The sequence below is a fragment of the Chryseobacterium lathyri genome (assembly GCF_003290185.1).
GTDB lineage: Bacteria > Bacteroidota > Bacteroidia > Flavobacteriales > Weeksellaceae > Chryseobacterium > Chryseobacterium lathyri.
The window spans coordinates 288,358-346,028 of sequence record NZ_QNFY01000005.1 but is presented as its reverse complement, the minus strand read 5'-3'; the positions used below and the strand labels follow the sequence as shown (position 1 = coordinate 346,028).

Below are 57,671 nucleotides of genomic sequence, written 5' to 3'. Positions count from 1 at the left end.
GTGTTTTGGATGACTTTGAAAGGGCTTTAAAAGAAATTGCTAAAAACGGAAATCCATCTGACCTTCAAGGTGTTGAGCTGATCTATCAGAAGTTTAAAAACAAACTCACGGAAAAAGGTTTAAAAGCTATGGAAGTTAATGCAGGTGATACGTTCAACGTAGATTTCCATGAAGCCATTACTCAGATTCCTGCTCCATCTGAAGATCTGAAAGGCAAAATCGTAGATGTTATTGAAACAGGATATACTTTAGGTGATAAAGTGATCCGTTTTGCAAAAGTAGTAACAGGAAACTAATATTAAAATAAATGATAAATGGTGATAGATAATTGATTGGCAGCAGGCTTTAAACCATATGCAATAAACATCAGTTATCATTTATCAGTAATCAATTATAATCAACATGTCAAAAAGAGATTATTACGAAGTTCTTGAGATCAGTAAATCTGCATCAGCTGACGAGATAAAGAAAGCATACCGAAAAATGGCCATCAAATATCACCCGGATAAGAATCCAGGAGATAAAGAGGCTGAAGAAAAATTCAAGGAAGCTGCAGAAGCTTATGAAGTACTGAGCGACGACCAGAAACGTGCCAGATATGATCAGTTCGGCCATGCCGGAATGGGTGGTAATGGAGGTTTCGGAGGCGGAGGCTTCGGCGGAGGGATGAACATGGAGGATATTTTCAGCCAGTTTGGAGATATTTTTGGTGGTGGCTTTGGCGGCTTTGGTGGAAACGGCGGAGGACGTCAGCAGGTGAAGGGATCTAATTTAAGGATCAGAATCAAACTGAATCTTGAAGAAATGGTGAACGGAACACAAAAAACCATCAAAGTAAAAAAAATGAAGATGGCGGAAGGTGCCACCTCAAAAGTATGCCCTACCTGTAACGGTTCCGGTGTTCAGCTTAAAGTGATGAACACCATGTTCGGACAGATGCAGACACAGACTACCTGCAGTACCTGTCAGGGAATCGGTAAAGTGGCAGATAAAATTCCAGCAGGAGCCAATGCACAGGGATTAATAAAAGATGAGGAAGAAATTTCCATCAATATTCCGGCAGGGGCAAGAGATGGTATCCAGCTTAATGTAAGAGGAAAAGGAAATGATGCTCCTTTCGGCGGAATTCCAGGAGATCTTTTAGTGATCATTGAAGAGGAAGTTGATAAAACAATTAAGAGAGAGGGAGATAATCTTCACCAGGAATTATATGTTTCATTTGCAGAAGCAGCTTTGGGAACTAAGAAAGAAGTTCCTACAGTAGGCGGTAAAGTGAAAATTACTGTTGATCCGGGTACACAGTCCGGAAAGATCCTTAGACTGGCAGGAAAAGGCCTTCCAAGCATCGACAGCTATGGAAAAGGTGATATGTTCATTCACATTAATGTATGGACCCCACAAAAACTGACTAAAGAACAGAAAGATTTCTTTGAAAAGCAGATGTCAAGTGGAGAAATGGTTGCAGAACCTTCCGGAAAGGAGAAGACTTTTTTTGACAAAGTAAAAGATTTATTCAATTAATCCGGAGAGGCTTACAAGGCCTCTTTTCATTCAAATATAAAAAAACTCAGCAGTACTGTATTGCTGAGTTTTTTTGTTGTTATATCTGTAAACAATTATTTTTTAAATGCCAGTGAGTAGATTTTCTTCCCTGCCGTAAAAATAGCTACAGCACCTAATCCTCCTATAAGACCAAGAATAATTTCCTTTAAAATAGTCAGAAATTCATTAGAAGACCAGGAAGGTAAAACATGGTGAAGAAATTCAATTCTATGGGCAAAAATACCACCAGCTACCATAATTAAGGCAATTGTCCCGATAACTCCCAAAGCTTTAATAACGATAGGGAGAGCTTTTACCAACAGATGTCCAAGCTTTCCAAAGAACCCTTTATCATTACTTTTTTTGATTAGCTTAAATCCTGCATCATCCATTCTTACGATTAAAGCAACAATTCCGTAAACTCCCACAGTCGCAATAAATGCTACCAAACTGGTTACTAAAATCTGAGTAATGAAAGGATGATTTTCTTCCAAAACTGTTCCTAAAGCAATAATTACAATCTCAATTGATAAAATAAAATCTGTAGTAATTGCCGATTTTACCTTTGCTTTTTCTATCTCTTCATCACTTTTTTCGTCCTCAATAATTTCTTCCACAACTTCATGACCTTCTTTTTCGCGGTGAAAAAGAAATTCTATAATTTTTTCAACCCCTTCAAAAGCTAAATATAATCCTCCGAGAATCAATACGTAATTAATTGCAGGTGCATACAGCCAGTTGAGCAAAAATACAACGGGCAGAATGATCAATTTGTTGATAAATGAGCCTTTTGTAATTGCCCACAAAACCGGAATTTCCCGTGAAGAAAGGAAACCTGTGGCCTTCTCTGCATTCACAGCCAGATCATCGCCAAGGATACCCGCTGTTTTCTGTGTGGCTATTTTACTTGTCACCGCTACATCATCCATCAGTGCCGCGATATCATCTAAAATTGCAAAAAAACCAGATGCCATATTATTTTAATGTTTTTTTAATATATGTTAAGTCGAGCAAAAATAATTATTAAAATCTATTTTCAATTTGTTTCTGGATATTAATTTAAAATATTTTCTGATGATGAGCGGTTTAATTGAAAAAACTCTGCTTACTTTTACCCTGTTAAAAAAAACGGCAATACCATGAACTGTAAACATTATATTTTCTTTTTAGGGTGTATGACTTTTATATCCAGTACATTCTGTTCTCCATTCAAGGCCCAAAATACAACGGATGTTCCCGTGGATAACTTAGAAAAGAAAAAAAAGGAAATAGATGGGATTATCAGGGCTTATTCTGCAATTAATAAATTTAATGGAACAGCACTGATCCATTATCAAAATAAAACCATCTTTGAAAAATCTTATGGCTGGCAGAACGCAGAAAAGAAAATTCCTAATCAAAACAACAGCATTTACCAGATTGCTTCTTTAACGAAATCTTTTACTGCATTAACTATCGTAAAGCTAAGCGAGGAAGGAAAACTCTCTGTAAAAGATCCTATTTCTAAATTTATTGCAGGTTATCCCAGAGGAAATGAAATTACAGTCGAGCATCTCCTCACCCACACTTCAGGAATTTATGAACCATTGCGAAACAAGGAATATTTCCGTCTTCTTCATACGGGAGAAAGCATTAGCCCAAATAAGGAAATTTCCTTTTTCAAGGACGAGCCTTTAGATTTTGAACCGGGAAGCCAGTTTTCATATACCAATTCGGGATATATTCTGCTTGGAGTTATTATTGAAAAAATTACAGGCCTTTCTTATGAAGATGCTGTGAGAAAATTCATCTTAGATCCCCTGAAAATGAATCATACCGGCTTTGATTACCCAGCTTTGAAAAGTCCGGACAAAACCGTTCCTTACGCTTACCTTTCAAAAACAAGACAGGAAAAAACAGAAATATGGAATCCTGAATTAACAGCCTCTGCAGGGCAGATTTACAGCACAGCTGAAGATCTTTACAAATACTATAAAGGACTCAGAGATTATAAGATTGTTTCTAAAGAAACGTTCAGGAAAGCAACAACACCTTTTCTAAGCGGCTACGGCTACGGCTGGTTTATTGATGACCTTTACGGAAAAAAAGTGATTAATCACGGAGGAAATATTGAAGGTGCGACAAGTTATTTGGCGATGATTCCTGATGATGACATCTGCATTATACTGCTCAACAATATTACCAGTAAAAAGCTGGAGAAAGCGGGCAATACGATTCTGGGTGCGCTTTTAAATCAACCTTATGAGCTTCCAAAGCCAAAAAAAGAAATACTCCCGGACGATTCTATTCTTAAAAAATATGCGGGTAATTATAAATTGTCGGAAGATAATACAATCCATATTTTGTATGAAAATGGGCAGCTTTTTATTCAGAATAACAACGAACCAAAAGTAAGAATGCTGGCTGAAAATGACCATTCGTTTTTTCTGCAGGATGACGACAGTGAAATTACCTTTATTTTCAAAGAGGGCGAGAAAGGTGTAATTACCATCAAAAAAGGACTTTCATCAAAGACAGGAGAAAAGCTTTAAGCCTTAATTTTTCTCATCTCTGTGTATGAATATTGGATTCCTACCTATCAAAAATCATTATCTAAAAGCCTTACTTACTATAATTTTTCTGTAATTTTAATTAATGAAAAAGCTCATTCTGAGATACCATTTCTTTGTTGTAGGATGCCTTAGTTTCGTGCTGCAGTCATGCAATACAAAATTCAGGGTCTGGGTAGGCACCGGCGGACAGCAGAAGATATATAATTTAAAATACGGGGAGCATAAAAGGCAGAAAATGGACGTTTTTCTTCCGTTGGATTATGCACAAGATGTACCTATAGTACTTATTGTACATGGTGGTGCCTGGACTCTGGGAAAAAAGGAACACATGATCCAGGTGCAGAAAATGCTTTTTGAACATAAGATTCCGAGCATCAATATGAATTACAGGCTTGTTTCAAAGCGTAAAAATATCACTTATAAGCAGCAGCTGGAGGATATTGGCGCTGCTATTGAAAAGTTTAATTCCCTGGCTGAAAAAGCAGAGCTTCAACCCAATAATTATATTCTGCTTGGGGAAAGTGCCGGCGGTCATCTTGCCCTGCTCTACGGATACAAACATCCTGAACAGATCAAAAAAATTATTTCAATGAGTGGTCCGACGGATTTTTACAGCCCGGAATACCTGAAATCATTTTATTCAAAATATACTTCTCCAACCTTCCAGAAAGTGGTAGGAACAAAATTTGACCGTAAAAATATATCTGAAGCATTTAGAGAAGCGAGTCCGATTGCCAATATATCCAACGTTCCCACATTACTTTTTCAGGGTAATAATGACTTTCTGGTGAATCAGCATCAGGGACTATCTATGGATTCTGCGCTTACCGAACAGAATGTAATCCATAAACTTGTTTTTATGAAAAGAACAGGTCACGCCCCGAGGTTTTTCAGCAAAATAAAAAGAGACAGCATTATCTATCCGAATATTCTGGAATGGATAAAAAAATAACCTGCCGGAAAGACAGGTTATCTATATTGTTTTATATTTTTTATTCAGGATCTTTGTCTTCGTATTTAGAGAAGTCTTCTTTCTTCCCAAAAACAAATTTGATGATTACCGGAAGTGTTGTTACTAACACGATGATGATGATGATCAGTTCCAGCTTCTCTTTTAAATTGATTCCGAACTGCTCCTGGAAAAGCTTGTCCAGATAATGTCCGGCAAAGATGAGGATGAATGACCAAAGAACTGCGCCGATAATATTATCTCTTAAAAATTCTTTTTTGTCCATTTTCACAATACCCGCAACAATTGGAGTAAAGGTTCTTACCACCGGTAAAAATCTGGCCATAATGATCGCCAGTGCTCCGTGCTTTTCAAAAAAGTCATGGGCCTGATAAAGGTATTTCTTCTTAAACAGCATGGTATCCTGCTTTTTATATAAAGCGGGACCTGTTTTCACTCCAAAATAATATCCAACCTCATTCCCAATAATAGCGGCAAGTGCTACACAGGAAGCCAGAATAGTCGTATCTAAAAAGTCGCTCCCAGTGGAGCCAAAAGTCTCTTTGATAATTTCAACAGCGTAAATTCCTGACACAAACAGTAATGAATCTCCGGGCAGGAAAAATCCTACAAAAAGACCTGTTTCAGCAAAAACAATAAATAAAATAAGCCAGAACCCACCCATTTTGATATAAAACTCGGGGTTCAGTAAATCTCTCCAGCTATTGAAATCTTCCATATATAACGATTAACAACAAAAGTAAGCGTAAAAAGTCTTAAACAAAAATTAATTATAAGATTTTAACTAAAATAAGGACATGATATTTTACAAGTCCATATCATCGTCTGAAACAGCGGTACCATCGGCCATGAGGTAAGCTTTCAGGAATGGCGTAAGATTTCCGTTCATGACGGAATCCACGTCTGAAGTTTCGTGACCGGAACGAACATCTTTCACCAGTTTATACGGATGCATCACGTAGTTTCTGATCTGGCTTCCCCATTCTATTTTCATTTTATTGGCCTCTATCTCGTTTCTTGCTTTCATACGTGCCTCAAGCTCCATTTCATAAAGTCTTGAACGAAGGAGCTGCATGGCTTTTTCTTTGTTCTGAAGCTGGGAACGCGACTCTGAGTTTTCAATAATAATTCCGGTTGGTGCGTGGCGAAGACGTACGGCAGTTTCTACCTTGTTGACGTTCTGTCCCCCGGCTCCGGAAGACCTCATCGTTTCAAATGAAATATCGGCAGGATTAATGTTAATTTCAATGGTATCGTCCACTAAAGGGTAAACATATACTGAAACGAAACTGGTATGGCGTTTTGCATTGCTGTCGAAAGGGGAAATCCTTACGAGCCTGTGTACTCCGTTCTCACCCTTCAGATATCCGAAGGCATATTCACCATCAATTTCCAGTGTAACGGTTTTTACTCCGGCTACCTCACCTTCCTGATAGTTAAGCTCACGGATTTTATAGCCTTGTTTTTCTGCCCACATGGTATACATTCTCATCAGCATCGAAGCCCAGTCGCAACTTTCCGTACCTCCGGCTCCTGCAGTAATCTGAAGAACAGCAGAAAGCTCATCTCCTTCATTGGAAAGCATATTTTTGAATTCCAGGTCTTCTATTTTTTCTACAAGCTGTGGAAATGTTTCATCCAGCTCTTTTTCAGAGTCCGGATCTTCTTTGGCAAATTCTGCAAGAACCTGCAGGTCCTCAAACTGGGTACTGATCTCTTCATAATCCTCTACCCATCTTTTTTTGGAACGTAACTGCTTCAGAAATACTTCGGCTTCTTTTGGATTGTCCCAAAATTCGGGTGCAGCGGTTTTTTCATCATCATTCGCTATTTCTATCTTCTTTTTTTCGATCTGAAGGTATTTATATAAGTCGCCAATTCTGGACTGAACTTCTTTTATCTGGTCGTTGTTGATCACGAATTTGTTATTTTATGCAAAAATACGGAATTCTTTTAGAGTGACGAGATTTTGAATTTTGAGTTGATCGTTTTTTAAAACCCTATTGGTAATATTTATTCACTGATTATTTTAGCATCAAAATTCTTTTCGAAGTATTCTTTTGATTTTTTACTTTCACTTTTAAAACCATACATCGTTAAAGCATAAACAAATAATAACATGAACATAGGCGAAAAAAATTCCAAAGATTTCAAATCTTCCATGACTAGGATGCCTATTAAAAACAATACAACAAATCCACACCAGAAAATCAAGAAAACAAATACAATCCAATGCAATTGCATGGTAATCTTTATCTGTGTTTCACCATTGTTTTTCTGAATGGTTCCGCTTATTTGAGGAAGGAAAGAATTTCTGTTTTTGATAACTCTTTGGATTTCAAAACTGTTATTATTCACAGATCCTTCATATTCCTTTATTGGGTTCCTTCCAAAACCAAATTTTCTGGGTTCAACAAAACTTGAAAGCCTTGTTATTACTTCCTGTTCGGACAAATTTGTTCTATAAATGATCCGTTCAAAAGGTAAATATTTCATTCGTCATAATTTTATATTTAAATCATTTCAGCCATTATTTCTCCTATTTTCGGGGCCAGCGCCACTCCCATTCCTGAAAGCCTTACGGCACAGAACTGCCTTTCTGAAAGCTGTTTTACAATCGGTATTTTTTCTGAACCCATAGCCATAATTCCAGACCAGCGAAGCGCAATCTTAAAGTCTTGCCCTGGTAAAATAACTTCTTTTAAAAAGTTTTCCAAATGTTTCTGTAGAAATTCTGTGGTTTCAAAAACGGTTGTTTCTTCGGTTTTAAAATCCTGATTTCTTCCGCCGCCTAAGAGAACCCTGCTTCCAAGGTTTCTGAAATAATAAAATCCTTCGTCATAATGGAATGTCCCTCTGAGCTTTAATCCATCAATTGGCTCGGTTAAAAGAATCTGTCCCCGTGCCGGGATAATTTCTTCTTTTTCAAGAAACTTTGCACTGAAAGCATTCGTACAGTAAATAATCTGATCCGACTTTACAGAAAGATTTTCCGAAAGACATATCTCAATTTCTCCTGTATTCTCATCAATGTTTTTCACTTCTGTTCCAAACAGGAATTCGACTTTCAGTTCATTGCATTTTTCTAAAAGCTTCTGCAATAATTTTCCGGAATGCAAACTTCCTTCACAGGGATTTTCTACCAAAAACTTAGATTTCCCAAGACCGAATTCTTCGATCTTCTTCTGGTTAAGAAAATAGGTTTTTTCGAGACCGGTTATCTCTTTCAGCTTTTTATTGACCGTATCTAATTGTTGTAAAGATTCATCATTATTTAGAATTTCATAGCCTCCATTGAGCTCAAAATCTATTTCGCTGTCCTTAAAATATTTTCTGATCTTCTGGAGCCCTTCAAACCTCATCTTAACAAGAGCAAGTGTTTTTTCCCAGCCCATGTTGCCGGAATCGGCAATGACTTCCGTTAAGCTTCCAAAGCAGGCAAAACCGGCGTTTCTAGTTGAAGCTCCAAGCGGAACGGTATTTCTTTCAATAATTAAAACAGATTTTTCAGGATATTTTTCCTTAATGGATATAGCAGTCCAAAGCCCGGAAAATCCTGATCCGATGATGACCATATCTCTTTTTCTGTAAAAGGTTTCCAGTTCCCAGATGCTGTTCATTTTTTGTACAATGTAGAATGTATGTATGTTAAAAGAATTTGAACCAAGAGTCAAGAGCCAAGATATCAGATTTCAAATTTCAGATTAAAGATTTCCATCCTCAAACGTTATCGCATTCAAGCTCTCTTACTCTAAAACTTTCCCACACTAAAAACTCTCAAACCCGAATCCCGCATTACCCTTTTTCAGGATCATGTCCCTCTTCACCATTATGCTGAAAACCGATTGCTCTTCTTGGCTCTTCAACGGCTTTATAAGTATCCAGCTCTTTTTTCAGAGCCTGAATCCTGAATTTAAATTCGTCGAAATTATTGATTACAGCATCTGCCAGGAATCTTGCAACCTGATCCAGATACTCCCCGGTCAGCTTTCCGGCAGCATCTCTCAGCGCTGCTTCCAAAAGTTTCTGATCGATCTTAAGATTTTCATTTTTGGTCTGCTGATATCGGTTTTTAAGACGTTTCTTCAGACTCTGCGTAAAATCAATGAGCATTGTATTGCTGAATGCCTTCATTTTAGATGAAATCTCATGCCAGAACGGAACTTTATCGGCTTTGTTATTTTTAAGAATTTTATACAAAAGAGAATCTTCTTCAAGCTCTCTGGTCATCGCATACAGAATAATCTCTGAACGCTCTGAAGCATTGGGAGGGAATATAGGAATCATCACATCAAATCTTCCCGGAGCGAGAATTTCTTCGTCAATCTCCGAAACAGAATTGGCGGACCCCACCATCAACAGCTCTTCTTTTTCAAATTTCCCGATATAATGCAGGATTAATTCCTGGGTTTCCAGATTACAGGAAGCAAGGTTTGTTTCCGCTTTTCTCTCCATCATAATCTCATCAAAATCGTCAAGAAAAAGCAGAACTTTTTCTTCTTTCATCATGGTGAGCAGAAAATCATTGAAGTTGGTTTTATTTCCGTCTATGAAAGAGGTTCCCAAATAATGTTTTTTGACTTCTTTAAATTGATATCCGATAATCTCGGAGATTTTGGTCGCCCAGAATATTTTCCCACTGCCGGGAGGCCCGTACAGAATAATGCCTGCCGGTTTGTGAATGCCCCAATCTTTGATCTGCTGAGGATTTAAGAATGGTTCTAAAACAGCCGATATATAAAAGAATAAATCTCTGTATCCGATAAAATCTCTATGTTGAAGAGTCGTTTTTTGCCCGAAATAATCATAGACAAACTGATAATTGCCACCCAATTTATTATCTATACCATAACTTGAGATTGAGGAACGGAAAAAGCCGTTATCAAAAATATTGGGATTTCCTTCTTTAATCGCTTCTTCGATCTTTTCTTTGGGCTGATTGATCACCTCTGCGATCTGCTCCAGGGTTTTATTTTTGTCCAGATCTTTTTCATAAAGCTTTAAAAAGTCCAGGTTTTCACGGGCAAACTTTTCGAAATCTTTCTTTACTTCAAAGTTTGTACTTATGCATACCCCCAGCTCAAGATCAAAATCCTGGATAAACTGTTTGATGGCTTCTGCTGAAACATTAAGCTCCTTAGCTAACTCAATTAACTTCATAAACTACCGATTAATTCTATCAAATTTAATATTTTAATCTTAAAATCTACGGGAAAATATATTAAAGTTTAACATAAACCCACCCTGGTCTTATGAAGAAGAAAAACAGGAAAGCAAGAGCCTTTTACTTAACCGTAACTTTTTTAACCATATCGTTTACAGCTTCTTCTATGATCTTCGGCTGGTCCTGATTAATATAATGTCCACTTTTTGGTACAATGATCTGTTTACTGTCGGTAGATAAATTCAGCAAATCTTTCTGCATTTTATCCCACGCTTGAAGCATTTCGCTTTTTAATTTCTGATCTTTAATAAAGGTATTATATCTTGTCTTATCACCTGCTGTAATTATACACAAAGGAATTGAGCCAAAAGAATTGATGGCAGCAGCTTCAGCTTTAATAGATTTCATATGGTCCTGTTCTTCCAGGGTAGCATCAGCACTTTTGTAAAGCAGCGCAGGCATCACAGAGTTTTGGAATTTATACTCAGTCGTGGCCGGAAACATATTTTCAAACATAAGCCTTGCCATACCGAAAGTATTTGCAAACTGGAGAAATCCTCCCGGAAGCCCTTGATTTACCATTTTATGCATTTCAGGTGACAGGTATTTTTCATCTGCCGGATATTGGCTGTCTACCAATATCACTCCTGCTACATCCGCCGGATATTTTTGTACGAAGAACCGGATAAGCATTCCCCCGAAGGAATGTCCGACAAGGATATAGGGCTTCGGGGCTTTTGATTTTTCTAGAAGCGTATGAAGTTCTTCTGCCATTTTTTCGCCTGTTTTAGGGTTTGTTCCCCGCTCACTCCACAGAATCCCGGATCTGTCATAAGAAAATGTAGTATAGGTTTTCGGAAGATTTTTCTGGATATGATACCACTGCAGATGACCCGCTGGATCGAAAGCTGTTTCGAAAACGACTGTAGGTCCGCCCTTTCCTTCCTGTAAATAGTGTATTTTATGGTTTTCAACTTCTACAAACTGGCCATCCGGCTGGATTTTTTCAGCTATTGAACGGGATATTTTTTCAAAAATAAATCCGGTAATTAGTAATAGGATGACGATTAAAAGCAAGGCCATTAACAGTCTTTTTATCCATTTCATAATATTCATAGTTTGTTTTTTTTGTTGTGATAGTTTCCTCAATAGGTCTGTACTCCATAAAAATAGTTACATCTATAAAACAATAAGACCGTGAATCTTGTTACAGTGAGTTTTGGTATTTGGCTAAATATTATCTAAAAAAAACAATAACGCTGTAACAATCCCTTAATTACATAGACTACTACTATGTAAAACAAATTACATGGAAAAAATTTTATCAGTAAAGAATTTAACCAAGAAATTCAAGAGAACTGTTGTCAACAATATCTCTTTTGATGTAGAAAGAGGAAATGTCTATGGTTTATTAGGACCAAACGGGAGCGGAAAATCCACGACATTCGGAATGCTGTTATCTACGATCAATCCAACCAGCGGAGATTGGTATTGGTTTGGGCAGAAAGGAACGGATCCGGATACCTTGAAAAAGATTGGAGCTATTATAGAACAGCCTAATTTTTATCCGTATCTGGATGCTGAAACGAATCTGAAGATCGTCGCTGAAATTAAAGGAACTCCTCACACAAGAATTGATGAAGTCCTGAAAACTGTTGGTCTTTTGGAAAGGAAAAAAGATGCTTTCAAAACATATTCTTTGGGGATGAAGCAACGTTTGTCCATAGCATCAGCCATGCTGAATAATCCGGAGGTGATGATTCTTGACGAACCTACCAACGGACTGGATCCTGAAGGAATTATCCAGATCAGAGATATCATCAGCAAAATTGCCAAGCAGGGTATCACTATTATCATTGCCAGTCATCTTCTGGACGAAATTGAAAAGATCTGCAGCCACGTTATTGTTTTGAAGGAAGGAAATTCCATCTATTGCGGACGGGTGGATGAAATAACGGCTAACAACGGATATTTTGAGTTAAAGGCGGACAACAATACACTTCTTTTAAATGCCCTGGAGGAGCTTCAGTGGTTCAGTGCTGTAAAAGCAGACGGTGATATTATCAAGGCTCAGATTCGAGATGACGCCTCTATATCTGCCTCAACTTTAAATCAGAAGCTTGCCGAAAAAGGGATTTATCTTTCTCATTTAACGAAGAAAAAACTGTCTCTGGAGTCTCAATTCCTTGAACTTGTAAAAAACACGAATACCCATGCTTAAACTATTAAAATTAGAATATTATAAAAACCTGAACTACAAACCGTTCAAGGTTTTCACAATCTTATATTTCGCCATTCTCATCGCTCTTCTTTTCATCGGGCTGGTGGATCTGAATGTTTTCGGAGGAACTGTTAATTTAAAAGAACAGGGCATTTATAATTTCCCGGAGATCTGGAATTTCACCACATGGATTGTCGCTTTGCTAAAGATCTTTCTTGGATTAATTATTGTTTTTTCAATCTCCCAGGAATTCACCAACAGAATGTTTAAGCAAAATACGATCGACGGACTGAGCAGAAAGGAATTTATAAGTTCAAAGCTTTTAACAATTACCATCTTTACAACAGTTTCCACATTGATTGTGTTTATCATTACTATGTTTTTGGGACACCAGTATTCCAAGGTTACTGATGCTTCAAAAATTTATGCAGAGGTTTACTATATCGGAAATTATTTTGTAAAGCTGTTTACATTCTTCTCTTTCCTGATGTTCCTTTCTGTATTACTGAGAAAATCTATGTTTGTATTCCTGGGTTTCTTCGCATACTGGGTTGCTGAAAAGATTTTGGCAGGGCTCGAAGCTTACCAGAAATTAACAGGAATGCAAGGGGCACAAAGAAAAGCAGTTCTTGAGAATGATTTCTTCATCACCAATCTTTTGCCTTTAGAAAGCATGTCAAATTTAATCCCGAATCCCCTGATGAGATTAAATATAATCAAAGTTATGGGGGTAAAATATGAAGCTCATTATCCTACAGAAAGTATGATAGCGTGTATCATTTGGTCTGTAATCTTTATTTTTGGGTCTTACTGGATCCTGAGAAAAAGGGATTGGTAGGTGTATGAGATTTAAAAATTGGAAGATTGAATAATTTAAAATGAAGTGGTCCTTTGGATCACTTTTTTGTTTTGATCAGGGAAAGGAGGTTTCAAATTCATTATTAAAAGGGTGCCCAAATATCCGCGCTATCCGCAAAAATTTGCATCTTGATCAAAAAAAAGACCGCCTTTCAGCGGTCTATCTTCATATTACTTTTTATCCAGCAGAGAGATATAATCTCCGTAGCCTTTTTTCTCCATGTCAGCTTTAGGAATAAACTTCAGCGAAGCACTGTTGATGCAGTATCTAAGACCTCCTTTATCTGCAGGACCGTCTGTGAAAACGTGTCCAAGGTGAGCGTCTCCTGTTTTACTTCTTACCTCCACCCTTACCATTCCGGCAGATTTGTCCATTTTCTCATCGATCAGTTTTTTGGTAATCGGTTTTGAAAAACTTGGCCATCCACAACCTGATTCAAACTTATCGGTTGAAATAAACAGGGGTTCTCCTGTGGTGATATCTACATAAATACCTTCACGGGTTTCGTCCCAGTATTCATTCTGGAAAGGTCTTTCCGTTGCGTTTTCCTGAGTTACTTTATACTGTTCTTCAGTCAGCTTTTCTTTCAAAACTTTTTTATCCTGCTTCTGGTATTTTGCTTTGGGAAGCGGGTTGGCATTTTTAGCCATTTCAAAAAGGCCCGGTTCAATGTGACAGTAACCTCCCGGATTTTTGCCGAGATAATCCTGATGATAATCTTCCGCTTTATAGAAGTTTTTCAACGGAATTGTTTCTACTACAACCGGCTTACTGAAATTCTTAGATAATTTCGTAACTTCTTCTTTTACAATAGCCTCTGTATCTTTATCTGTAGAATAAATCCCTGTTCTGTACTGATCTCCCCTATCATTTCCCTGTTGGTTTAAACTTGTCGGATCAATCGTTTTAAAATACAAATCAATCAGCAGCCTAAGATCAACCTGTTCAGGATCATATTTCACTTTTACCGTTTCAGCAAAACCTGTCGTATGACTTACCACCTGCTCATACGTCGGATTTTTAACATTTCCGTTTGCGTAGCCAACTTCAGTTCCTACAACGCCACGAATTTGTTGAAAAAAGTGTTCTGTTCCCCAGAAACATCCGCCTGCAAAATAAACTTCTTTTACATTTTTACTATCCATAATGGTCTCATTTTCTCTTTTAGTTTCAGTGGATTTCATTTTTTTTGAATCTCCACAACTCATTGCAAATACTCCTATTCCCAGAATCATTCCGAGTAATATTAATATATTTTTCATTTTTATCTTTTTATTTGTATTCATTTTTTTTGAAATATCAATAATCCAAATCCTAAAAGCATTAGATCTTTCAGAATAAAAAAATCTGTGACAGGAACTCCATCCACTATTTTCCAGATTCCGGGAGTGGTAAACAGATAGCTCAGTGTTACAAGAAATGTCATAATCATCCCGCCTCCGGCATACTTTCTTAGAGATGCAAATTTCACACTAAATATCAGTAATAAAGCAATGATAATTTCTATCACTCCGATAGCATTTGACACCATCTGGATGCCTGCTATTTTATATACGAAAAAAGTAAGGAAATGGTTTTCAACCAGAGGTTTAATGGCAGCAGCTTCTGTGGGTGTGAATTTAAATACGCCAATCCAGAGTAAAATAAACGCGGCACCAAAAAGCGAAATATAATATCCTGTTTTGTACGTCGGCGATTCTACGTTAAGTTGTAATGTTCCGTTCATGTCTTTAAGATTTTGAATGATCCTTTATTATTGTCAAAAGTATAGTCGGAAACATTTCAAAATCCTGACAGCATTTCTTCTAAAGATTTAATTTTTCTAAAACTTTATTTTTAACACCCTGAATATCAGAATCATTAATTTCAGCATTTTCTTTTTGAGACAGTTTACGTTTTAAAATATCATCCAAAATTTTAAGTTTCTCTTCATAAGCTCTACACCATTTACAGATCTTTATGTGCATGGAAAGCTGCCAGTCTTCCTTTTGGGAGATCGCTTTGGCATTCCTTTTTTCCATCAGCATTGTAGCTTTGCTGCATGGCAGGAACAGAATATGAATAAATTTTCTCAACATTTTATGATATGGTTATAAGTTGGCAAACCAGTTGACCTCAAGGCACTCCCTCAGCTGCATTCTGCTTCTCTGAAGAATCTTCCATAGATTGGTCGCAGAAATCTGCAATTCCTGACTCACTTCCGGTGCTTTTTTTTCCTGAAGATAATACATTTTCATCGGAATCTTCCATCTGGCGGGCAAATCCTCAATGCAATCTTCCAGCGTTTTATTGAAATCATTATTATCCAAAAGCTCCGGCTCTTTATCCGAAACATTCCAGTCATTCAAAACACTGTCATTCTTCCAGGAACCTGTTTCATCAAAAAAATGATCCAGCCTGATCTCCGGTTCTGATTTATATTTTTTACGGTAAAAATCGGCAGCTTTTCTGTTTAAAATAGCCATCAGCCAGGTTAGCGGCTGGCTTTTTTCTTCAAAAGAGTCATAAGACGAATAGGCCGCTAAAAACACATCCTGTACCAGATCTTCTGCTTCCACTTTATCTGAAAGCAGATAAGCTGCTCTTTTCAGAAGAGGCCCGGAATACTGTTCTACCCAGCTTTTCAGCACTTCATTTTTCGTCATTTTTTATTCTTTAATATCATAAAAACTCATTTTATCAATTGCGCAGAACATTATATATTGAACTTCGAAATCATAAAAATCTATCAAGGCTTTATTTAATATTAAAACGAATATAAAAAGTTAAATGATAATATACAAAGTTTTATTACGATCGTCATTGCAACTACAGGTAAAGCAATCTCAAAATATAAACACTTCCCGTCCTACACCATTCAAAACATAGCATAAAATTATTTACAAATCGCTTAAAAACATTAAATTTGCATCTTATCAAAAATTTGATAGTTTTAAAAGCAAAGCAATACTATGACATCACAAGAGATACGTCAAAAATTTTTAGATTATTTTAAAAGTAAAGACCACCTTATCGTTCCTTCAGCACCTATCGTTCTGAAAGACGACCCTACCCTTATGTTTTCCAACTCAGGAATGACACAGTTCAAAGATTTCTTCTTAGGCTACAAAACGCCTACAGCACCAAGAATTGCAGATACACAGAAATGCCTTAGAGTTTCCGGAAAGCATAATGACTTAGATGATGTGGGAAGAGATACATACCACCACACCATGTTTGAAATGTTGGGAAACTGGTCTTTTGGTGATTATTTCAAAAAAGATGCTATTGCTTTTGCCTGGGAATTACTGACTGAAGTATTCGGAATTCCAAAAGAAAATTTATACGTAACCATTTTCGAAGGAGATGCTTCTGAGAATTTGGAAAGAGATCAGGATGCTTACAATTTCTGGAAATCACACATTTCGGAAGACAGAATTATCAATGGAAACAAAAAAGATAATTTTTGGGAAATGGGAGAAAGCGGACCGTGCGGACCGTGTTCAGAAATCCACGTTGACCTTAGAACTGAAGAAGAAAAAGCTAAAGTTTCAGGACTTGATCTGGTAAATAACGACCATCCTCAGGTAGTGGAAGTATGGAACCTGGTATTCATGGAATTCAACAGAAAGGCAGATAAAAGTTTGGAAAAACTTCCTCAGCAGCATGTGGATACAGGAATGGGCTTCGAGCGTCTGTGTATGGCACTTCAGGGCAAATCTTCAAATTATGACACCGATGTTTTCACTCCGCTTATTGCTAAAGTGGAAGAACTTTCAGGTAAAAAATATACAGGAATTTTAGAAGACGAAAAAGATATTGCAATCCGTGTTGTGGTAGACCACATCAGAGCGGTTGCTTTTGCAATTGCTGACGGGCAGCTTCCTTCCAATGGAGGTGCAGGGTATGTAATCCGAAGAATTTTAAGAAGAGCAATCTCTTATTCTTACCGATTCCTAGGAATGAAAGAACCTTTCCTTTACAAACTTGTTGCTGTACTTCAAGAGCAAATGGGCCCTTTCTTCCCTGAGATCGAAAAGCAGGGGAAACTGGTTTCCGAGGTGATCAAAAGTGAGGAAGATTCATTCTTGAAAACTATTGAAAACGGACTGATCAGAGTTGAAAAGTTAATTCAGCAGACTATTGCAGATAATTCAAAAGTATTACCAAGCGAAGAAGTTTTTGAATTATATGATACGTACGGGTTCCCGGATGATTTAACGAGAATTATTGCAGAAGAAAAAGGACTTACCATTGATGAAGCGGGATTCAAAGTTGAAATGGAAAAGCAAAAACTCCGTTCCAAAGCTGATTCTGCTCAGAAAGTATATGACTGGGTAACTTTAGAAACAAAACCTGAAAACTTTGTAGGATATGATCAGATCGAGTCTGAAACCTATATTACACGATACAGAAAAGTAGAAAACAAAGACGGAGAATTTTACCAGGTAGTACTGAGCAGTTCTCCATTCTATCCAGAAGGCGGTGGCCAGGTGGGAGACAAAGGTATTCTGGAAAATGCCGTTGAAAGCTTTGAAGTTTTAGAAACCAAAAAAGAAAACGGACTGATCATTTCCCTGATCAATGGTCTTCCGAAAGATGCCGGGGCCGTTTTCTATGCTAAAGTTGATGCAACCGACAGAAAAAATTCTCAAGCGAATCACTCGGTAACTCACCTTTTACATGAGGCATTAAGAGAGGTTTTAGGAACTCATGTAGAGCAGAAAGGTTCTTACGTAGGTCCTGATTATCTTCGTTTCGACTTCTCTCATTTCAATAAAATGACGGAAGAAGAACTGGCATTGGTAGAAGAAAAAGTAAACCACAAGATCAAAGAAAGCATTGCTTTACAGGAGTTCAGAAGCATTCCTATTCAGGAGGCTTTGGATAAAGGAGCTATGGCTTTATTCGGTGAAAAATACGGTGACAATGTGAGAATGATCCAGTTTGGAAGCTCTAAGGAGCTTTGCGGGGGAACTCACGTAAAAAATACAATCGAAATCGGTCATTTCAAAATTACTTCTGAAGGTTCTGCTGCTGCAGGGATCAGAAGAATTGAAGCCATTTCAGGAGATAAATCTGAGGAGTATTTCAAAAATCTGGAAAATCAGATTCATGAGCTTTCTCAACTATTGAAGTCTAAAGATGTTGTAAGATCTATAGAAAAACTGATTGAAGAAAATACATCTTTAAAATCTGAAGTGGAAGCCCTTAAAAAGGAAAAAGCAAAAGGTGAGATCGGTGAATGGAAAAATGCTTACGAGCAGAAAGGCAACAAGCAGCTGTTGGTGAAGAAAACTTCCCTGGATGCAGGTTCTGTGAAAGACATTGTATTCCAGCTGAAGAGAGAAATCCCATCTTCAGTAACGATTATTCTTTCCGATGCAGACGGAAAACCAATGATCACCGTTGGAGTTTCTGATGATCTGGCAGCAGATTATCAGGCAGGAGCTATCGTAAAAGACCTGGCAAAAGAGATCCAGGGAGGCGGAGGCGGAAATCCGGGCTTTGCAACAGCGGGAGGTAAAAACCTTGACGGCCTGGAAAATGCTTACCAAAAAGCTTTGAATATTTAGGAATAATCCTTTTATCATAAAACATCAAAACTCCTGAAAATATCAGGAGTTTTTTTTCTGTATTTTTTCTATCTGAACCTTAGATGAAATCAATGTATTAACAAATCATAAAAACTTTCTCAACACAAGAAATATTACTACTTTTGACCTAATTCTTGCATGAAAAGGTTTTTAGTTTTATTGTTTTTGATGATCAGCTTCTTTGGTTTTACCCAATCAAGGATTAAGGTCATTGATGAAACCGACCAGAAACCAATATCCAACGCCAAAATATCCTGTGATGGAAAGGTTTTAGGCTTTACAGATATCCAGGGCATCCTGGAATTTAAGTCCTCCTGCAGTACCCTTGAAATCCAGGCAGAAAAATATCAAAATGAGACAGCATCTGTTGAAGCAGACATGGAAGTTTTGATGATGAAAAAAATATCAAAAACAACGGATATTGAAACTGTAATCATTGAAGACCGAAGCGATCCCCGGGCTTTGGAAATCCTTAAAAAGGTGAACAGGCTGTTCAGGGAGAATTCGCCAAAAAGTTTAGGCTCCTACTCTTTTAAATCTTACGAGAAAATATCCCTGGATATCGATCAGGACAGTATTTCGCAGTTTAATCAGTTTTTTAATGACACTCAGTTTTTCAAGAAAAAGAGGGAAAAAGATTCATTAAATAATATCTCCGCCAAACAGATCTTTTCAAAAAGCAAACTCTTTCTGTGGGAAAGAGCGCAGGAATTTTTATATTCCAAACAATATGGTGAAAAGATTAATGTCCTGGACAACCGGATTTCCGGTCTGAAGCAGCCGATCTATGAAATGATCGCCATTCAGCAAAGCAACAGAGATAAAATCCCCAACCAGATCAAGCAGGAAAACAGAGGGCTTTACCGGTTTTTTCTTTCGGATACCATTGAAGTGAACGGAAGAAAAACTTTCGTGATCCGTTTTCGTGAGGTGAACTATAAAAAACCAGATAAAAGGAGAAAATACAACGGTGCGATCTATATAGATACCGAAACCTACGGCATCGAGAAGATCGAAAATTTTAGCAAAAACAAGAACGACGGTATTATTACGAGTACCTGGATTTTTTATAATAACAAATGGTTCTTGGCTCAGGAAAAAGTAAAACTGAGAATGAGCAGGGTGGCCATGGAAGAGGAAGGCAAAGGAAAGACCGAAGAGCACCATGGGAAAAAGGATAGAACCAGTTTTGGGACGTATGCTTTTCTCACTTCTACTTATTTTGACTTCAAGTCGCCAATTGAGGAAAACCAGAATGATTTTAAAGGCTATACATTTTCAGTAAAAAATGCAGACGGACACCTTTTGGATCAATACAGAACCGATCCACTGACGGAAAGGGAAAGAAATACATATACTACGATAGACAGTCTGGGTAAAAAATACAATATCGATAGTAAAGCAAAAATCCTGACCGGGCTTATCAATGGGCAGATCCGAATGGGAATTGTAGATTTCGCAGTAGATGAAATTGTAAACTACAACCTGTATGAAGGCTTCAGATTAGGTTTGAAGGCAAAGATTAACGAAACTTTTAATCCTTATTTTTCACCGGATTATTATTTCGCGTACGGCTTCAAAGACGATAAATGGAAATATGGGATCGGTCTTGATATGAAGACCTCTTTGGATAAAAATTCATTTTTCAGAGCTGAATATTATAATGATGTGACGGCATCGGGAGAATTCTACAGACGACTGTGGAATTTCAAGATGAGAACAATGAATTACGGAAACAACATCAACAATGATAAATACTACCATTACAGAGGCGCTTCCCTATCCTATCTGAACGATGTTACAAACGGACTGACACTGGTTTTCGCAGCCAAAAGAAATGTTGAAGAAGCTAAATTTGATTATGAATTCCGGGGGAAAGGCGGTGAGTTTGATAATTTCAATACCTTGTTTACCTTAAAATATTCACCGAATTCTACGAATATCATGACTCCTCAGGGAAAATCTATCATCGATCAGAAATACCCCGAGCTGTATTTCAACTATGAGCAGAGTTACAAAGTTCTGGGAGGAGATTTCAATTACACGCGTTTTGATGCCCTGTTTGTGCACAATTTTAAAACGATGTTCGGAACTACAGGATTCAGGTTGTATGGCGGAATGGTATTGGGTGAAGCGCCTATCTGGAAACATTTTACAATGAATGGGCTGGCCTCTCCAAGAAAGGATTTTAATTTCAACTTTACGTCTTACCTGGGTTTTGCAACACTGGAGGGTGGAAAGTATTACAATGATAAATTCGTTGCCTATTATTTCACCCACAAACTTCCTTTGTATTTTAAAAGTTTCGGACAGAATATTTCGAGCTTTGATTTTGTACTGAGAGGAACAATCGGAGATATGAAGCATCCGGAATATCATGAGTTCAAATTCAGAAAACTGGATCATCTGTATCAGGAAGTGGGTCTGGAATGGAATAATTTCTTATCAAGTTATTTTAATTTAGGACTATTCTACAGAGTTGGATATTACACCACTCCCAATTTCAAGCAGAATTTTGCCATCCAGTTCAAACTGAAACTATTAGAATTTTAAATAATATTTATAAATACATAAAAACAAAGATGCAGCGAATAGAAATAAAAGCGGAACAGTTTTTTGAATTATTAAAACTAAAAGACACTTCAATGTGGGAGATTTTTTCGCAGATGATCGATGGTAATGAAAAGGAAATTATATTTCTTAACAATGAAGATAAAGTCCTTTTTAATTATATCCTCCCTGCAGAACAGGAAAAACTTGAGGAAGACAGAAAAGAATTTTCAAAACAGTTCTCAGATAAATTGGCTAACTTCAATTAAAAATTTTAAATGAATAAAAGCTACATATTCTCTCTATTGAGTATTTTCCTTTTCAGCTTTGGGACTGCTCAGAATTATAAAAAGCCTTTAGTTTCTGCCATCAAAGAAGCCGATTTAAGGAAAGACATGTATGAGCTGGCTGCAGATCAGTTCTGGGGACGTGAAGCAGGAACTTTAGATGAATTAAAAGTTTCGATGTGGCTTGCTGACAAAGCCAAAGAAGCCGGAATGAAACCCGCCGGTGACAATGGTACATTTTTCCAGTTTTTTGATATGTATAGGCATCAGGTGACCCCTCAAAGTAGTTTGAAAATTGGAAACAGCAGCCTTAAGCTCTGGAAAGATTTTCTTGTTGCAGAACCCGTCAATGCAGCGATTGAGACTGAAATTGTGTACGCAGGAAATACAGAGCCTGAAGAGCTTTCCAAATTAAACATCAAAGGAAAAGTTCTTGCAGTGAATGCCTCCGATAAAAACATCAACAAGGAAATGACTCTTTTTGTAAGAAGATATCCCGGTTTTGTAAGAACAAAATATTACAATAAAGCTCTTGAACTGAGCGCAAAAGCCGTGATTTTCATCACCGATGATATTTCTGAAAAAAGCTGGGTTGAAGTTCTTCCTCAAATGACAAGAGGAACCTACGGCGTGGAAGGTCTGAGAGAGAAAATAACGGATAATATTCCTGTTGTATGGATCAAGAGAGAAAATGCAGACTGGGTAAAAAACAATCCTAAAATTGCGCTGAACCTCATCACAGAAACCTACAAATATCCTTCTGTAAACATCATCGGAAAAATTGAAGGCACAGATCCTGCCCTTAAAGAAGAATACGTTTTGCTGAGCGGTCACCAGGATCATGACGGAATCAGACATCCTGTGAAAAATGACACCATCTACAACGGTGCCGACGATAATGCCAGTACATGCGTTGCCATGCTAGCCATGGCCAGAGCTTACAAGAAACAGCCCGGAAAAAGAAGTATTCTGTTTGTTTTCCATGGAGCGGAAGAAAGAGGATTGCTGGGTTCCAGATGGCATGCTGCTCATCCGGTCGTTCCGAAAGAAAAAATCGTAGCCGTTCTGAACGGTGATATGATCGGCAGAAATGATAATAATGAAGCCGCTCTTCTGGGAGGAAATGCCCCGCATAAAAACTCTGAGGAACTGGTAAAAATGGCAGAAGATGCCAATAATGAAAGTACAAAATTCAAATACCTGAAAGACTGGGATTCTCCAAATCACGCTGAATATTTCTACTTTAGAAGCGATCACTTACCATATGCAAAAATTGGAATTCCAGCCGTATTTTTCACCAGCGTACTGCATGACCAGTACCATACCCCTCAGGATGAATCTGAAAATATCAATTACAAAAAGTTGTATAAAATGACGGAATGGATGTACCGGACATCCTGGAAAGTAGCCAATGAGGCTGAACGTCCAAAAGTAATTTCTAACTTTACGCTTGAGAGATAAATAAAAGTTTCGGCGGCCCTCCGGGCCGCCGAAACTCATTTTTTATGTCATTGCGAGGAGAGCAGCGACGAAGCAATCTCTTTATTCTTTATTTTTCAGATTGCTTTACCATTGCTTACATTCTGCCAGATATTCTACATTATTCTTTTGTCTTGAAACAAAAGAATCAAAAATTCAAGACCTGGAAACTTCCGCTAAAAATAAATCCTGTTCTCTAAAAATTCTAAAACTTGCGCGGATGTATTATTTCTGCTTTGTTTTCAGTCACAGTCCCGCGCTTCGGACAGTAGAATTTTCTTAACGTTCACAGCATTTATTTTCTTAACGCTCCATTTTCCGAAGCCGGATTATAGTGGCTAAAAAAGCAATATTCAGCAAACATTATAACAAATCAACAATATTAAATTTTATCACAGATAAAATCCTTGCGCCTTAACAACGCATTCTATGAAAAAAATTAGCGTCTTTGTGATAAACCAACACCATACATACACCATTTTAAATAAGCAGATTCATCAAAGACGGATCATTATTCAGATAATTGACAAAAAAGTCATACTTCTTCATGTTATCGAGCAGCGGAGTAAAATCTTCACTATCTTTTAATCCAATTCCTAAAACAGCAATTCCTTTCTCCTTTGAGTTCTTTTGCGTGTATTCAAAAAAAGTAATGTCATCATTCGGCCCCAAAACATTCATCACAAAAGTTTTCAAAGCTCCCGGACGCTGTGCAAATCTAACGAGAAAATAATGCTTTAACCCTGCGTGGAGAAGAGCTTTTTCTTTGATCTCTTCCATCCGGGTAATATCATTATTGCTGCCACTGATGATACAGACCACATTTTTTCCTCTGATCTGATCCTTATATTTTCCCAGTGCAGCCACAGAAAGAGCCCCGGCAGGTTCCACGACCACAGCATCTTTATTGTAGAGGGAAAGAATAGTTTCGCACACCATTCCTTCATCCACTAAAGCCATATCGTGCAGCACATTTTTACAGAGCTCGAAATTAAGATCACCTACTTTCTGTACAGCCGCTCCATCTACAAAACGGCTTATTTTTTCAAGAAGCACCGGTTGACCTTTTTCCAGTGCCTTTTTCATGCTTGCCGCTGCAGAAGGCTCCACTCCTATAATCTTCGTATGTGGAGACAATTCTCTGAATACAGAACAAACGCCTGCAGCCAAACCACCGCCTCCAACTGGAAGAAAAAGATAATCAATGAGCTCATCCGACTGCTCAAGAATCTCCAGCGCTGCCGTAGCCTGGCCATTAATAATATCCTGATCATCAAACGGGTGAATAAATATCCCTTGGTTCTCTTTACAGAACTTCAATGCGGCATCCTTAGCTTCATCGAAAGTATCCCCGTAAAGCACAATATCTATATCATCTCCTCCAAACATTTTCACCTGTTCCAGCTTTTGTCCCGGCGTGGGCAAAGGCATGAAAATAGTTCCTTTCACCTTCATCGTACTGCATGCAAAAGCGACCCCCTGAGCATGGTTTCCCGCACTGGCACAAACCACCCCTTTTGCAAGATCTTCAGGAGACATCACCGCCATTTTATTGTAAGCTCCCCTGATTTTGTAGGATCTCACCTGCTGCAGATCTTCTCTTTTAAAGCTTACCTTCGCGTCATAAATGCCGGAAAGGTTATTATTAATAGCCAGAGGTGTTCTTACCACTACATTTTTGAGTCTTTTTGCTGCTTTATAGACATTGTCCAAAACAGAAGAATATGTTTCTTCCATTATTTTCGTGATTAATTGTTCTCTGGTCTGAGACTTCGGACCGTCTTCCCTGCTCTCCACATTTCGCTTTCTCTAAGCTCAGTCAGTTCTACTTCCAGTTTTTCCCTGTAATCGTGTTTGCTGTTGCTGTCGATGGAACGCTGGGCTTCATCTCCTTTGGCAACACTTTCATATAATTCTTCAAATAATGGGGAAGTAGCATCTCTGAAACGTTTCCACCAGTCCAATGCTCCTCTTTGTGCTGTGGTGCTGCAGTTCGCATACATCCAATCCATACCGTTTTCTGCAACCAGTGGCATTAATGATTGTGTAAGTTCTTCAACTGTTTCGTTAAATGCTTCGGAAGGGCTATGACCATTTTTCCTCAACACATCGTATTGGGCGGCAAATATTCCCTGTACGGCACCCATTAATGTTCCTCTTTCTCCTGCAAGGTCACTGAACACCTCCTTTTTAAAATCTGTTTCAAATAAATACCCGCTTCCGATAGCTATTCCCAATGCAGTCACTCTTTCTCTTGCTTTTCCTGTAGCATCCTGATATACGGCAAAACTGCTGTTCAGTCCGCGATCCTGAAGAAACATCCTTCTCAGTGAGGTTCCGGATCCTTTAGGGGCAACCAGAAACACATCAACCTCAGCCGGCGGAATAATTCCTGTTCTTTCATTAAAGGTAATTCCGAAACCGTGAGAAAAATACAGTGCTTTTCCGGGAGTAAGATGCTGTTTTACTTTCGGCCAGTATTCGATCTGGGCCGCATCACTCAAGAGATAGCAAATAATCGTTCCTTTTTGCAGAGCTTCTTCTATTTCGAATAAGGTTTCTCCGGGTACAAATCCATCTGCTACAGCCTTATCCCATGATTTTGAGTTTTTTCTCTGGCCCACAATCACATTGATCCCGTTGTCTTTCTGGTTCAGTGCCTGTCCCGGCCCCTGTACGCCATAGCCGATCACCGCTACGATCTCATCTTTTAATACTTCCTGAGCTTTATCTAATGGAAATTCCTCTCTTGTTACTACATTTTCTTCTACTCCGCCAAAATTCAATTTTGCCATTTTTTAAATTTTTATATGTTGTTAATGATATTTGATTGTTGCTTTATTCAGCTTGCGTGTGCAGCTGCGGTCAGGTATGGATTTTTATGGTAATGAACCTCAAGAACATCTACCTGTTTTTCCATCTGCCGGGTAATCTTCTGTACAGATTCTTCAGTTTCCCTGATAACGATGACAAACTTTTTTACTTTTTCAATATCGGAAGGCCCTGCATTAAAATTCACAATAGAGATTCTTCTCCTTGAAAAAATAGCATTGATCCTGCCGATCAGCCCCAGATAATCTTCTGTGTAGGCTGTTATGGTGTATTCCTTGTTTTCTGAATTCATCTTTTTCCTATTTAAATTGTTATGTCTTATTGTTGGTCAATACGATCTCTGATACGCTTTTTCCCTGAGGAATCATTGGAAAAACATTATGTTCTTTCCCGGTCATGACTTCAAGCAGAAAGGCTCCTTTATGATGAAGCATTTCACTGAGTCCTGCTTCCAGTTCTTCTCTCTCCGTCACTTTTCTTCCCGGGATCTTATATCCTTTGGCTACCTGTACAAAATCCGGACTCTGAATATCTACCGAGGAATATCTTTCCTCGTGAAAAAGCTCCTGCCACTGTCTTACCATTCCCAGATAGCAGTTATTAAGAATCAAGATCTTAATATCAGGCTGATACTGCATCAGTGTTCCCAATTCCTGGATATTCATTTGTGCACCACCATCTCCCATCACCGCAATAACATGACGGTTGGTGACTCCATAGGCAGCTCCTATTGCAGCAGGAAGGCAGAATCCCATGGTTCCTAGTCCTCCGCTGGTGATATTGCTTCTGGAATGTTTAAAGAATGAATATCTGCAGGTAGCCATCTGATGCTGCCCTACATCGGTTACGATCACAGCTTCACCCTGAGTCATATCATTCAGGTGCCGAATCACTTCTCCCATCGTAATTTCACCTTCAGAAGGATATAATTCGTGGCTGATCAGCTGATGATGTTCAATTTCATAGCAGTCTTTAAACTTTTGATGCCAGTCCGTATACGCTCCCGGTTCTATCAGCTGTGTTAAAAGTGGTAAGGTTTCTTTGCAGTTTCCGAGAACGGGAACCTCAACTTTTACATTTTTATTGATTTCTGCTTTGTCAATATCCAGATGGATGATTTTCGCCTGTTTCGCATATTGATCCAGTCTTCCGGTCACACGGTCATCAAAGCGCATTCCTACAGCAATCAATACATCACATTCATTGGTAAGGATATTGGGACCATAGTTTCCATGCATTCCTACCATTCCTACAGACTGTGGATGGTCCGTTGGGATCGCACTCATTCCTAAGACCGTCCATGCTACCGGAATTCCTGATTTCTCAGCAAACTGTAAAAACTCACTCTCTGCTTTTCCCAGCATAATCCCCTGTCCGGCAATGATGAATGGTTTTTCTGCATTATTAATGAGAAAAGAAGCTTTTTCAATAGCATCCATATGGGGAACCGGATCGGGTCTGTAACTTCTCAAAGAATCACAAGGTGTGTAACCTCTGTTGAACACCTTTTGCAGCTGGGCATTTTTCGTAACATCAATTAATACCGGGCCGGGTCTTCCTGATCTTGCAATGTAGAACGCTTTGGCCAATACTTCCGGAAGTTCATCGGCATCGGTTACCTGATAATTCCACTTGGTAACGGGACTGGTGACATTCATAACATCAATTTCCTGAAACGCATCGGTTCCCAGAAGATGATCAAAAACCTGTCCCGTAATGCATACAATAGGTGTATTATCCAACAGGGCATCAGCTAATCCTGTCACCAAATTGGTTGCTCCCGGACCACTTGTCGCTAATACCACTCCCACTTCTCCGGATACTCTGGCAAGCCCCTGTGCTGCATGGACTGCTCCCTGCTCATGGCGGACCAGAATATGCTCAAGCTGATCTTTATAGTCGTAAAGTGCGTCATAGATTGGGATAATAGCCCCGCCCGGATATCCGAATATTGTTTTTATCCCTTCCTGAAGAAATGCTTCAAGGATGATCCGGCTGCCGCTGATTTCTGTTTCTGTGGATACATTTAGATTCTTCATTGTCTTTTTATTGAGTGATTTCATCTGTTACACAGCCTTCTGCAGCTGATGATACGGTGAGTGCATATTTGTACAGCAATCCTTTTTTTACTTTAAGTTCAGGTTTTTGCCATCCTTTCTTTCGTTGCTCAATTTCTTCTTCGGAAACCTGGAGCTGTATGGTATTGTTGACGGCATCGATTTCAATAAGATCGTTATCTTTCACAAAAGCGATCAGACCGCCTTCATAGGCTTCAGGAGTAATATGTCCCACCACAAATCCATGAGTACCACCGCTGAATCTTCCGTCGGTAATCAGAGCAACACTTCCACCCAAGCCCGCTCCAATAAGAGCGCTGGTAGGTTTCAGCATTTCCGGCATTCCCGGTGCACCCTTAGGGCCTTCATGACGGATGACAATGACATCTCCGTGCTGAACTCTTCCGTTTTCAATTCCTTTGATCAAATCTTTTTCGCCATCGAATACTCTTGCCTTTCCTGAAAATTTTTCTCCTTCTTTTCCGGTGATCTTAGCTACACTTCCTTTTTCAGCAAGGTTCCCGTACAGTATTCTCAAGTGTCCTGTTTCTTTGATTGGATTGGATAAGGGTCTGATGATCTTCTGCTTTGTAAAATCAAGGCTTGGAACATTCTCAAGATTTTCAGCGATGGTTTTTCCGGTAACCGTTAAACAGTCACCATGCAGTAAACCTTCTTCCAATAAATACTTCATGACAGCGGGTGTTCCTCCATGGTTATGAAGATCCTGCATCAGGTATTTCCCGCTTGGCTTAAGATCTGCCAATACCGGTGTGATATCACTCATTTTCTGGAAATCGTCCTGAGTTACAGAAACGCCTACGCTTTTTGCCATTGCTATAAAATGCAGAACCGCATTAGTGCTGCCTCCAAGAATGATGATCAGACGAAGCGCATTTTCAAAGGCCTTACGGGTCATGATATCAGATGGTTTGATATCTTTTTCCAGTAATATTTTAATATATTTTCCTGCTTCAAGACACTCATTCTGTTTTTCTTCACTTAGTGCGGGATTGGAAGATGAGTACGGAAGGCTCATTCCTAAAGCTTCTATGGCTGATGACATGGTATTGGCTGTGTACATTCCTCCGCATGCGCCTGCTCCCGGACAGGAATTTTTAATCACTCCGTTGAAATCTTCTTCTGAAATTTCTCCGGCAATTTTTTTTCCTAAAGCTTCAAAAGCCGAAACGATATTAAGAGGTTCGTTCTTATAGCACCCAGGAGCTATTGTTCCTCCATAGACCATGATGGATGGTCTGTTCAGCCTTCCCATGGCGATAATGGTTCCCGGCATATTCTTGTCACAACCAGGTAATGCGATAATTCCGTCATAATACTGTGCTCCACAGATGGCTTCGATGCTGTCTGCGATCACGTCGCGGCTGACCAGTGAATACCGCATTCCGTCTGTGCCATTACTCATCCCGTCGCTTACGCCTATGGTATTGAATATTAATCCCGCAAGACCATGGTTCCAGGTTCCTTTTTTTACCACTTTAGCAAGATCATTGAGGTGCATATTGCAGGTATTCCCATCATATCCCATACTGGCAATACCGATCTGGGCCTTGTGCATATCTTCTTCTGTAAAGCCTATTCCGTAAAGCATTGCTTTTGCGGCGGGCTGTTCGCTGTTTTGTGTGAATGTTTTTGAATATTTATTTAACATATTATCCTGCATTTGCTGTTCTTATCCTCTCTGTGTGTATCAATAATTTCATTTTTTTGGAATTCATCACTGAAGCTTTTACTTAATTTTGGTCCAAAACTACAGCTTGTAATCTCTTTTTTATTTTCACTTTTAGGAAAACTACAATATTCAACTGTCTGAAAAATAGATACATTTATCTGATTATCAATAATTTAAATTCCTTAAATTTACAATGACAGAACTCTTACCAGTTTCTGATAGGCCTGCTGTACTTTTCCACTTGCTGTATCCTCCCAGTTTTTGGTAAAAGGAACATCATCCAAAGAATCCAGCGCTACAATTTCAGCTGCTGTACCACAAAAGAAAGCGGCATCAGCTCCTCTCATTTCTTCAGGCTTAAAGAAGGTTTCTTTAACGGGAATATTCAATTCACTGCATATTTCAAACACAGTCTGCCTTGTGATGCCCGGCAGTATGCTCCCTTTTGCGGGCGTAAATAATGTTCCGTCTTTTTCGTAGAATATATTGGCTCCTGAGCTTTCAGCAACATTTCCGTTTTCATCAAGTAACAGGGCTTCATCGTAGCCTTTGTCTTTGGCATCCTGGCAGGCAAGAATAGAATTGACGTAGTGGCCGCCTACTTTGGCTTCCACTTTAAAGGCCTTAGGATTTGGACGTTGAAAACCTGAGGTCATGATTTTCATTTTGTCTGCGAGATAGCCGTTGCTCCATTCCCAGGCAAGCAGAGAGAGGTAGGATTTTTTTCCTTTTGAAAGGGACATATTCGGCGAACAGGTTACCAGTGGGCGGATATAAGCATCGCTGAACCCGTTACGTTCCAAAAGCTCATAGGTGAGATCTGTAAGCTCACTGACTGAATAATCAAACGGGATGTACATCAGCTCTGCTGATTTTTTCAGCCTTTCATAATGTTCTTCTGCTTTAAAAATTCTGGTTCCGTGATCCGTATTGTAGGATTTTATACCTTCAAAAACGGAATAGCCATAATGAAGTGATTGTCCATAAAGATCCATTCCGGCCTCTCCGGCCTTGAGGAAGTTTCCATCAAAATACACGATAGTTTTGTCGTTGTAATACATTGTATAGGGTTTAAAAATTAACAAATGGGTATAAAAAAAGCCCTCTCACGATGTGAGAGGGCTCAAATATGTACAGTCATACTCTATCCTTCTCACCAACGCAAGGGAATAATAATGACGATAATAATTACTGTTAATAACTGATACATAAATTCTGAAATAAAAAAAGCCGCTTCAATATGAAACGGCTTATATAATTTTAATTAAAATATTTACACTGCCGCTTCTATACTGTTGTTAATCACAACAATAATGCTAGAAATGACAATAATATTTTTCTGATTCGTAAAATTCATACTGCAAATGTATTCATTTTTTAATATTGAGCAAGCTTTTTTAATACTTTTTATTTTTTTCGCAAAATTGTCTGATGGTTACTGCGGTTTCAGCTATATCATGTACTCTCAGGATTTTAGCTCCCTGTTCCAAAACTGTCCTATGAAGTTTTTGCGTTTCCTCATTAATGTCCAAAGGAGTTTTCCCAAGCGGCTTATAGATAAATGATTTTCTGGAAATTCCGATAAGTAAAGGGAATCGCCCAAAACCCAAATACTCTGTTTCATTGATCATTTTCATCTGATCTTCCACCGTTTTTCCGAAACCAAAACCGGGATCAAGGATGATATCTTTTACTCCTTTTTCGAGAAGTTCAGTACTCTTTTTAGAAAAATAACGATTAACTTCCAGTGTAATATCTTCAAATTTCACTTTGTCATGCATCGTCTCATAAGATGGGTTCACATGCATCAGGATGTAGGGAAGTTTTGTTTCACCCGCAACTTCAAACATGGTATTATCAAACTGCCCGCCTGAAATATCATTGATCATATCAATTCCTTCATTAAACCCAAATTTCACGGTTTCAGCATAGAACGTATCCAGCGATATCAATGCTTCCGGAAATTCTTTTTTGATTTGGGAAATTATGTTTCCGATCCTGGCTATTTCTTCTTTACTGCTCAGAAATTCAGCATTCGGACGTGTGGATTGCGGTCCGATGTCGATGAATTCTGCCCCGTCTTTCAAAAGTGTCTCTGCATGCTCCAACGCTGATTTTTCACTGTTAAATTTCCCCCCGTCTGAAAAGGAATCCGGGGTAAGATTGAGGATACCCATAATCTTTGGGATGTCAAGTTCTACCAGTCTTCCATTGCAGTTAATAGAGTGGAAAGGTTTGAGAGTCGGAGCGTTTGAGGGTCGGAGAGTTTCGGAGTTTGAAAGCATGTCTTATTGATGATTGATACGTGATGATATCCTGCAAAATTAAGACTTATTGTGGAATGTTGCTATTTGTCAGTTGCTAGTTACTGGTTGTCAGTTGCTGGTTTGTTATTGGTTGATAAGGGCTTGTTCGGAAACGAATACTCTTTTAGATAGAAATTAAATTTAGAATCTCTTCCTTTCAAAATTTCCTGACAAGAACCAGCAACTCACAACCAGTAACCAACTCTCTTACTCTCAAACCCTCTCACCCCGAATCCCACAACTATAAAACCCACTCACCCTCCGACTCTCCCCACTCTAAAACTCTCCAACCCAAAAAACCCAAACTCTGACAAAAATCAATCCCCGATTCCTGCTACCTAAAACCGAATTCGTATATTTGGGAGATTAAGAGAATTTATGTCAAAAACATCAGTACAGTTCGGGAAAGTGATCAGTCAGTGTCGTGATCTTTTCAGTAAAAAATTGCAGGATTACGGGGCAGCATGGAGGGTTTTGAGACCCAGTTCTATTACGGATCAGATTTACATCAAAGTGAACAGGGTGCGTACGCTGCAGATGACGGATAAAAAGATGGTGGATGAAAGTGAAGAGGATGAATTCATCGCGATCGTTAACTATTCTATTATCGGGCTTATTCAACTTGAAAAAGGACTTTCGAATGATTTTAATGAAAATAAGGAAGAGGTTTTAAGTCTTTACGACAAATATGCGAATGATGCTCAGGCTTTAATGGAAAAAAAGAATCATGATTATGGTGAAGCTTGGAGAGATATGAGAATTTCTTCCATCACTGATCTTATTTACCAAAAAGTACTGAGAACAAAGCAGATAGAAGACAATCAAGGAAAAACTATTGTTTCTGAAGGGCTGGATGCGAACTATTTCGACATGCTGAATTACGCTGTTTTCTGCCTGATCAAGTTCTCTGAAAAAGAAAATAGTTCCGAAACTCAAAAATAAAATACTATGATCAAAGGTTTATTACGCTTTATTATTGCTGTTATCTTCATTCTTTCAGGCTTTGTAAAGGCTGTGGATCTGGTAGGATTTTCTTTCAAAATGGAAGAATATTTTGCACCACCGGTTTTCAATATGCCGTTCCTGGAAAAATTCGCGCTTCTCTTCTCGATCATTGTGGTCGTACTGGAGCTTTTCCTAGGATTTATGCTGTTGCTGAAACTGAAGCTTAAGTTCACTCTTTCAGCGTTAATTGCCCTTTGTATCTTCTTTGGATTCCTTACTTTTTATTCTGCTTACTTCAATGTGGTAACAGATTGCGGGTGTTTTGGAGATGCAATAAAGTTTACGCCATGGCAGAGCTTTATTAAAGACATTGTGCTTCTTGCCGGTCTCATTATCCTGTTTATACTTTACAGAAAGGAATTCCGTAAAAAAGACGAATACAGCAGTACTGGTACGAAAGAATCTTCCAACAAGTTCAGATATGTTCTGTTAGGCCTTTTTTCTGTGATCATGGTTTACATTATGGCTCAGGGAATCATGCATGAACCGCTAATCGATTTCCGGGATTATAAGATCGGGACGAATATAAAAGCTGAAAAGGAAAAGATCAATAAAAATCCTTCAGAATACAAGACTTTTTACTCTCTTAAAAACCAGAAGACGGGGGAAGTTTTAAAGGTTAATCAGGACGATTATATTAAAGAAACAAAATACTGGGCAGAGGGTTCTCCATGGAAAATTGAGGAAGGAAAAAATGAATCTGTTTTGACGAAAGAAGGGTATAAATCCGAGATCGTAAAATTCAAAATTGAAGATCCAACGGGCATGGATTTGACGGATGAAATCATCAATGCACCGAAAGCTGTTCTGGTATTCTCTTATCACCCAAAAGAAGTTTCTGCTGATCTTATTAAAAAAGTTGAAGCTAAAGTGAATGCTCAAAAAGGAGCTGTGATCTATGGTGTTTCTACGGATCATAACACTTTTAAAACCATTAAAAATGCTATGATGGACGCAACAGCCATCAAAACAATCGCGAGAAGCAATCCGTTTATACTGATATTGGAGAAAGGGAAAATTGTGGACAAGCAACCTGCAAAAGATTATATAAAATAAGGCCATGGAAAAGAATTTGAGATATATTAACGAAAATTACATTACTGAAGATAAGGTCTGTACTGTAACAGGTATTACCAAAGATGAACTTAATATACTTATTCAAAACCATTTAGTTCCGGATGCCTCTTATGTGATTTCTCAAAATATAAAAATCACTTCATCTCTGAATGATGAATTCCAAAGCGAAATCACTGAAAAATATTTCAGTAAAAATTGTATTCAACTGATTCAGGAGCATAAAAACCTGGAGAACTCTCTACAATATAAAGCTGAATTTAAAGAGAAATTCATTCGTGACTTAATGAAGCATCCCGATAAGAATTTTGCTTACCATCATATTTCGGAAAATGATCTTGAAGATCAACAAAAGATAAATGAAATTTTTGAGGATGAATGGGATGCTTATTGTAAAGGTATTTATGGAATCTGTACTCTCCATTCAACTGAAGAAGAAATCGTAAGAAAGGAAATTATTGTAAAGAAACTCATCCAATTCAACTCCCTGTTTTCTCAAAAGACACTTAGCAATGATGAAAAAGAGGAGCTAATGAAATTAAATGAAGAGTTTAACGAAGTAGCTTCAAAATTTGCACCTTATCAAAGGGAAGCCAGCAGCAGAGGAAAATATCTCGATAAAATTTTAGAACAAAATAATTTAGATCATTTAATAAAGAATTACTAATATGCAAAAATCAAATAAATCAATCGCCGGCTATCATCTTTTAATGATTCTTTCTTCTGTAGACGGAGAATTTGCTCCTGAAGAAGGGATGCTGATTCAACAGTATATGGCGGACGAATTTCCTTTCAGAATGAATCTTGACAATGAACTGGAAACCCTGGCTCTTTTACAACCTGAAGAATGGAAAGACCATTTTGAATTCCACGCAAGATGTTTCTTTGATGATTCTAAAGCCGAGGAACGCGTAAAATTCGCAGAATTTGCTAAAACACTGATCAAAGCCGACAATAAAGTCACAGATGAAGAGCATACTTTCTACAAGCTTCTGAAAAATCTGTGGAATTTGGCATAAAGCCCATACCCAAAAAGCAAAATATACTATGAAAAAATTTTATCTGGGAATATTAATTATGAGCGCATCTACGATACAATCTCAAAAATTTCCTGCCCTTAAAGCTCCGATCGCTGAAAAGCAGGAACATATCCGGGAAATTCATGGTGATAAAGTAAACGATCCCTATTACTGGATGATCGATTATTTTAAAAAGGGAAAAGATTCCACGAAAGTCGTTGATTACCTGAAAGCCGAAAACAATTACTGGGAAGGCATGATGAAAGACACGGAACCTTTCAGGGAAAAGCTTTTCCAGGAAATGAAAGCCCGCATCAAGGAAAAAGATGAATCTGTACCTGTTTTTGAAAACGGATACTATTATTATACCCGTACAGAAGCCGGAAAACAATATTTTAAATACTGCAGAAAAAAGGGAAGCCTTACCGCTCCTGAAGAGATCCTTCTGGATGTGGATAAGCTTGCGGAAGGACATGCTTATTATTCTGCAACAGGCTTCAGCATCAGCCCTGACAACAGTAAACTGGTATATGGAGTTGATGATGTTTCCAGAAGGCAGTATACTTTATTCTTAAAGGATTTAAAGACCGGGAAAACGACCGATCTTGGCATTAAAAATACAGAAGGTTCCGCAGAATGGGCCAATGATAATAAAACCATTTTTTACACAGAGAATAATCCGGTAACCCTTTTGTCTGAGAAAATCAAGAAACATACGCTGGGAACCGATCCAGGCAAAGATGTGACAGTTTACGAAGAAAAAGATAAGACCAATTATATTTCAGTATATAAATCCAAAAATCACAAATACCTTCTGATCTATTCCGGTGCTACCACTTCTTCTGAAACGAGATATCTTGATGCTGACCAACCCAACGGAACATTCAAGGTTTTTCAGCCGAGAATGAAGAATGTATTGTATACGATCACACCTTTGGAAGACAAATTCCTGATCAGAACGAATAAGGATGCGCTTAATTTTAAAATAGCAGAAACTCCTTTGGATAAGACAGGTGTAGAGAACTGGAAAGATTTCATTCCGCACAGAAGCGATGTTTTAATGCAATCTGTAAGTGCCTTTAAAAATTATCTGGTTTTCAGTGAAAGACAGAACGGGCTTACCCAATTGGTTATTTATGACAGAAAGACCGGTAAAAAGGAAGCACTGACATTTGAGGAGCCGGCTTACACCATTTCTTCACTGGAAAATCCTGAATATGATACAGACAATTTCCGTTTCGGGTATACTTCAATGATTACGCCTGTTTCTCAGTTTGAGCAGGATTTAAAGACTGGTAAAAGAATACTACTGAAACAGCAGGAAGTTCTTGGTGGTTATGCTAAAGATGATTATACTACTGAAAGACTTTTTGCAACGGCAAAAGACGGTACGAAAATCCCAATCTCCATTGTTTATAAAAAGGGATTCAAGAAGGATGGAAAGAGTCCGTTGCTTCTTTATGCATATGGATCTTACGGAAGCTCGATGGATGCTTCTTTCAGCAGTACTAGACTGAGCCTTCTGAACAGAGGTTTTACTTTTGCCATCGCTCACATCCGTGGCGGACAGGAAATGGGAAGACAATGGTATGAGGACGGAAAAATGATGAAAAAGAAGAATACTTTTACCGATTTCATCGATGCCGGAGAATATCTTGTTAAGGAAAAATATACCTCACCAAAACATCTTTATGCACAGGGCGGAAGCGCCGGAGGCCTTTTGATGGGTGCTGTAGTGAATATGAGCCCGAATTTATGGAATGGCGTTATTTCGCAGGTTCCATTCGTTGATGTTGTCAATACCATGCTTGATGAAAGTATTCCGCTGACTACCAATGAATATGATGAATGGGGAAATCCGAATAATAAAGAGGCATATTTCTACATGAAATCATATTCCCCCTATGAAAATATTGAAAAGAAAAACTATCCTAACATTTTGGTAACTACAGGGCTGCATGATTCTCAGGTACAGTATTTTGAGCCTGCAAAATGGGTATCCAAGCTTAGGGATATGAAAACTGACAAAAACGTATTATTATTAAAAACTGATATGGATTACGGCCATGGTGGTGCATCGGGAAGATTTGATTATCTGAAGGATATTTCTCTGGTGTATGCTTTCATGTTTAAACTAGAGGGAATTACTAAATAATATCGTGCAGATTATTACTTAATAAATTTGCAATATAATATCAACAAATAACATTTTAATAAGACTATGAGAAGAAAAATAGTTGCAGGAAACTGGAAAATGAATAAAAATGTCATTGACGCACAACAGTTGATGATTCAATTACTGAGCTATAAAAACAATAACACCACCAACTGCGAAGTATGGATTGCGCCGCCTTCCTTATATCTGATGATGGCTAAAGATATCTTCGAAAAGGATGAGATCGGTGTATTTTCTCAGGATATGAGCGAGCATGAAAGCGGTGCTTATACCGGTGAACTTTCTGCAGATATGCTGGAATCTATTGATGTAACAGGTTCATTGATCGGGCACTCTGAAAGAAGACAGTACCACGGTGAAACAGATTCTCACTGCAACAGAAAGATAAAATTAGCACTTGACAAAGGCCTGATTCCTGTATACTGTAATGGTGAAACGCTTGAACAGAGAAAAGCGGGACAGCATTTCGAGGTGGTGAAAAACCAGACTGAAGTTGCTCTTTTCACGCTTTCTGCGGAAGAGATCAAAAAAGTGGTGATCGCTTACGAACCGGTTTGGGCGATCGGAACAGGGGAAACAGCTTCTCCGGAGCAGGCTCAGGAAATCCACGCACATATCAGGAGTATCATCGCTGCAAAATACGGACAGGAAGTTGCTGACGAGGTTTCTATTCTTTACGGAGGTTCTGTGAAGCCTGACAATGCTAAGGAGATTTTCTCTCAACCGGATATTGATGGTGGATTAATCGGAGGTGCGGCTTTAAAACTGGAGGACTTTTCTAAGATTATTGAGGGATTCAACTCATAGGTTTTGGCTAAAATCCATTCCTATTTAATTTAAAAATATACAATCAAAAGCGGCGGCATCTTCGATGCCGCCGCTTTCTTAAAAAAATCTAATTATTGAATATCGACTACATACATTGTTCCTTTGTCTACTTTTCCGGTTTTAGGAAGAATCTTGGCTTTTGGATTTCCGTTTCCGTCATCTAAGATTCCAAAATCATCATCATTGAAGACGGCCAGTTTATTATTTCCCAAATAAACGATTCCTTCAAATTTATCATGCTCATATCCTAATTTTGCCACCAAATCCACGGCTAAAATTTTGGACACCGGCTTGATTCCAGCATTTGTAATTTCATCCCAGGTAGACTGTTCTAAAGTTTTATTGTTAATCTTCATTCCGTCAACGGCTGTAATATCGGTTCCGTTTACATCTGAAGCGCCGGTTATATTAATCCTGTATACTTTTTTAGTGCCACCCTGCGAACCGTAATTCCCGTCTCTTTCGATCACGAGGAATTCTGTACTGCTGATGGCTGTAATATCACAAACCGAGTCTGAACCACCGCCATTTTGTTTATACAGATACTGTTTCGTTTGTCCCGTTGCAATATCGAAGGTTACAATTCTTGTTAAAGTTGTATTGGTTGCCAGAGCCTTTGTTGGAACATACATGGTAGACTGTATCGTTCCTACCAGTGTTTTGCCGTCCGGAGTGATGCACAAGCCTTCCATTCCTCTGTTAGCTCTTCTTTTGGCTAAAACGGCAGGAAGTTTACGTGGTCCTGTATTAACACCTATCGGACTTATTCTTTCCAGTTCTACCCCATCTGCATTGTAGTGAACAATATGTGGTCCATATTCATCCGAAACCCAGAACGTTCCGTCTGCTGCTGCCACAATACTTTCGCTGTCCAGTCCGTAATTATCTGTTCCTAAAACATTTCCTGATGAATCATAGGCCGTTTCACCAGTACTTCCCATTCCTGCAGGATTGGGTAAGCCTGTAATCGGTTGGCCGGAAGGATTCTTAAGTTTAATATATTTAATGACCTCGATATTTCCTTCTGCATTGATCTTAAAATGCATGATGGTAGGCGTAAAATTCGGGGCCGAAAATTTCTTCCCATTCAGGTAGTCTGTATTCGGGCCACGATCGGTGATCACATAAAACTCTCCTTTTCTGGTCGGATGTGCCGCTGCACCTGAACCAAAGCCGCCGTTAATTACATCTACACCATTGACCGTTACTAATTTGGAGAAGGGAAATTCCTGGGGAAGTTTAGCATAATTGATATCCTGGTTATTCATATGGTTGTCATCATCTTTACATGATGCAAGCGCTGTGAATACGATCGCCGATAACAGCAGTTTTTTCATAATTACTTTTATGCCGCGAAAATATACATTGATTGTAAACTGATCTTGAATTTAATAATAATTGTATTTTAACAATACATTCTAAAGAGTATTCATTGTTAATCGTTTTTAACCACCCCGTCAAAAATTCTCTGAATTTTTGCCACCCCCCACTAGAGGGGAATATGAACCGACGAAGTTTTCGTCAATATCAAAATCTTTGATTTTCATAAGACTTAAGTGATCTTTTTCTTCAAAGCTTTTAAACTCAAAACAACTAAAGTGTTTAAAAACTTTTGTCTCTTTTGTGGTAAAACAAAAAAACGCACCGAATCAGTGCGTTTTTCAATTATTCCTAAAAAGGAAATTATTTTTTCTCTGTAGATCTCTGTAAAACTTCGTCTACCATTCCGTAGCCTTTTGCTTCTTCAGAAGTCATCCAGTAATCTCTGTCAGAAGACTTCTCTACCCATTCGTAAGTCTGCCCTGAGTGGTGACCAATGATTTCGTAAAGTTCCTGCTTCAATTTCAACATTTCTCTTAAGTTGATCTCCATATCTGAAGCTACTCCCTGAGCACCTCCTGAAGGCTGGTGAATCATTACTCTTGAATGCTTAAGCGCAGAACGTTTTCCCTTTTCTCCTGCTACAAGTAAAACCGCTCCCATTGAAGCTGCCATTCCTGTACAGATTGTAGCCACATCTGGCTTAATGATCTGCATCGTGTCATAGATTCCTAAACCTGCATAAACGCTTCCGCCCGGAGAGTTAATGTAGATCTGGATATCTTTCGATGGATCTGCACTTTCTAAGAATAAAAGCTGTGCGGTTACGATGTTCGCAACCTGATCGTCAATTCCGGTTCCTAAGAAGATAATTCTGTCCATCATCAGACGCGAAAATACGTCCATCTGGGCAACGTTTAATCTTCTTTCTTCCATGATATATGGCGTAAGATTCGTTGGACCATACATTCCCATATACTGATCGGTAACCAGACCGCTGTTTCCTAAATGTTTTACAGAGAAATCTCTGAAGTCTTTTTTAATGTCCATATTTCTATTATGTATTATTAAATATTTTTTTCGAAGTTTAAATTACAACTTTTATTCCTAAAATTTTATAGGACTTTTTGTCACAGAATAGCCGTCTGATCATCAGTATTATGTCTGTAAATTTATCGTTTCCTATCAATGTAGATTCCTTTGATCGGTGAATATTCAATAATATTGCTCAATCTGATAGATGCTTGTTTCAACAGGGTGATCTTTTTAATCAGTTCATAATACTTTGTCTCATCAGAGCCTCTGTATTCATCCAACTGTCGCGCTGTTTCTTTAATCAGATAATCTATATACCTGTATTTGTGCAACAGAACATCACCTTGCACCTGTTCTGCTATTTTGTCGCCGTAATTGGGAGGATAAATGTTTCTGGAACCCCAGTTCTCCAATTCATCAGGAGGCATCAGAGCATCCACTACTTTAGTGGTGATCTCTTCATCCATGAATGTCACAAAAAAGTTCCCGCTTCTCAGCTCGTCTTTCTGAATACCTTCCTTTACCTGATCAATGATAATTTCATTGCCTTTTACTAAAAAACTGTACTGCTCTTCTTCAAAATGCATCAGGATTTCTTCAATAACCGTGATCTGGTATTCCTCATTTTTTTCATTGGTTCTTTTCAGAACGATATCTCCGAACATCAGCATATGGTCTACAAGTTTGCTTTCCATAAACAGAACATCGTACAGATAAGGATCTTCCTTTTCCTCATTCAAAGGTACAATCTCCAGTTTTGGCTGAACCTTTTCTTTCTGTTGCTGAACATGCTGATGCTGGTTCTGTGTGATCTGTTTCTGAACATCCAGCTCATTGAAAAGACTCTGCTCCGAAAGTCCGAATTTATTGGAAACCTCCTTCAGATAAACTTCTCTTTTTAAAGCATTCTGCACAAAACCTACGGATTTTACAATATCTCTGATCGCTTCAGCTTTTTTAATCGGATCATTTCCGACTTCCCTTAAAAGAATTTCAGCTTTAAAATCAATAAAATCCTTCGCTTCATTTTCAATGAATTTCTCAACATATTCCTGCGGATGTTTTCTGGAAAAAGAATCCGGGTCATCACCATCCGGAAACAGCAGGACACGGATATTCATACCTTCGGTCAGAAGCATGTCGATACTTCTGAAACTGGCTTTGATCCCCGCATTGTCGCCGTCAAAAAGAATCGTTACATTCTCAGTAAGTCTTTTGATGAGTTTGATCTGCTCTGTTGTCAGAGACGTTCCGGAGCTCGCCACTACATTCTCAATCCCTGCCATATGAAGGGCAATCACGTCCATATAACCTTCTACAAGAAGGCAGATATTTTTTCGTGAAATAGCCTGTTTACTCTGATTTAAGCCATAAAGTACATTAGACTTATGGTAAATTTCCGTTTCCGGAGAATTCAGATACTTGGCCGTTTTGACGTTATTTTTAAGAATTCTGGCTCCGAACCCTAAAACCCTTCCCGAAAAACTGTGAATCGGGAAAATAACCCTTTCCCGGAAACGGTCGATCCCGGAAGGTGTATTCTCAGGAAATATGGAAAGTCCTGATTTCTCAAGGATTTCCTTCGAATACCCTTTTTCTTCAGCATACACTGTAAAGGCATTTTTCTTTTCCGGTGAATATCCGAGCTGGAATTTCTTTATGATATCATCCTTAAGCTCACGTTCTCTGAAGTAAGCCAGACCAATACTTTTTCCTTCTTCCGAATCCCAAAGAATATCCTGATAATAGGAGTTGGCAACCTCATGAATCTTATACAGCTGATCTTTTTCCGTCTGTGCATGTTTTGCCTCTTCAGAAAATTCCCGCTGATCTTCTTCAATTTCAATTCCATACTTTTTAGCGGCGTGACGAAGGGCTTCAGGATAGGTGAAATTCTCGATTTCCATAAGGAAAGAAATGGCCGTTCCCCCTTTTCCTGTTGAGAAATCTTTCCAGATCTGCTTACTGGGCGAAACGACAAAACTCGGAGATTTTTCCTCATGAAAAGGACTGAGTCCTTTAAAATTAGACCCTGCTCTTTTCAGCTGAACGTACTCTCCCACTATTTCTTCTACCCGTATCGTTGAGAAAATTTTATCTATGGTCTGTTTGGAAATCATAGTGTAAAAATAAGTAAATTTATAGAGATGGAGAAAGTGTTTTGCATTCGAGTCGGAGTGTTTTAGAGTTGGAGTGTAGGAGAGTTTTAGGGTTTGAGAGTTTTTCAGAGTTTAACAATGACTATATTAAATATGAAAAACAAATATTTCTACAATTAACAAACAAAAAACCATATTTCCCACAACAACCCGCCACTCTATCACATTTCCACACTCCCCCCTAAAACTCTCCAACTCTCAAACCTTCCCAGTCTCCAACTAAATTGCTTATTTTTGCACAAATTACTTTTATGCAGTTCACTATACAAGAGATCAAAGACTGGCAGGAAGTTGTCGATAAGATTATTCCTGACTTAAAGCATAACATTCTTCTTTTAAAGGGAAACCTGGGTGCAGGAAAAACAACATTTACTCAGTTTCTTCTTAAAAATATGGGAAGTAATGATGAAGTCAATTCTCCTACCTACTCTATTGTCAACGAGTACAGCACACCGGAAGGAAAAATTTATCATTTTGACCTTTACCGTTTAAAAAACATTGAAGAGGCGTACGACATTGGCATCGAAGAATACCTGGATAATGCTTTTTTATGCATCATAGAATGGCCGGAAGTGTATGAAGAAGAGCTCCACGGGCTTAACTACCACACAATGAGCATCGTGAATACAGGGGACGAAAGAGAAGTTTCATTCGAGTAAATATTATGTATCTTTGCTTATTAATTCATTGTAAAATAACAACCTGTAAGACCTAATTTAATTAAAGAATGAGTACTACAAATATTTTTACTCCTTTCACTGAAGAAGAATTGATGCCGAAGGAAGAAAAGTTGGAGGTTATAAAGAAAGGAAAACAGTTCAGCATTGGAATTCCTAAGGAGACCTGTCTTAACGAAAGGAGAACATGCATTACTCCGGATGCAGTACAGGTATTGGTAGAACACGGTCACGAGCTTATTATAGAAGCAGGTGCCGGAGAAGGTTCTTTTTTTACAGATCTTCAGTATTCTGAATCCGGGGCGAAGATCACCAATGATCCCAAAGAGGCTTTCGGACAGGATCTTATCCTAAAGGTCAACCCTCCTACAGAAGAAGAAATAGACTATATGAAACCCAATACGTATTTGGTTTCAGCTCTTCAGATCAACTTGAGGGACAAAGATTATTTCTTAAAACTTGCAGAGAGAAAGATCAATGCCATTGCTTTTGAATTTATCGTAGATGAGTATAAGCAGCTTGCCTTAGTAAGACTGATCGGTGAAATTGCAGGGACAGTTTCTATTTTATATGCGTCAGAACTTCTTGCTCTGTCAAACGGCTTAATGCTGGGTGGCATTACAGGAGTAAGACCGGCAGAAGTTGTTATTTTAGGAGCCGGTATCGTAGGCGAATTTGCCACGAAAGCTGCCATCGGACTTGGAGCCAGTGTAAGGGTTTTTGATAATTCACTTTCAAAGTTGAGAAGGCTTCATACCTTAGTAGACAGCCGTGTTCCGACTTCCATTATTGATCCGAAAGAATTGAGCAAAGCTTTAAGACGTGCAGATGTTGTTATCGGTGCCCTTCCAAGATTGAATATGACCCCGATCGTTACTGAAGAAATGGTCGCAAAAATGAAAAAAGGAAGTGTAATTATTGATATTACGATCGACAACGGCAAGGTAATCGAAACCTCTGAGCTTACGACCATGGATAATCCTTATATTATCAAACACGGTGTAATCCACTGCGGACTTCCGAATCTTACGTCCAGAATGCCAAGAACGACTACAAAAGCGATTTCCAATTTCTTCCTTTCCTATATCCTGAATTACGATGAAGAAGGAGGTTTCGAAAATATGCTGATCCGCAAAAACGAAATGAAGCAGAGCCTGTATATGTACAAAGGAAGACACACCAAAAAAGTGATCTGCGACCGTTTCGGACTTACTTACCATGATATCAATCTTTTAATTTTCTAATGAAAAAAGTTAAATTCTTTTTAATAGGCCTTATTCCGGGTCTGATTCTTGTATTTTTTATTCTAAACAAAAAAGGGGCGAGCTGCAGCGGATATCTTCCCAACAGCCGTGTGATTGCAGAAACCCTGTCCAAAGAATTCAAGTATTCTGAAGACGTTAAAAACGGGATGAGTACGTATAAAATTGATGAAAAATTTATAAAAGACAGTATCATTACCAAAGGAAAAATAGATTTCGACAGAAGTCACGCACAGAAGAAGCCTTGTCCTGACTATGTTCTGACCTATCCTGAGAAAAATCCTTCTTATGAGATCACCTTTGAAAAGTGTGAGGAAACGGTTAATGTAAACAGTCTGAAAAAACTGAAATAATCCTAAAGATCTTTTACTAAATTTGTAGAAGATCATTAAAGCTATTTTTATGGAAGGCAATTACTACATGATCCACGATTATCTGATATTCATTGGAGTTTTTGCTATTTTCTTCCTGCTTACGGTCAGTATTTACCTTTTCAGCCAAAACAGCAGGATTAAGAAGAAAAATATCCGCCTTTCCGAAACCAACAGGATTATCGAACAGAAACTGAATGAGGTTCAGCTGGAACATATCGGTACGAAACTGAACCCCCATCTGTTTAAAAATATTCTTAATTCTGTGCAGTCGCATGCTTATCAAACCTATATGTCTCTTGATAAACTTGCGAATGTTCTGGATTATATCCTGTATGAAAGCAACAATAAATTTGTCAGCCCCAAAGAAGAACTAAACTTCGCCCTAAGCCTCATCGAAATCAATAAAATAAAGATCAATCCTCTTTTTGATTTCAGGATCAAATCAAAGATCAATAAGTCTGATGTGGTATATGAAGAAAAAGTCTTTGCCCCGCTGATCTCCGTTGATCTTATTGAAAACGCCTTTAAACATACTGATTTTCTGGCCCAGGATTCTTTTATTTCAATCTATCTGGAGCTTGAAAACAGCATTTTCACCATGAAAGTAAGCAACAAAGCTTCATTGAAAAATATTCTTGAAAAGGAAAACAGCGGTTTCGGAAGCCAGTCACTGGATCAAAGGCTTAAAATGATTTACAGCAATCATTACCAGCTGGAAAAAAGTTCGAAAAACGGTATCTTCACGGCAGAATTACAAATCAATTTAGGAGAGTTCTATGATAAAATGCGTTATTCTCGATGATGAACTGCTGGCAATCAGCTATTTAAAACTTCTATGCGAACAGATCGAAAATGTAGAAGTCGTAAAAGCATTCAATGATCCTAAAATTTTCCTGAGCGAAATAGACAATATCGACTGTAACCTCTGCATCCTGGACATTGAAATGCCGGGTATGACAGGACTCCAAGTGGCAGAGCTCATTTCCGGTTCCAAAAAAATCATTTTCACGACCGCTTACAAAGAATATGCAGCAGAAGCTTTCGACCTCAATGTAGTCGATTATGTCAGAAAACCCATCAAAAAAGAAAGACTGATTCAGGCCTTTGAAAAAGCAAAAGAACTGGTAGACATTCCTCATAAAAAGGATTTGATTGAATGGAACACCAATATCGGCAGAACTGTGATTTTTACTGAACAGATCGCTTATATTAAAACCTCAGAAATCGATAGCCGCGACAAAGATATTATTCTGAATGACGGAACCACGATCGTCTTAAAAAACCTCAGCTTTAAAAACCTCCTTGAAATGCTTCCTCCAAAGGATTTCGCACAGGTGAATAAAAAAGAGATTATTGCCCTGTCTTCCATCAAAGTGTTTTCTACCAACGAAATTATTACTACAATTCAATCGGATGGCGATAATTTTCTTAAGCTCCAGATCGGAGAAGCTTATAAACATTCATTAATGGAATTGTTCGGAAAGTAGATCTTTCAGACATTTAAGGTTTCATTGCAGAATCTGGTGGTTTCATTACACCCTCCCACTTTACATTAGCTGTACAGCGTATTTTTGTTGCAGATTAAATGATTTTATAATGAAAAACATTATGTATGCAGTAGGAATTCTCATATCCGGACTTTGCTTTTCCCAGGAATCTGGTCCAAAGGTCAAGGCCTCCTTTTTTGATGGAATTGTAGTGGCCGGATATGTAGATCATGGAGCTTTTATCAACTTTACAGGCCCTAATATGAGCTTTACCCATAAAGGCCTTAAACTTATTGCCGGAATGCTTCCTTCACTCCGGATCAAAGAGGACCATTCTCCCGGAACCAAAAACAGCCCGGTTACGCCTAATCTGGGAGCTGGTCTTACGGTAGTTTATAAAAAAATTGCTCTTCAGATACCCGTCTATTATAATACAAAAACAGCCGCAGAAAGCGGAACCTGGAAAGTTGGAATCGGATTGGGGTATTCGTTCAGATAGACTTTTTTGAAGTAAAGAAGATGGAGGCCCGGAGAGTGAAGTTATTGAGGTCTGAAACATAACTGAAATACAGTTTTATTAATTTCCAGAGCTGCTTTATACTAGCTACCCTTGTCAAGGTTTTGAACCTTGACAAGGGTAGGAAATCAAATTTTAAAATAGATATTAAAATAAGTTCTCAACAATAACGTCCGACCTCCCTTTTCCAGCTTCCCAACCTCTTCCGGTTTTTATTACATTTTTTAGAACATTTATTACATTTTAAAAAGAATAGTATTTAACATCAATATATTCTTATCAACTTTGCATTAAAATATTAGGAATCATGAACTGGGGAAAATACAGAAATTTAATTTTTTACATAGCCACCATCGCCTTTTTTTCCTGTCTGATGTACTTCTTCATCATAGAGGGACAGACGCTGGAGATCAAGGAAAATATAGTAACAAAAACCAACACGGGCTCTACCTGGGAAAATTTCCAGGAATCTTTTAAAGCAAATCTTCATCATCCGCTCGCACTTCTTCTGGCACAGATCGTCACCATTATCCTTGTCGCCAGGCTTTTCGGGTGGATCTGTATGAAAATCAAGCAGCCTACGGTAATTGGTGAAATGATCGCGGGGATTGTTCTAGGCCCTTCATTGCTGGGTATGTACTTCCCTGAGTTCTCAGCTTTTCTTTTCCCGAAAGAATCTTTAGGTAACCTACAGTTTTTAAGTCAGATAGGCCTTATCCTGTTTATGTATATCGTAGGGATGGAGCTTGATCTTAGTGTGTTGAGAAAAAAAGCACATGATGCAGTGGTAATCAGCCATGCAAGTATCATTATTCCTTTTGCACTGGGTATCGGGCTTTCTTATTTTGTATATCAGGAATTTGCACCGGAAGGTATTCAGTTTACCTCATTTGCCCTGTTCATAGCAATTTCAATGAGTATTACCGCATTTCCGGTACTCGCCAGAATTGTTCAGGAGAGAAATCTTCAGAAAACCAAACTGGGAACAATCGTTATTACCTGTGCTGCAGCAGATGATATTACAGCATGGTGTATTCTTGCAGCTGTTATTGCCATTGTAAAAGCAGGCTCTTTTGCCAGTTCCATCTATGTGATCATTATGGCTGTCGCTTATGTCTTTTTAATGATTAAAATTGTAAGACCGTTCCTGAAAAGGATCGGAGATCTTCAGGCGGGTAAAAACACCATCAGCAAGCCAATGGTCGCTATTTTCTTCCTGACACTTATTCTTTCTGCATATGCTACTGAAGTTATTGGTATCCATGCATTATTCGGGGCATTTATGGCAGGAGCTATTATGCCGGAAAATGCAAAATTCCGTACCCTTTTCATCGATAAGGTTGAAGATGTGGCTTTAGTGCTTCTTCTTCCATTGTTCTTTGTATTTACAGGTCTCCGTACACAAATCGGGCTATTAAATGACAGTCATTTGTGGATGACGGCAGGGTTTATCATTTTAACAGCTGTTACCGGTAAATTTATAGGAAGCGCACTTACCGCACGGTTCGTCGGAATCAACTGGAAGGAAAGTTTAACGATTGGTGCCCTGATGAATACCCGAGGATTAATGGAGCTTATTGTCCTGAACATCGGGTATGATCTTGGAGTATTAAGTCCAGAGATCTTTGCTATGCTGGTGATCATGGCTTTGTTTACCACTTTTATGACAGGACCGGCTTTAGACTTTATTAATTTTATTTTTAAATCTAAAAAAAGCTCAGATGAAGATAGTCCCGGCAATAACGATTCAAAATACCGTGTACTGCTGTCTTTTGATAAGCCTGAATCCGGAAGCACACTGCTGAAGCTAGCCCATGATTTCACCAACAAAATGAACGGCAACAAAAGTATCACAGCCATGAATATTGCTCCGGTAGATGAAATGCACGCTTATGATATCAATGAATATGAAGATGCACAGTTTAAAAACGTTATTGAAACTTCTCACGACCTAAAACTTGAAGTCACTACTCTTTTCAAAGCTTCCACGGATATTGAAAGTGACCTTGCAGGCATTTCAAATAAAGGAAATTACGACCTTCTTCTGATTATGCTCGGCAAATCTATGTATGAAGGAAGTTTACTGGGAAGGCTGCTAGGATTTACGACAAAGATCATTAACCCGGAAAAACTTCTGAACACGGTAAAAGGTAAAGGAAATATTTTCAACAATTCTCCTTTTGACGATTTTACCCTCCAGATCCTTGATAAGACCCATATTCCGGTAGGAATTCTGGTAGAAAAAGATTTCAAATCTGCAGATAAAGTATTTATCCCTATGTTCAACCTCAGCGATTTTTATCTGTTGGAATATGCTAAAAGACTGATCAACAATAACAATTCCCAGATCATCATTCTGGATGCGGCCGGACAGATCCGCAATAATATCGAGGTGAAAGAACTGATCAGAAGCATTGAACAGGTAGCCCCGAATCATATCACTTTATATAACGAGAAAAAGATCGAGAAAGAATTCCTGAACTCGCAGGATCTGATGCTGGTGAGCAGCAAAAGCTGGAAAAACCTGATCGATACTAAGAGCCTTTGGCTGTCTGATATTCCTTCGACACTGATTATCTCGAACCCATAGAATTAATATAACAATGTAGCAGTATAACAATGTAACAATAGAATAATCCCAGGGTATTATAATAGATATTTGTAGTATCCGGCCTGATTAAATGATTGATAAACTGGTACATTGTTATATTGTTACATTATTTTTCCTTCCTGAGTTTTAGAAGTTTTTGAAATGCCTCAAAAATTCTTTTCTGCTCTCCTTCAATATAATCACTGCTGAAAGGTGCACCACAATCCAGACTATTGGTTACATGAACCAATTTTCCTTTTTCAAAATAATTCCGGTTTTCTTCAACCTCTGATTTTTTAAAGTCAAAAGCTTCCGTATCATGATTTTCTTTCATGACTTTGACATCATAAAACATCGGACGGTTGTAGGTATATATCTTCTCAAAAACAAAAGACAAATGTCCGTTAAGCAGATAATATTCGGTAAGTACCTGCCCCATTTCTCCGTAAAGTCTTGCCGTTATTTTTTCTAAGCGCCCTTTCTGTTCATAAAATACAGCTTCCCCGCCTTCTGCGGATTCCCCTTCTATGTCTTTCTTTTTGATGGAACTCCATTGAGTAATGGAATTGATTCTTTTAAAATTGGCTCGGATCGGTTTCAGCCTGTCTGTTAAATATTCGTTGACGGCAATATCATTTTCTCTGAAAGATTCTTTGATCTTTACCGTATCAGATGATATGACCTGTAAAGAAGCAGGAAGCTGATGCTTTCCAATTTCGGGTGTGAAAGTTTCCGCATTACTCCAATGTATGGCAGCAATTACTACCAGTAAAGTATAAAAACAATTCTTCATGATCATTGTATTTTGCCGTGATATTGATTTACTGCTCTGTAACAAAGCTAGTTAATCTTCATGATAATGCAACTATGTAGGGTGGCTCATTGGTGCATTCTATAATAAAAACCAACTTTTAAAAGTTGGTTTTTATTTTTCCGGGAGTGATTCAATAAGTTTATTTTGTGTTAATTCACGAATCTATTTCACTTTAAGAAAAGTTCCTTCTAACGTTGCATTCAGTCCAAACTCACAATCACGCGACTGCTCAGATGGGACTGATGTAATTGATATAAATCCATTATAAAATGTAGCGAGGAATGAACATGATTTATTGATTTCAATAGTAAACTGATTATTTTTAATCATCACCTCCCCCGACGCATCTGCAATATTTCTGCCCGGAGCCCTGGTCACAGAGCCAATATCATAGGAATACATCTGACCTTTTATCTTTTTAATAGTAATACTTCCCTGATACCCATTTTCTCCATATTGATAGGTATACGTTCCTTCAAAATGATCAGACGGAACAGGTGAAAATATTTCCGGCTTCGGATTTACGTTAGTTTGAACATCAAGTGTCATGGGATAAACGGCGTCAGACTTTGTGGAAGACCAGTCTCCCTCTAATTTTCCATTTTTTAAGACCCCATCAATAATTCCGCTGATATTCCCATCGTTTTCAAATTCCTCCAGATGATAATGATTTCCAGAATTCAGTGTTCCTATTATTTTAATGGGTTTCTTTTCTTTAGTTTTTACATATCTGATGTTCCCTAAAACGACATTCTTTGAAACGCTGACATTTAGTTCAACAGGAATTTTTTGGTCAATAAGACCGCTAAAACTATAATCCGCATCAGTATTCTTTTGCTGAGCTTGGCAGATGCCTGCAGCAAAGCATATCATGAATGATATTTTTTTCAGATAATTCATATTATTAGATTTTAATGATAAAATGGATACGATTCAGTGAAATCATTTTTTTTCACAAAAAGGCCTCGTTATACAAAAGTACAAAAAGGCGGCCTAGTATCCATCAGGTATAAGGTTCTCTAGAGAAAAACAGATATTGAGTTTCAGTTTGAAGGTTAAGCCGGCAAAGAAGCACCATAATAATTAAGTCAAAAATATCCTGAGTTTAAAAAATATTTTATACCTTCGCTCTGTGAATTTCAATAACGGAACATATTATTATAGAATTTTTAACTCAAAACTGGGCTAGGATTCTTATGAACATAACTTAAAAACCTCGTCCTTGACGGGGTTTTTTATTTTAAAAAATTTTAAAAGATGAAAATAAGTATTATTGGTACAGGGTTAATCGGAGGCTCAATGGCTTTAAAATTAAAGGAAAAAGGCATTGCAGATTTTATCTACGGAATCGACAATAATCAGCAGCATATTACGGAAGCATTGAATCGTCATATTATCGATGCCGGCACGGATCTAGAATATGGAGTTAAAAATGCAGACTTCATCATCATTGCCGTTCCTGTAGATGCGGCCAGAAAACTGCTTCCGGAGGTTCTGGATCTTATATCAGACCAACAGACCGTTATGGATGCGGGATCAACCAAAGCCGGAATTGTAAATGCTGTCAAAGACCATCCGAAACGTTCCAGGTTTGTAGCATTTCACCCAATGTGGGGTACAGAAAACAGTGGTCCAGGATCTGCTGTTTCTGACAGTTTTTCTGGAAAAGCCGGAGTGATCTGCAATAAAGAGGAATCTGCCCCTGATGCGCTTCAACTGGTTGAAAAAGTGGCAGAAAACCTGGATATGCACCTGATCTATATGAATGCGGAAGCTCATGATATTCATACGGCTTATATTTCACATATTTCACACATTACATCATATGCTCTGGCCAATACTGTTTTGGAAAAGGAACGGGAAGAAGAGACCATTTTTCAGCTTGCCAGTTCCGGTTTCTCCAGTACAGTACGTCTTGCAAAATCTCATCCTGAAATGTGGGTGCCTATCTTTAAGCAAAACAAGGAGAATGTTCTGGATGTTCTGAATGAGCATATCACACAGCTCCGAAAATTCAAAGCCGCATTAGAAAAAGAAAATTATGAATACCTTGAAGAACTGATCAGCAATGCCAACAGGATCAGAGGTATTTTAAGATAAAAAGTACTAAGCTGAGCTTGACTTGTCCTTAACAAGCAATTGATTTTGTCTTAATTTCCTTAATCGTTTCATAGCTCTTAATGGTTTAAAATTATTAAGCTTTAAATACATCATAAAAAATCCTTAGATTGATTTCTAAGGATTTTATATATAAAACAGTATCATTTTCTTCTTAACATTCAGGAACATTGACCGCAATGGCAAGTCCACCTTCTGAAGTTTCCTTAAAACGGTCACTCATTGATAAAGCTGTTTCCCACATGGTCTGAATTACTTCATCCAGTGTTACTTTTGCTTTAGCAGGATCACTTTCAAGGGCAATATTAGCTGCTGTGATCGCTTTCATGGCCCCCATTGTGTTTCTTTCAATGCAGGGAATCTGCACCAATCCTTTGATCGGGTCGCAGGTAAGTCCAAGGTGATGTTCCATAGCTATTTCAGCCGCCATCAATACCTGGCCGATACTTCCGCCTAAAATCTCTGTAAGTCCGGCTGCTGCCATCGCTGATGAAACTCCGATTTCAGCCTGGCATCCACCCATTGCAGCAGAAATGGTTGCATTTTTCTTGAATAAAGTTCCAATTTCTCCGGCAACCAGTAAAAACCTTACGATATCATCTTCGCTGATACATTCTGTAAATGCCTGCGAATACATTAAAACTGCCGGAATAACACCGCTGGCTCCATTGGTAGGTGCTGTAATGATTCTTCCGAAGCTCGCATTTTCTTCATTCACTGCCAAAGCAAAACAAGCAATCCATTTATTGATATTGGTGAAATTCTCTTCTGCATCGACCACCAATTTAAACCATTCATCGATATTTCTATAGATCTTGTCTCCTAAAAGCTTTCTGTTGATGCCTGCAGCTCTTCTGGTCACATTTAAACCACCTGGAAGAATGCCTTCTTTATTGACGCCTTTGTAGATACATTCTTTAATATTCTTCCAGATATTCAGTGCTTCCTGCCTGGTTTCTTCCTGGGATCTCCAGCTTTCTTCATTAATCAGGATCAGATCTGAAAATCTTTTAAATCCTAATTTTTCACAGTATTTCACAATATCCGAACCGTGATGGCAAGGATATAATGTTCGGACGCAGTGCTTTTCTATGGAATTTTTTTCCTGGCTGGCAATAAAACCGCCTCCTACAGAATAAAAATCCTGAACAAGCTCGGTGCCGTCTTCAAAAACAGCTTTAAAGATCATTCCGTTTGGGTGAAAATCAAGTGATTTTTCCATATTCAGGATCAGGTGATGTCCGTACACAAAAGGAATTTCTTTTTCGCCACCCAGATTCAGGATCTGGGTATTTTTTATCTTATCGACTTTCTCATCGATCTTTGTTGTGTCTATTGTTTTGAAATCTTCTCCATTCAGTCCAAGCATTCCGGCAATATCCGTCCCATGTCCGATTCCGGTTTTAGCTAAAGAGCCAAAAAATTCAAGGAAAACTTCTTTCACCTCTGCGATTGATCTTTCCCTTTTTATAATTCTAATAAATGCAGAAGCTGCATTCCATGGGCCCATCGTATGCGAACTGGATGGCCCTATTCCTACTTTAATAATCTCAAAAACCGATATTGATTCCATAGATAATTCTTCATTTTCCTCTTAAAACAAAGATACGCGATAAATCCCAATAAAAGTGTTCCCGGATCTCAGAATTAATAACAGTTCATAAATCATGGAATGCCTTTATAATAGGTATTTTTGTAAATTAGCAGTTATAGTGGTCACCTCAATCCATTTATATAGGTTTCTCTCCTTTTAATCACTTCAAATGGAAACATTAATTAAGAATATTGCACAGCATGTCAGGTTAAGTCCCGAAGAAGAAGCTGTTTTCAAAAGCTTCTGGACAGAAAAAACATTGGAAAAAGGTGAATTTCTTTTAAGAAACGGAGAAACCTGCCGCTATGACAGCTATATTGTTTCGGGTGTTTTAAAAGCGTTTTGCATCAATTCAGAAAACGGAAATGAGGAGATTCTTTTTTTAGCTATTGACCATTGGTGGGCAACCGATATCTCCAGCTTTTCTAAACAAAAGGCTTCCATTTACAATATACAGGCCGTAGAAAAAACAAATCTTTTACAGATCAGTCATCAGTCTTTTCAAAAAATGCTGCAGGAAATTCCTTCCCTGGAAAGATACTTCAGGATTATTTTAGAAGGCTACCTGGGAACTCTTGAGAAAAGAATTGTATTTAATAACATGTACAAAGCTGAACAGAAATATTATGATTTTCTAGATACTTATCCTGATATTGCCTCCAGAGTTCCTCAATATTTAATTGCATCCTATTTAGGCGTGTCAGCCGAATTTATAAGCCGAATCCGGAAAAAAAATAAATCCTCTTGAACTAGATCAATTTTTCAGAAATGAATAATCAGGAATTTTGTTATTATAAAATTCATCATAATGAAAGTATTGATTATTAACGCCAGTGTAAGAAATGAGAGGTCTTACAGCCGAAAATTAACCCAGCTTTTTATTGAAAACTGGAAAGCCAAATATCCCTCAGATATATTTACGTACAGAGAAACAGGTATTGACAGTATTCCCAATATTGACGAATCCTGGATTGCAGGAGCCTTTAAAAAGCCTTCAGAGAGGACAGAAGAAAACCAAAAGGCATTACGGCTAAGCAATGAGCTGGTACAAGAGCTTAAAGAACACGATATGTATGTCATTGGAACTCCAATGTATAACTGGGCTGTTCCAAGTGGGTTAAAAGCTTATATAGATCAGGTAATGCGCATCAATGAAACCTGGAAATTCAGATCAGGGGCTCCCGATGGCGACTACGTAGGTTTGCTTGAAAACAAAAAAGTATTTATATTATCTGCCCGGGGCGATACAGGATACGGAGAAAATGAAAAAAACGGACATATCAATTTTCAAACAGCCTACCTAAAACACATTTTCGGAATCATGGGAGTCAAAGATATTACCATTTTTTCGTTAGATAATGAAGAGTTTGGGGGCGAAGTATTTGAAAAATCAAAAAACAAAATTTTCAGCGCCATCCAATCCATTGAATAAGCTCGGGAAAAATCCCTTTTGAGTATTTATCAGGGCATTCAACTTTACTGCCTATGCCCTGTTTTTTTTAGTAATCATCACTTGAAACTTTCTTCATGCTGGGAAAGATCCAGCCCAATAGATTCTGCTTCTTCGGAAACTCTAAGGGTAATTATGGAATCTGTAATTTTATACAATAGCAGCGAGCCAAAGAATGTAAAAGCTGAAACAAGCACCAGAGCAGCCATATGATGTGCAAAAACTTCAATACCTCCATGAAGAAGGCTGGCATTTTCACCATGGGCAAAAACAGCGGTCAGGATCATTCCCATAATTCCCCCTACTCCATGACAGGCAAAGACATCCAGGGTATCATCTATTTTTTTCAACGCTTTCGAGTTTACCATAAGATTGGAAACAATAGCAGCTGCAAATCCTATAAAAAGGCTTTCCGGAATGCTGACAAAACCACAGCCGGGGGTAATGGCTACCAGCCCCACTACAGCCCCGATACAGGCTCCCAATGCAGAAACGCTCCTTCCATTGATCCTGTCAAAGAATATCCAGGTCATCATAGCAGAAGCAGAAGCAATGGTCGTTGTCCCGAAAGCCATTGCAGCAGATGCATTTGCGCTCAGAGCGGAACCGGCATTAAACCCAAACCACCCGAACCACAGCATTCCTGTTCCAAGAAGTACGTAAGGAATATTGGAAGGCTCATGGTGTGGATTTTTCCTGTTTCCCAGGACCATAGCTCCGGCTAAAGCTGCAAAACCGGCACTCATATGGACTACGGTTCCACCGGCAAAATCTTTTACTCCAAAAAATTTATTCAGAAGCCCGTCCGGATGCCATACCATATGGCAAAGCGGTGTATAGATAAAAATGCTGAAAAGCACCATGAACAACAAATAAGAGATAAAACGCACCCGCTCAGCGAAAGAACCTGTGATCAGTGCGGGAGTAATAACGGCAAATTTCATCTGAAAAAGGGCAAAAAGGACGAAAGGAATGGTGGAAGCCATCATTTTGTGAGGTAACACTCCTACATGGCTGAAGAATGGATAACTTAAGGGATTTCCAATGATTCCGTAATGTATACCATTGATCTCAAAACCTAATGAATCCCCAAACGATAAGGAAAATCCTACAACGACCCATAAAATAGAAATAACCCCGAGCGCAATAAAGCTTTGCAGCATAGTGGAGATCACATTTTTCTTTCCTACCATGCCTCCATAAAAGAACGACAGTCCGGGTGTCATCAAAAGTACAAGCCCTGCTGCTGCAAGAATCCATGCTACATCTGCCCCTACGATTTTATCTTCACTGAGAAATTCTCCGGTATTGGGAAGATCAACAACCGGACTCCAAAATAATCCTCCGAATGCCACCAGGGTAATGACTGAGAATGATACGATCCACTTTAAACCAATTTTCATACAATTTACATTTTACCCCATCAAAATTAAATATAAATTTTATAAAAACATATATTTTAATCAAATAACCCTTAAATATTACACCTAAATTAAAATGCAAGCAGTTTTAAATAAAAACCTCCTTTAATATTTTAGATACTTCTTTGTGTTTTGTAGCAGGAAAAAGATGGGTTCCTCCTTTAATCACATAATCCGGTTTTGAATATTTAATAGGAAAAACAATGTCTTTATCTCCCAATATCTGAATAACTTCCGGAGTTTCTTCAAATTTCCATTCCGAAACTTTTTCTACAGACCATTTGAGGTAATAGGGATCTCTGACTCTGAAATATTCAAGGATTTTAGGATTTTTAGGGTCAAAAAGTTTTCTGACTACAGAATACACATTGGCAGCTTTGTCATTAAACATCCCGACAGGAAGTATTCTTGGAATCTTTGTAATCTCACCGGTCCTGATAAATTTAGATTTTTCTTTATCTGATTTAATGCTTCCCATGATGACTACTTTTTGTGCAGGCTTCAGCTTATTGATCTCCTGCACCATAATGCCGCCAAAAGAATATCCAAGCAGGCAGAACGGCTCAGAATCATCTACTTTTTCTGCCATTCTTTGGACATAGGAATGAAAAGGCTCGTTTTTTTCGGGAATGAGCCAGTCTATAAAAATTAATTCACAGTTCT

The 57,671-nt window shown here is 38.3% G+C and carries 52 protein-coding genes (2 of these 52 only partly in view); 26 read left to right on the top strand and 26 right to left on the bottom strand.

What is annotated here, in order from left to right; genetic code table 11:
- Together DRF61_RS09215 and dnaJ are read left to right on the top strand one after the other, a co-directional pair.
- On the top strand, positions 1-296 hold the 3' portion of the coding sequence (locus tag DRF61_RS09215; RefSeq protein WP_111956213.1) for a nucleotide exchange factor GrpE. 241 nt of this gene lie to the left of the window's left edge; only the last 296 of its 537 coding nucleotides appear in the window; the start codon falls outside the window, past its left edge; it ends in the stop codon at positions 294-296.
- 106 nt (positions 297-402) lie between these two features.
- Positions 403-1,521 carry a molecular chaperone DnaJ gene (gene dnaJ / locus DRF61_RS09210; protein ID WP_111956211.1) on the top strand — a complete coding sequence of 373 codons (1,119 nt, stop codon included), beginning with the start codon at positions 403-405 and terminating at the stop codon, positions 1,519-1,521.
- Positions 1,522-1,616: 95 nt separating this feature from the next.
- On the opposite strand, the gene DRF61_RS09205 is transcribed toward dnaJ, so the two are convergent.
- Complete coding sequence (locus DRF61_RS09205) at positions 1,617-2,516, bottom strand: DUF808 domain-containing protein (RefSeq protein ID WP_111956209.1); 900 nt, start codon at positions 2,514-2,516, stop codon at positions 1,617-1,619.
- 165 nt (positions 2,517-2,681) lie between these two features.
- Here DRF61_RS09205 and DRF61_RS09200 point away from each other — a divergent pair, with 165 nt between their 5' ends.
- Together DRF61_RS09200 and DRF61_RS09195 are read left to right on the top strand one after the other, a co-directional pair.
- Positions 2,682-4,073 (top strand): serine hydrolase, encoded by a 1,392-nt coding sequence (locus DRF61_RS09200; RefSeq protein WP_111956207.1) that lies wholly within the window; start codon positions 2,682-2,684, stop codon positions 4,071-4,073.
- Positions 4,074-4,176: 103 nt separating this feature from the next.
- A complete protein-coding gene (locus DRF61_RS09195; protein WP_111956205.1) occupies positions 4,177-5,046 on the top strand; it encodes an alpha/beta hydrolase in 870 nt (289 codons plus the stop codon).
- 40 nt (positions 5,047-5,086) lie between these two features.
- Here DRF61_RS09195 and DRF61_RS09190 read toward each other — a convergent pair whose 3' ends face one another.
- The 6 genes from DRF61_RS09190 to DRF61_RS09165 form a co-directional block, all read right to left on the bottom strand.
- On the bottom strand, positions 5,087-5,782 hold the full coding sequence (locus DRF61_RS09190) for a DedA family protein (protein WP_111956203.1): 696 nt from the start codon (positions 5,780-5,782) through the stop codon (positions 5,087-5,089).
- Positions 5,783-5,869: 87 nt separating this feature from the next.
- Positions 5,870-6,982, bottom strand: coding sequence for a peptide chain release factor 2 (prfB, locus tag DRF61_RS09185; protein ID WP_111956201.1), 1,113 nt, complete (start codon positions 6,980-6,982; stop codon positions 5,870-5,872).
- A gap of 95 nt (positions 6,983-7,077) precedes the next feature.
- Positions 7,078-7,560, bottom strand: coding sequence for a hypothetical protein (locus DRF61_RS09180; RefSeq protein WP_111956199.1), 483 nt, complete (start codon positions 7,558-7,560; stop codon positions 7,078-7,080).
- Between the two features lie 17 nt (positions 7,561-7,577).
- Positions 7,578-8,684, bottom strand: a complete 1,107-nt coding sequence (locus DRF61_RS09175) for an NAD(P)/FAD-dependent oxidoreductase (protein ID WP_202974499.1) — start codon at positions 8,682-8,684, stop codon at positions 7,578-7,580.
- A 175-nt stretch (positions 8,685-8,859) separates the two neighbouring features.
- Positions 8,860-10,224 (bottom strand): AAA family ATPase, encoded by a 1,365-nt coding sequence (locus tag DRF61_RS09170; RefSeq protein ID WP_111956196.1) that lies wholly within the window; start codon positions 10,222-10,224, stop codon positions 8,860-8,862.
- A gap of 124 nt (positions 10,225-10,348) precedes the next feature.
- Positions 10,349-11,335 (bottom strand): alpha/beta fold hydrolase, encoded by a 987-nt coding sequence (locus DRF61_RS09165; RefSeq protein ID WP_157963375.1) that lies wholly within the window; start codon positions 11,333-11,335, stop codon positions 10,349-10,351.
- A gap of 202 nt (positions 11,336-11,537) precedes the next feature.
- On the opposite strand from DRF61_RS09165, the gene DRF61_RS09160 reads away from it, so the two are divergent.
- Positions 11,538-12,449 carry an ABC transporter ATP-binding protein gene (locus tag DRF61_RS09160; RefSeq protein ID WP_111956192.1) on the top strand — a complete coding sequence of 304 codons (912 nt, stop codon included), beginning with the start codon at positions 11,538-11,540 and terminating at the stop codon, positions 12,447-12,449.
- Positions 12,442-13,287, top strand: coding sequence for an ABC transporter permease (locus DRF61_RS09155; RefSeq protein WP_111956190.1), 846 nt, complete (start codon positions 12,442-12,444; stop codon positions 13,285-13,287). Before DRF61_RS09160 ends, DRF61_RS09155 begins: the two co-directional genes overlap by 8 nt.
- 191 nt (positions 13,288-13,478) lie before the next feature.
- On the opposite strand, the gene msrB is transcribed toward DRF61_RS09155, so the two are convergent.
- The 4 genes from msrB to DRF61_RS09135 form a co-directional block, all read right to left on the bottom strand.
- Entirely contained in the window at positions 13,479-14,570 is a 1,092-nt protein-coding gene (gene msrB / locus DRF61_RS09150; RefSeq protein ID WP_111956263.1) for a peptide-methionine (R)-S-oxide reductase MsrB, read from the bottom strand.
- Positions 14,571-14,590: 20 nt separating this feature from the next.
- Positions 14,591-15,034, bottom strand: coding sequence for a DUF417 family protein (locus DRF61_RS09145; RefSeq protein ID WP_111956188.1), 444 nt, complete (start codon positions 15,032-15,034; stop codon positions 14,591-14,593).
- A 79-nt stretch (positions 15,035-15,113) separates the two neighbouring features.
- Entirely contained in the window at positions 15,114-15,386 is a 273-nt protein-coding gene (locus DRF61_RS09140) for a hypothetical protein (protein ID WP_111956186.1), read from the bottom strand.
- Positions 15,387-15,398: 12 nt separating this feature from the next.
- A complete protein-coding gene (locus tag DRF61_RS09135) occupies positions 15,399-15,953 on the bottom strand; it encodes a sigma-70 family RNA polymerase sigma factor (protein ID WP_111956184.1) in 555 nt (184 codons plus the stop codon).
- Positions 15,954-16,259: 306 nt separating this feature from the next.
- Here DRF61_RS09135 and alaS point away from each other — a divergent pair, with 306 nt between their 5' ends.
- The 4 genes from alaS (at position 16,260) to DRF61_RS09115 (ending at position 23,182) form a co-directional block, all read left to right on the top strand.
- Positions 16,260-18,863 (top strand): alanine--tRNA ligase, encoded by a 2,604-nt coding sequence (alaS, locus tag DRF61_RS09130; protein ID WP_111956182.1) that lies wholly within the window; start codon positions 16,260-16,262, stop codon positions 18,861-18,863.
- Between the two features lie 159 nt (positions 18,864-19,022).
- Positions 19,023-21,437, top strand: coding sequence for a hypothetical protein (locus DRF61_RS09125; protein ID WP_111956180.1), 2,415 nt, complete (start codon positions 19,023-19,025; stop codon positions 21,435-21,437).
- A gap of 29 nt (positions 21,438-21,466) precedes the next feature.
- Positions 21,467-21,703 (top strand): hypothetical protein, encoded by a 237-nt coding sequence (locus DRF61_RS09120; protein WP_111956178.1) that lies wholly within the window; start codon positions 21,467-21,469, stop codon positions 21,701-21,703.
- A 9-nt stretch (positions 21,704-21,712) separates the two neighbouring features.
- A complete protein-coding gene (locus tag DRF61_RS09115) occupies positions 21,713-23,182 on the top strand; it encodes a M20/M25/M40 family metallo-hydrolase (protein WP_111956176.1) in 1,470 nt (489 codons plus the stop codon).
- Between the two features lie 498 nt (positions 23,183-23,680).
- Here DRF61_RS09115 and ilvA read toward each other — a convergent pair whose 3' ends face one another.
- The 7 genes from ilvA to folP form a co-directional block, all read right to left on the bottom strand.
- The gene (gene ilvA / locus DRF61_RS09110) at positions 23,681-24,937 is read right to left on the bottom strand and encodes a threonine ammonia-lyase IlvA (protein ID WP_111956174.1); all 1,257 of its coding nucleotides are present in this window, start codon (positions 24,935-24,937) and stop codon (positions 23,681-23,683) included.
- An 11-nt stretch (positions 24,938-24,948) separates the two neighbouring features.
- A complete protein-coding gene (gene ilvC / locus DRF61_RS09105; RefSeq protein ID WP_072922848.1) occupies positions 24,949-25,995 on the bottom strand; it encodes a ketol-acid reductoisomerase in 1,047 nt (348 codons plus the stop codon).
- A 47-nt stretch (positions 25,996-26,042) separates the two neighbouring features.
- The gene (locus DRF61_RS09100; RefSeq protein WP_111956172.1) at positions 26,043-26,324 is read right to left on the bottom strand and encodes an ACT domain-containing protein; all 282 of its coding nucleotides are present in this window, start codon (positions 26,322-26,324) and stop codon (positions 26,043-26,045) included.
- A gap of 19 nt (positions 26,325-26,343) precedes the next feature.
- A complete protein-coding gene (gene ilvB, locus DRF61_RS09095) occupies positions 26,344-28,071 on the bottom strand; it encodes a biosynthetic-type acetolactate synthase large subunit (protein ID WP_111956261.1) in 1,728 nt (575 codons plus the stop codon).
- A gap of 7 nt (positions 28,072-28,078) precedes the next feature.
- Positions 28,079-29,761, bottom strand: coding sequence for a dihydroxy-acid dehydratase (gene ilvD / locus DRF61_RS09090; protein ID WP_174772293.1), 1,683 nt, complete (start codon positions 29,759-29,761; stop codon positions 28,079-28,081).
- Between the two features lie 209 nt (positions 29,762-29,970).
- The gene (gene ilvE / locus DRF61_RS09085; RefSeq protein WP_111956168.1) at positions 29,971-30,843 is read right to left on the bottom strand and encodes a branched-chain-amino-acid transaminase; all 873 of its coding nucleotides are present in this window, start codon (positions 30,841-30,843) and stop codon (positions 29,971-29,973) included.
- Between the two features lie 336 nt (positions 30,844-31,179).
- Complete coding sequence (gene folP / locus DRF61_RS09080; protein WP_444979411.1) at positions 31,180-32,067, bottom strand: dihydropteroate synthase; 888 nt, start codon at positions 32,065-32,067, stop codon at positions 31,180-31,182.
- A 399-nt stretch (positions 32,068-32,466) separates the two neighbouring features.
- On the opposite strand from folP, the gene DRF61_RS09075 reads away from it, so the two are divergent.
- From DRF61_RS09075 to tpiA, 6 genes are all read left to right on the top strand, one after another.
- Positions 32,467-33,030: a DUF1599 domain-containing protein gene (locus tag DRF61_RS09075; RefSeq protein WP_111956166.1), complete on the top strand. Its 564-nt coding sequence runs from the start codon at positions 32,467-32,469 to the stop codon at positions 33,028-33,030.
- Positions 33,031-33,036: 6 nt separating this feature from the next.
- Complete coding sequence (locus tag DRF61_RS09070; protein ID WP_111956164.1) at positions 33,037-34,149, top strand: BT_3928 family protein; 1,113 nt, start codon at positions 33,037-33,039, stop codon at positions 34,147-34,149.
- 4 nt (positions 34,150-34,153) lie between these two features.
- Positions 34,154-34,834 (top strand): DUF6058 family natural product biosynthesis protein, encoded by a 681-nt coding sequence (locus DRF61_RS09065; RefSeq protein WP_111956162.1) that lies wholly within the window; start codon positions 34,154-34,156, stop codon positions 34,832-34,834.
- A gap of 1 nt (position 34,835) precedes the next feature.
- Positions 34,836-35,186, top strand: coding sequence for a tellurite resistance TerB family protein (locus tag DRF61_RS09060; RefSeq protein ID WP_111956160.1), 351 nt, complete (start codon positions 34,836-34,838; stop codon positions 35,184-35,186).
- A 28-nt stretch (positions 35,187-35,214) separates the two neighbouring features.
- Positions 35,215-37,341 carry a S9 family peptidase gene (locus tag DRF61_RS09055; protein WP_111956158.1) on the top strand — a complete coding sequence of 709 codons (2,127 nt, stop codon included), beginning with the start codon at positions 35,215-35,217 and terminating at the stop codon, positions 37,339-37,341.
- Positions 37,342-37,407: 66 nt separating this feature from the next.
- The gene (gene tpiA / locus DRF61_RS09050) at positions 37,408-38,169 is read left to right on the top strand and encodes a triose-phosphate isomerase (RefSeq protein WP_111956156.1); all 762 of its coding nucleotides are present in this window, start codon (positions 37,408-37,410) and stop codon (positions 38,167-38,169) included.
- 92 nt (positions 38,170-38,261) lie between these two features.
- On the opposite strand, the gene DRF61_RS09045 is transcribed toward tpiA, so the two are convergent.
- From DRF61_RS09045 to dnaG, 3 genes are all read right to left on the bottom strand, one after another.
- Positions 38,262-39,527 carry an esterase-like activity of phytase family protein gene (locus DRF61_RS09045; protein ID WP_111956154.1) on the bottom strand — a complete coding sequence of 422 codons (1,266 nt, stop codon included), beginning with the start codon at positions 39,525-39,527 and terminating at the stop codon, positions 38,262-38,264.
- Between the two features lie 346 nt (positions 39,528-39,873).
- Positions 39,874-40,560, bottom strand: a complete 687-nt coding sequence (clpP, locus tag DRF61_RS09040) for an ATP-dependent Clp endopeptidase proteolytic subunit ClpP (RefSeq protein ID WP_047487818.1) — start codon at positions 40,558-40,560, stop codon at positions 39,874-39,876.
- Positions 40,561-40,682: 122 nt separating this feature from the next.
- Positions 40,683-42,665, bottom strand: coding sequence for a DNA primase (dnaG, locus tag DRF61_RS09035; RefSeq protein WP_111956152.1), 1,983 nt, complete (start codon positions 42,663-42,665; stop codon positions 40,683-40,685).
- A 290-nt stretch (positions 42,666-42,955) separates the two neighbouring features.
- Here dnaG and tsaE point away from each other — a divergent pair, with 290 nt between their 5' ends.
- The 7 genes from tsaE (at position 42,956) to DRF61_RS09000 (ending at position 49,611) form a co-directional block, all read left to right on the top strand.
- Positions 42,956-43,363: a tRNA (adenosine(37)-N6)-threonylcarbamoyltransferase complex ATPase subunit type 1 TsaE gene (gene tsaE, locus DRF61_RS09030; RefSeq protein ID WP_111956150.1), complete on the top strand. Its 408-nt coding sequence runs from the start codon at positions 42,956-42,958 to the stop codon at positions 43,361-43,363.
- A gap of 68 nt (positions 43,364-43,431) precedes the next feature.
- Positions 43,432-44,625, top strand: coding sequence for an alanine dehydrogenase (locus tag DRF61_RS09025; protein WP_111956148.1), 1,194 nt, complete (start codon positions 43,432-43,434; stop codon positions 44,623-44,625).
- A complete protein-coding gene (locus DRF61_RS09020; RefSeq protein WP_111956146.1) occupies positions 44,625-44,996 on the top strand; it encodes a hypothetical protein in 372 nt (123 codons plus the stop codon). Before DRF61_RS09025 ends, DRF61_RS09020 begins: the two co-directional genes overlap by 1 nt.
- Before the next feature lie 49 nt (positions 44,997-45,045).
- Positions 45,046-45,819 carry a histidine kinase gene (locus DRF61_RS09015; RefSeq protein ID WP_111956144.1) on the top strand — a complete coding sequence of 258 codons (774 nt, stop codon included), beginning with the start codon at positions 45,046-45,048 and terminating at the stop codon, positions 45,817-45,819.
- Positions 45,794-46,504 carry a LytR/AlgR family response regulator transcription factor gene (locus DRF61_RS09010; RefSeq protein ID WP_111956142.1) on the top strand — a complete coding sequence of 237 codons (711 nt, stop codon included), beginning with the start codon at positions 45,794-45,796 and terminating at the stop codon, positions 46,502-46,504. The genes DRF61_RS09015 and DRF61_RS09010 overlap by 26 nt, the downstream gene beginning before the upstream one ends.
- Before the next feature lie 109 nt (positions 46,505-46,613).
- Positions 46,614-47,003, top strand: a complete 390-nt coding sequence (locus tag DRF61_RS09005; RefSeq protein WP_111956140.1) for a hypothetical protein — start codon at positions 46,614-46,616, stop codon at positions 47,001-47,003.
- Positions 47,004-47,328: 325 nt separating this feature from the next.
- Positions 47,329-49,611, top strand: a complete 2,283-nt coding sequence (locus tag DRF61_RS09000) for a cation:proton antiporter (protein ID WP_111956138.1) — start codon at positions 47,329-47,331, stop codon at positions 49,609-49,611.
- A gap of 127 nt (positions 49,612-49,738) precedes the next feature.
- On the opposite strand, the gene DRF61_RS08995 is transcribed toward DRF61_RS09000, so the two are convergent.
- On the bottom strand, positions 49,739-50,404 hold the full coding sequence (locus DRF61_RS08995) for a hypothetical protein (protein ID WP_111956257.1): 666 nt from the start codon (positions 50,402-50,404) through the stop codon (positions 49,739-49,741).
- Between the two features lie 183 nt (positions 50,405-50,587).
- The gene (locus DRF61_RS08990; RefSeq protein ID WP_111956136.1) at positions 50,588-51,325 is read right to left on the bottom strand and encodes a hypothetical protein; all 738 of its coding nucleotides are present in this window, start codon (positions 51,323-51,325) and stop codon (positions 50,588-50,590) included.
- Between the two features lie 357 nt (positions 51,326-51,682).
- On the opposite strand from DRF61_RS08990, the gene DRF61_RS08985 reads away from it, so the two are divergent.
- Positions 51,683-52,525 carry a prephenate dehydrogenase gene (locus DRF61_RS08985; RefSeq protein ID WP_111956134.1) on the top strand — a complete coding sequence of 281 codons (843 nt, stop codon included), beginning with the start codon at positions 51,683-51,685 and terminating at the stop codon, positions 52,523-52,525.
- Between the two features lie 172 nt (positions 52,526-52,697).
- On the opposite strand, the gene DRF61_RS08980 is transcribed toward DRF61_RS08985, so the two are convergent.
- Positions 52,698-54,116, bottom strand: coding sequence for an L-serine ammonia-lyase (locus DRF61_RS08980; RefSeq protein WP_111956132.1), 1,419 nt, complete (start codon positions 54,114-54,116; stop codon positions 52,698-52,700).
- Between the two features lie 190 nt (positions 54,117-54,306).
- Here DRF61_RS08980 and DRF61_RS08975 point away from each other — a divergent pair, with 190 nt between their 5' ends.
- Both DRF61_RS08975 and DRF61_RS08970 read left to right on the top strand, forming a co-directional pair.
- Positions 54,307-54,885: a Crp/Fnr family transcriptional regulator gene (locus DRF61_RS08975; protein WP_111956130.1), complete on the top strand. Its 579-nt coding sequence runs from the start codon at positions 54,307-54,309 to the stop codon at positions 54,883-54,885.
- A gap of 60 nt (positions 54,886-54,945) precedes the next feature.
- On the top strand, positions 54,946-55,569 hold the full coding sequence (locus DRF61_RS08970) for an FMN-dependent NADH-azoreductase (RefSeq protein ID WP_202974498.1): 624 nt from the start codon (positions 54,946-54,948) through the stop codon (positions 55,567-55,569).
- 77 nt (positions 55,570-55,646) lie between these two features.
- Here the strand turns inward: DRF61_RS08970 and DRF61_RS08965 are convergent, their stop codons facing one another.
- Positions 55,647-56,990, bottom strand: coding sequence for an ammonium transporter (locus DRF61_RS08965; RefSeq protein WP_111956126.1), 1,344 nt, complete (start codon positions 56,988-56,990; stop codon positions 55,647-55,649).
- A 106-nt stretch (positions 56,991-57,096) separates the two neighbouring features.
- A protein-coding gene (locus DRF61_RS08960) for an alpha/beta hydrolase (RefSeq protein WP_111956124.1) crosses the window boundary here: on the bottom strand, positions 57,097-57,671 show its 3' portion. The gene runs 67 nt beyond the window's last position; the window shows 575 of its 642 coding nt (coding positions 68-642); its start codon lies beyond the right edge, outside the window; the stop codon is at positions 57,097-57,099.

Coding starts and splice junctions, on each gene's coding strand:
- DRF61_RS09010 (WP_111956142.1), top strand. CDS start 45,794: ATGATAAAATGCGTTATTCTCGATGATGAACTGCTGGCAATCAGCTAT.
- DRF61_RS09170 (WP_111956196.1), bottom strand. CDS start 10,224: ATGAAGTTAATTGAGTTAGCTAAGGAGCTTAATGTTTCAGCAGAAGCC.
- DRF61_RS09025 (WP_111956148.1), top strand. CDS start 43,432: ATGAGTACTACAAATATTTTTACTCCTTTCACTGAAGAAGAATTGATG.
- ilvB (WP_111956261.1), bottom strand. CDS start 28,071: ATGAAGAATCTAAATGTATCCACAGAAACAGAAATCAGCGGCAGCCGG.
- tpiA (WP_111956156.1), top strand. CDS start 37,408: ATGAGAAGAAAAATAGTTGCAGGAAACTGGAAAATGAATAAAAATGTC.
- DRF61_RS08970 (WP_202974498.1), top strand. CDS start 54,946: ATGAAAGTATTGATTATTAACGCCAGTGTAAGAAATGAGAGGTCTTAC.
- msrB (WP_111956263.1), bottom strand. CDS start 14,570: ATGAAAAATATATTAATATTACTCGGAATGATTCTGGGAATAGGAGTA.
- DRF61_RS09175 (WP_202974499.1), bottom strand. CDS start 8,684: ATGAACAGCATCTGGGAACTGGAAACCTTTTACAGAAAAAGAGATATG.
- DRF61_RS09125 (WP_111956180.1), top strand. CDS start 19,023: ATGAAAAGGTTTTTAGTTTTATTGTTTTTGATGATCAGCTTCTTTGGT.
- DRF61_RS09065 (WP_111956162.1), top strand. CDS start 34,154: ATGGAAAAGAATTTGAGATATATTAACGAAAATTACATTACTGAAGAT.
- DRF61_RS09180 (WP_111956199.1), bottom strand. CDS start 7,560: ATGAAATATTTACCTTTTGAACGGATCATTTATAGAACAAATTTGTCC.
- ilvE (WP_111956168.1), bottom strand. CDS start 30,843: ATGTATTACAACGACAAAACTATCGTGTATTTTGATGGAAACTTCCTC.
- ilvC (WP_072922848.1), bottom strand. CDS start 25,995: ATGGCAAAATTGAATTTTGGCGGAGTAGAAGAAAATGTAGTAACAAGA.
- DRF61_RS09060 (WP_111956160.1), top strand. CDS start 34,836: ATGCAAAAATCAAATAAATCAATCGCCGGCTATCATCTTTTAATGATT.
- DRF61_RS09075 (WP_111956166.1), top strand. CDS start 32,467: ATGTCAAAAACATCAGTACAGTTCGGGAAAGTGATCAGTCAGTGTCGT.
- DRF61_RS09190 (WP_111956203.1), bottom strand. CDS start 5,782: ATGGAAGATTTCAATAGCTGGAGAGATTTACTGAACCCCGAGTTTTAT.
- clpP (WP_047487818.1), bottom strand. CDS start 40,560: ATGGACATTAAAAAAGACTTCAGAGATTTCTCTGTAAAACATTTAGGA.
- DRF61_RS09200 (WP_111956207.1), top strand. CDS start 2,682: ATGAACTGTAAACATTATATTTTCTTTTTAGGGTGTATGACTTTTATA.
- DRF61_RS09005 (WP_111956140.1), top strand. CDS start 46,614: ATGAAAAACATTATGTATGCAGTAGGAATTCTCATATCCGGACTTTGC.
- ilvD (WP_174772293.1), bottom strand. CDS start 29,761: ATGTTAAATAAATATTCAAAAACATTCACACAAAACAGCGAACAGCCC.
- DRF61_RS09055 (WP_111956158.1), top strand. CDS start 35,215: ATGAAAAAATTTTATCTGGGAATATTAATTATGAGCGCATCTACGATA.
- DRF61_RS08990 (WP_111956136.1), bottom strand. CDS start 51,325: ATGAATTATCTGAAAAAAATATCATTCATGATATGCTTTGCTGCAGGC.
- DRF61_RS09000 (WP_111956138.1), top strand. CDS start 47,329: ATGAACTGGGGAAAATACAGAAATTTAATTTTTTACATAGCCACCATC.
- DRF61_RS09135 (WP_111956184.1), bottom strand. CDS start 15,953: ATGACGAAAAATGAAGTGCTGAAAAGCTGGGTAGAACAGTATTCCGGG.
- DRF61_RS09045 (WP_111956154.1), bottom strand. CDS start 39,527: ATGAAAAAACTGCTGTTATCGGCGATCGTATTCACAGCGCTTGCATCA.
- DRF61_RS09205 (WP_111956209.1), bottom strand. CDS start 2,516: ATGGCATCTGGTTTTTTTGCAATTTTAGATGATATCGCGGCACTGATG.
- DRF61_RS09020 (WP_111956146.1), top strand. CDS start 44,625: ATGAAAAAAGTTAAATTCTTTTTAATAGGCCTTATTCCGGGTCTGATT.
- DRF61_RS09120 (WP_111956178.1), top strand. CDS start 21,467: ATGCAGCGAATAGAAATAAAAGCGGAACAGTTTTTTGAATTATTAAAA.
- DRF61_RS08980 (WP_111956132.1), bottom strand. CDS start 54,116: ATGGAATCAATATCGGTTTTTGAGATTATTAAAGTAGGAATAGGGCCA.
- alaS (WP_111956182.1), top strand. CDS start 16,260: ATGACATCACAAGAGATACGTCAAAAATTTTTAGATTATTTTAAAAGT.
- DRF61_RS09140 (WP_111956186.1), bottom strand. CDS start 15,386: ATGTTGAGAAAATTTATTCATATTCTGTTCCTGCCATGCAGCAAAGCT.
- DRF61_RS09015 (WP_111956144.1), top strand. CDS start 45,046: ATGGAAGGCAATTACTACATGATCCACGATTATCTGATATTCATTGGA.
- DRF61_RS09145 (WP_111956188.1), bottom strand. CDS start 15,034: ATGAACGGAACATTACAACTTAACGTAGAATCGCCGACGTACAAAACA.
- DRF61_RS09070 (WP_111956164.1), top strand. CDS start 33,037: ATGATCAAAGGTTTATTACGCTTTATTATTGCTGTTATCTTCATTCTT.
- DRF61_RS09165 (WP_157963375.1), bottom strand. CDS start 11,335: ATGAAATGGATAAAAAGACTGTTAATGGCCTTGCTTTTAATCGTCATC.
- DRF61_RS08995 (WP_111956257.1), bottom strand. CDS start 50,404: ATGAAGAATTGTTTTTATACTTTACTGGTAGTAATTGCTGCCATACAT.
- ilvA (WP_111956174.1), bottom strand. CDS start 24,937: ATGGAAGAAACATATTCTTCTGTTTTGGACAATGTCTATAAAGCAGCA.
- DRF61_RS09100 (WP_111956172.1), bottom strand. CDS start 26,324: ATGAATTCAGAAAACAAGGAATACACCATAACAGCCTACACAGAAGAT.
- dnaG (WP_111956152.1), bottom strand. CDS start 42,665: ATGATTTCCAAACAGACCATAGATAAAATTTTCTCAACGATACGGGTA.
- tsaE (WP_111956150.1), top strand. CDS start 42,956: ATGCAGTTCACTATACAAGAGATCAAAGACTGGCAGGAAGTTGTCGAT.
- DRF61_RS09160 (WP_111956192.1), top strand. CDS start 11,538: ATGGAAAAAATTTTATCAGTAAAGAATTTAACCAAGAAATTCAAGAGA.
- folP (WP_444979411.1), bottom strand. CDS start 32,067: ATGCTTTCAAACTCCGAAACTCTCCGACCCTCAAACGCTCCGACTCTC.
- DRF61_RS09155 (WP_111956190.1), top strand. CDS start 12,442: ATGCTTAAACTATTAAAATTAGAATATTATAAAAACCTGAACTACAAA.
- DRF61_RS08965 (WP_111956126.1), bottom strand. CDS start 56,990: ATGAAAATTGGTTTAAAGTGGATCGTATCATTCTCAGTCATTACCCTG.
- DRF61_RS09115 (WP_111956176.1), top strand. CDS start 21,713: ATGAATAAAAGCTACATATTCTCTCTATTGAGTATTTTCCTTTTCAGC.
- dnaJ (WP_111956211.1), top strand. CDS start 403: ATGTCAAAAAGAGATTATTACGAAGTTCTTGAGATCAGTAAATCTGCA.
- DRF61_RS08975 (WP_111956130.1), top strand. CDS start 54,307: ATGGAAACATTAATTAAGAATATTGCACAGCATGTCAGGTTAAGTCCC.
- DRF61_RS09195 (WP_111956205.1), top strand. CDS start 4,177: ATGAAAAAGCTCATTCTGAGATACCATTTCTTTGTTGTAGGATGCCTT.
- DRF61_RS08985 (WP_111956134.1), top strand. CDS start 51,683: ATGAAAATAAGTATTATTGGTACAGGGTTAATCGGAGGCTCAATGGCT.